Consider the following 40,668-nt stretch of genomic DNA (forward strand, 5'->3'; position numbering starts at 1 on the left):
AAGGTGGGAGTCAGCAACAGGTCATACGACTCGAAGTAGGTGCTGAGTCGACGCGTGTGCTGGTGCCGGCGCTGTACGGCATCCACGTAGTCGACGCTGCCGGTGGCCCGGCCGAGCGCGGCCATGATCAGCGTGTCCCGTTCGAACAACTCGTCGCCGGCGCCGGTGAGCCGCTTGGCCTCGGCGAGGTCCCATGCCGTGTACACGAACCAGCTGAGCAGGAAGTCGCGGGCCAGCGCGGCGTCGTCGAATGGAGCTTGTGAAAGTTCGTCGACGTGATGGCCGAGCTCGGTGAGCGCACGTACGGTGGCCGCCACGGCCGCGGCGGCTTCGGGATGCGGGGCGGGGTTGATCGCCGTCGGAACCCGCACCCCGATCCGCAGCTTTCCGGGATCCGCACCCACACACGACGCGTACGACGCATCGGGCAGGGCCGGTAGGTACGGTCCCCACGGTTCACCGCCGCCGATGACGTCGAGCATCGCCGCGGAGTCGCGCACCGTCCGCGATACGACGCCTTGTACGGCCGCGCCGTGCATGGACTCGGCGTACCCGGGGCCCGACGGCGTCAGCCCGCGGCCGGGTTTCAGGCCGACGAGTCCACAGGCCCCCGCCGGGATCCGGATCGATCCGCCGCCGTCATTGGCCCCGGCGCACGGCACGATGCCTGCCGCCACAGCTGCCGCCGAACCGCCCGACGACCCGCCCGGCGTCCGGGTCAGGTCCCACGGGTTGCGGGTTGGCCCCCATGCGAGCGGCTCGGTGATGCCCTTTGCCCCGAATTCTGGTGTGTTGGTCTTCCCGAAGATGACCAGCCCTGCGTCGATCCAGCGCTGCACGATCGTGGCGTGCTCGGCGGCGGGCAGCGACTGCAACGCCCGCGACCCTGCCGAGGTGGGTATGCCCGCGTAATCCTGCGCGAGGTCCTTGATCAAGAACGGGACCCCGGCGAACGGTCCGCTCAGGTCGTCCGGCGGGGACGCCGGAATGTCGCGCACGATGGCGTTGATCCGCGGATTGACCTCGGCTGCGCGCTCCTGTGCGACGGCGAGCAGCTCGGATGGTGAAATCTGCTTGTCTGCAACCAGTTTCGCCAGACCCGTGGCGTCGTGTGCACGATAGGTCTCGAAGTCCATCGCACGAACGTATACGCCGTGGGCGCTGGGTGGTGAGGTACCGCTGCCGGTCAGGACGCGACGAGGTCGTCGATCTGTCCGATCGCTGCGGAGGCGCCTTCGACGACGCCCATCTCCAACAGCTGCTGAAGTGCCTCGGCAGAGGCGCAGGTGCTCACATAGACCGCGCGGGTTCCGCCGTCGTGCTCGCTGAAGGTGTAGACGTTCGTGCACACCGGCATGTCGGGATTCGGGGTGAAGTCCAGGTCGGCGAAACCGTCGATGAAGGAGAAACTCACCGGTTCGTCGACGGCCGTGATTTCCCAGTACCCGGCATGCTTGTCGCCCTCGGGGCCGGTCATGAAGTACGTCACGCGGCCACCGGGCGTGAAGTCATGGTCGACCACCGTCGCGGGATACGTCGGCGGTCCCCACACCTTCTCCAGTTGCCGCGGATCGGCGTAGATCTGCCAGATGCGCTGTACCGGTGCGGCGAACTCGGCCGTGATGGTCAGGGTCAGGTTGTCGAGATCGTGCTGGACGTCGGTCACGGGCATGGTTCAGTCCTCCTGGGGTGTATCGGATGCGATCAATTCGTCGATGCGCGCGATGCGACCACGCCACACTTGCTCCAGCTCGGTGAGCATGGACGCCACCGACCGCACCGCGGCCACGTCGCCGTTGGCCAGCTGTTCTCGACCGCTGCGTCGCTTGGTGAGTAGGCCGGCCCGCTCCAGCACGGCGACGTGCTTCTGTACCGCAGCGAAGCTCATGTCGTACTTCGCCGCAAGCGTGGAAACCGAGTGCTCCCTTGCCATTACCCGGCGCATGATGTCGCGTCGGGTGCGATCGGACAGCGCATGGAACAGAGCGTCTGCCCGGTCCTCGTTGTGCTCGGCCACTCCTACAACATACAACCATACGGTTGTATGTTGTCAAGTCTCTGGTAGGAAAGAGTCGGCCAGCGCTGGTTGGCGTGCCGAGCGGTACACCACCAAGTCGGGTTTCGCGAAATCGCCGAGATCGACATGAGGGCTGTGCTCGGTGCCAGTTCACGACCATGGCGTCGGTTTCGAGGAGGCGATCGGGCAAACCGTGTGCCGCTCGCCCGGGACGGGGAACGTAGCCGGGATCGCTGGGCACATGTATACGGCCCACATAGCCGCACGTAGTGTCGTATTCGACCTGATACTGATAGCCGCCGTGACTTCGTGACGCCAGGAGACGCAGAGAATGAGTTCGCAGAAGCCGACCATCATTTACACGCTCACCGACGAGGCGCCGCTGCTCGCGACGTACGCCTTCCTGCCGATCATCCGCGCGTTCACCGACCCGGCCGGCATCAACGTCGAGACCAGTGACATCTCGGTCGCGGCCCGCATCCTCGCCGAGTTCGGTGACCACCTGACCGCGGAGCAGCGTGTCCCGGACAACCTGGCCGAGCTGGGCCGCCTGACGCAGCTCCCGGACACCAACATCATCAAGTTGCCCAACATCAGCGCCTCGGTGCCGCAGCTGGCGGCCGCCGTCAAGGAGCTGCAGGGGAAGGGTTTCGCGGTACCGGATTATCCGGGAGACCCGAAGACCGACGAGGAAAAGGCCATCCGCGCGCGGTACTCGAAGGTGCTCGGCAGCGCGGTGAATCCGGTGCTGCGTGAAGGCAACTCGGACCGTCGCGCACCCAAGGCCGTCAAGGAGTACGCCCGCAAACACCCGCACAGCATGGGGGAGTGGTCGCAGGCCTCCCGGACCCACGTGGCCACCATGAAGCACGGCGACTTCTACCACGGTGAGAAGTCGCTGACGCTCGACAAGGCGCACAAGGTTCGCATGGAGCTGGTCACCACCGAGGGCCAGACCATCGTATTGAAGCCCGAGGTGACGCTCGACGCGGGCGACATCATCGACAGCATGTTCATGAGCCGCAAAGCCCTCTGCGACTTCTACGAAGAGCAGATGCAGGACGCTTACAAGACCGGCGTCATGTTCTCGCTGCACGTCAAGGCCACGATGATGAAGGTCAGCCACCCGATCGTGTTCGGCCACGCCGTCAAGATCTTCTACAAGGACGCCTTCGCCAAACACCAGAAGCTCTTCGACGAGCTGGGCGTCAACGTCAACAACGGGCTCTCCGATCTCTACGCCAAGATCGAGTCGCTGCCGGCCTCGCAGCACGAGGAGATCATCCGCGACCTGCACGCCTGCCACGAGCATCGGCCCGAGTTGGCCATGGTGGATTCGGCCAAGGGCATCTCGAACTTCCACTCGCCCAGCGATGTCATCGTCGACGCTTCGATGCCGGCGATGATCCGGCTCGGCGGCAAGATGTACGGCGCCGACGGCCGCACCAAGGACACCAAGGCAGTCAACCCGGAGTCCACTTTCTCCCGGATTTACCAGGAGATGATCAACTTCTGTAAGACGCACGGCCAGTTCGATCCGACGACGATGGGCACCGTGCCCAATGTCGGTCTGATGGCGCAGAAGGCCGAGGAGTACGGCAGCCACGACAAGACGTTCGAGATCCCCGCGGACGGTGTCGCCAACATCGTCGACAACGACACCGGCGAGGTGCTGTTGACCCAGAACGTCGAGGTCGGTGACATCTGGCGCATGCCGATCGTGAAGGACCTGCCGATCCAGGACTGGGTCAAGCTGGCCGTCAACCGGGCGCGGCTGTCCGGCATGCCGGTGGTGTTCTGGCTGGACCAGGAGCGTCCGCACGAGGCCGAATTGCGCAAGAAGGTCAACCGGTACCTCGAGGACCATGACACCGAGGGCCTCGACATCCAGATCATGTCGCAGGAACGCGCGATGCGGCACACCATCGAGCGGGCGATGCGGGGTCAGGACACCATCGCGGCGACCGGCAACATCCTGCGCGACTACCTCACCGACCTGTTCCCGATCCTGGAGCTCGGCACCAGCGCCAAGATGCTCTCGATCGTGCCGCTGATGGCCGGCGGCGGGTTGTACGAGACCGGTGCGGGCGGCTCGGCGCCCAAGCATGTGCACCAACTGGTCGAGGAGAACCATCTGCGCTGGGATTCGCTCGGCGAGTTCCTGGCCCTGGGCGCGAGCCTGGAGGATCTCGGCAACAAGTCCGGCAACAAGAGGGCCGTGATCCTGGCAAAGACCTTGGACGCCGCGACCGGCAAGCTGCTGGACAACGACAAGAGCCCGTCGCGCAGGACCGGCGAACTCGACAACCGCGGCAGCCAGTTCTATCTGGCCATGTACTGGGCGGAGGAACTTGCGGCCCAGACCGACGATCCGGAGCTGGCCAAGCATTTCGAGTCGCTGGCCAAGGCGTTGGCCCAGAACGAGGAGGCCATCGTCGCCGAGCTCGCCGGGGTACAGGGCAAGCCGGTCGACATCGGTGGCTACTACGCCGCCGACCGCGAGAAGACGGCTGCGGTGATGCGGCCGAGCAAGACGTTCAACTCGGCCCTGGCTGCGGACGCGAGGAGCAATTAGGGCGTCTGCGGACGCACAGGCCTGACCAGCGCGACTCGGCCTGATTTCGCCCGATGTCGGTGCGGTGGCCTATCTTGGACCGTCTGGCGAAACACATGGGGGAGAGATCACGTTGGAGGACAACGCGGCGCTGTCGGCCGCCGAGTTGCTCGAACTCAACCGTGATGTTCAGGGCTCGCGCGCGGTCCGGCTGTTGGCCACCCTCAATCTCGGCGTGTACGCGACGTTGATGGAGCGCCACCTCTCCGGTGGCACGATGGCCGAGACCGACCTGGTGGTACGCCTCGAGCGTGACCTGGCCGAACTCGGCGAATCTGAGCAGTCCGGGCTGGCCCTCATCAAGAGCTGGGCCAGTCAGGGCTGGCTGCACCGGGTGACCGAGACCCGAACCGGCCACGAGCGCAATGTCTGCTATCTGACTCAAGACGCGCGCCGGGCGCTTGACTTCGTCCGGGGTGTGCGCCGCAACGACACCATTGCAACCGGCGGGTCGATCAACGGGATCGCGTCGCGGCTCAAGCAGGTCGCAGTGCGCGTCGGCAACGATCCCGACCGGATCAGGGCCGGCATCGAGGCGGAGATCGCGGCCCTGCACGCCGAGCTCGACGAGCTCGACACCGGGCTGCGGCCGGATCCCGATGTCACTGCCATGTACGACGAGGCGCGTGCCATCGCGATGCAGATGGAACGGCTGATCACCGACATCGGCTTGTACGGCAGCATGATCGAGCAGGCCACCGCCGAGCTCGACGATCCGATCGGCAGCAACGCCGACTATCGGGACCGGCAACGCCAGATGTACGCCGACTACCAGGCAGCCTGGGATTCGGCGGGGCGGGACTCGCATCGGGCCTTCCTGCGGATGATCAACGATCCGCAGCAGCGCGCGGAGTTGGAGGCCGATATCTCCACCGTCGCGGCCACCTTGCCCGAGCTCGACCCGGCGTTGCGCAAGGTGATGGCCGGGTTCTTCGAGTTGGTGGGGCATCAGATCGACGAGGTGGAACGCATCCAGCAGCGCTGCGCCCAGCGGGTCAAGCGATTCACCGCGTTCGGCACGCTGGAGCAGAGCCGCGGAGTGGCCCGCCAGCTCAACGAGGCGATCGGTGCCGCCCGCGCGTTGCTGAAGGTGTCGCTGACCGATTCGCGCCTGGACCTTGACGTGCCACTGGCCCGTCACACCATCAGTTCGATTGGCGCCCTGAGCTTTCGGATCAACGATCTGTCCGCGCCCAAACCCGCACAGATCGCCGGAGGGGAGCTGGATCTGTCAACTTTCGTCGCGCTGAGCACTCAGGTCGACGCACCGGCCATGTCGGAGATGATCAACACCGCGCTGCGGCAGGCCCCGGTGTCGCTACCGGATGCGGTGAGCATGCTGGACTCGGCCTATCTGGGCCACGTCATCGTGCTGTGGTCGTGGGCACTCAAGCAACCGCGGTCGGCCGGCGCCACGGGAACGTCAACCGCGTCGAGCACCGTGAGATTCCAATCCCTGGACGGGCGCGACCGCGAGATGGAGGTTCCGCACCTGATGTTCACCGAACCGATTCTGGAGCTGACATGACCGACGCACCCATCGATTTCGCGTCACTGCCAGAGGTCGACCGCAACGGCCGATCCCCGCAGCAGCGTCGGCCCCGCTTCGACGGCGATGTCAGCACCATGCCCGACCGCGCCTGCTGGGCCCTGCAGAACTTGTTGACGCGGCGCTACATCAGCAACGAATCCGACACCGACGTGTACAGCTGGGTCAAGGAGTACCGTGCAGACCTCGCGGTCCGGCTCTCGGAACTCGACCTGCAGCTGCGCATCGTCGACGACATCGGGATCGCCTTCATCGAGCAGGCCCGGTACGAATCCACCAAGGGCGTCAAGCTGTTACGACGTGAACCGCTGGGCACCTATGATTCGATTCTGGCGCTGCACCTGGCACAGATGATGCGTGCCGGCGGCGACCAGAGCTTCCTGATCACCCGCGACGAGGTCCACGGCCTGTTCTCGGGGGTGCTCAACGACACCGACCGGGATACCGTCACGTTCACCGCGCGTATCGACGCGGCCATCGCCCGGCTGGGAGGCCTGGACATTCTGCGCAAGACGCGCGACGACGAGGACAGCTACACCGTCAGCCCGGTCATCAGCGCCATCATGACGGCCTCGGTGATCACCGAACTGCAGCAGCAGTTCGAAGCTCTGTTGAACGGGGGTACCGACGATGCCATCCGCGACTGAGCAGTTCCACCTGTCCCGGCTGCAGATCATCAACTGGGGCGTGTTCGACGGGTATCACTCGATCCCGTTCAGCCCTGGTGGTTCGTTGATCGCAGGCGCCTCCGGAAGTGGCAAATCCTCACTGCTGGACGCGATTTCACTAGGCTTCCTGCCGTTCAACCGGCGCAATTTCAACGCCTCGGGGGACAACACCGCGGCGGGGTCCAGCGCCGGTCGGCGCACCGTCGACAAGTACGTGCGCGGCGCGTGGGGCCAGCGCAGCGACGGCGGGGCCAGTCAGGTGATGTACCTGCGCGGCGACGGAACCACCTGGTCGGCCGTCGCGGTCAGTTACACCAGCAACACCGGGCGCACGATCACCGGCCTGGTGCTCAAGTGGCTGACCGGGGAGTCCCGGTCGGACTCATCGAGCCGCTACGTCCTCGGCGACGGTGACCTCGACATCGAGGAGGTCTGCAACCGCTGGGCCGCAGGACGTTTCGACACCGGCGTGTTCAAGGACATCCGGGGCGAGCGAAGCGACGGGAAATATAACGGCTGGCGATTCACCACCAAGGTGGAATCGCAGTACCTGGCCCAGCTCTACGCCGCCATCGGAATTCGGGCGTCAGACGCTGCGCAGCAGCTGCTCGGCAAGGCCAAGTCGCTGAAAAGCGTTGGCGGACTGGAACAGTTCGTGCGTGAATTCATGCTCGACGAGCCGGACAGCCTGGCCCGGTTGCCTGAGGCGCTCAAGCAGATCGACCCGCTGGTGGAGGCCCGCGAGCTGCTGGCCGTCGCGCAGCGCAAGCGTAAGATCCTCGGCGATATCGAGGCCATCCAGGTGCGCTACGCATCGGAATCCTCGGATCTGGGCATCATCGATCTGGTGGACCAGCCGATGGTGCGGGCCTACACCGACCATGTCCGGCTCAAGCAATGCCCCGCCCAGATCGAAACCCTCGACGCGAACGTCGCGCAGCTCGACAACGAGCATGCCGATCTGACTCGCCAGCTCAATCTGGCCAAAGCTGAAGGGGATTCGCTCAACGCGCAGATCAGCGGAGCCAGCACCAATGTCGGCCCGCTGCAGGCGCAGGTGACTGCGGCCGAGGCGCAGGCCGAGGAGGTTTCGCGACGCCGCGCGGCGTACGAGGACCTGGTGACTGCCCAGGGAATCGAGCCTCCCGAGTCGGCCGACGAGTTCTGGAATCTGCGTGAGGAGCTGACCCGGCAGGCCACCGAGATGCTCGGCAAGCTGGAATGGGGACGCGACGCGTCGACCGACGCCGAGTACGCCCAGAAGTCGGCCCGCATCGTGCGCGACAACGCCGCCAAGGAACTCAAGCGCGTCGAGCACGTCGGTTCGGCGGTGCCCGAGTCCGCCGTTGCCATGCGTGAAAACATCTGCACCGCAGTCGGTATCGACCCGGGGGAGCTGCCCTACGTCGCCGAGCTGCTGGACCTGCGCCCCGAGGAGGCGCGCTGGCGGTTGGCAGTGGAGAAGGTGTTGCGACCGGTGGGCCTGCGCCTGCTGGTGCCGGATCAGCACTACGCCAAGGTGCTGCGGTTCGTCAACGAGACCAACATGCGCGGGCGGCTCGCACTGCATCACGTCCGCGTCACCGCCACGGGGCGGCAAGCCGAGCTGAACACCGGATCTGCTCGATCCGCCTCCGGCTTCTCGCAAACGCTGGCGGGCAAGCTGTTTGTCGTCGACCCGGCCCATCCGTGCGCGCCTGAGGCAGCCGATGTGATCGCCGCTGCCGGTGACCACATCTGTGTCGACACCCCCGATGTGTTCGCGCGGTTCCGGCGCGCCGTCACCGACACGGGCCTGTACAAGGACTCCGACCGGTTGGCCATCAAGGACGACCGCCGCCCGATCAAACCGTCGGAGTACATCTACCAGGGCGACATCGCGGCCAAGCTCGACGCACTGACGGCCGAGCTGACCGAGGCCGAGGAAGCCTTCCGCCAGGCCCGCCATGCCGCGGATACCATTGCGGCACAACGGCAGCAGTGGCGCGATCAGGCGGTGGCCTGCAAGGCCATCTACGAGCAGTTCCCGCAATGGAGCCAGATCGACACCGAGACCGCCGACGGGCACGCCGACCGGCTGCGCGAACAGTACGAGCTACTGCTGGCCGACCACCCGGACATCGAGGCGCTCAGCGCGCGGGCCGACGCGATCTGGAGCGACATCCAGACCCTGATGACCCGCCGCGGGGCGATCCAGACGCGTCGCGACGAATTGGACGGGCGTCGCACCCGCCTGCTGGAACTGCTGGACCGGCTCACGCCCGCCGCCGTGTCCGAGCCCATCAGCGAACTGCTGCACCGGTATGCCGCCGAGATCCCCGTGGAACTGGAACTGCTCAATCCCGAGCCACACCGTGAGGCACTGTTCAGCGCGATCCGCCGCGAACGCGACCAGCTGACCGAAAGCCGCAGGCGTTCATACGACGAACTGGCCCGTATCATCGCCACTTTCGATGCATCGTTCCCCGACGCGATTCCGAACGACTCGGATGACTTCGACGAGCGCGTGCATGATTACGTCGCGGTGTGCCGCCACATCGATGAACGCGAGCTGCCCGACGCCTACGAACGCATGATGCGGCTCATCACCGAGCAGGCCCCCGATGCGATCCTGACGCTGCACCGCGTGGCTGAGCAGGAGACCCGGCGGATCAGCGACCAGATCGCCCGGGTGAACACGGGGCTGGGCGCGGTCGAATTCAACCGCGGCACCCGGTTGACGCTGCGGGCCACTCCGCGCAGCTTGGCGGCGGTGTCGGAGCTGACCGACATCGTCAGGGCCATCTCGCGGCGCATCGCCGAGGTCGGCCTCGGCGACAAAAAGGCCATCCTCGATCAGTACGCAGACATCCTGCGGTTACGAAATCGATTGGCCAGCAACACTCCTGAGGATCGCGCCTGGACCCGCGACGCGCTCGACGTGCGCAACCGGTTCATGTTCGACTGCGCGGAGTGGGACGTTCGCACCGACGAGCTCATCCGTACGCACAGCAACGCTGGTGACAACTCCGGTGGTGAGCAGGAGAAGCTGATGGCGTTCTGCCTGGCCGGCGCGCTGAGCTTCAACCTGGCCAGCCCCGAAAGCGGGGACAACACACCGGTTTTCGCGCAGCTGATGCTGGACGAGGCGTTCTCGAAGTCCGACCCGCAGTTCGCCGCGCAGGCGCTCGAAGCGTTCCGCAAGTTCGGCTTCCAGCTGGTGATCGTGGCGACCGTGCAGAACGCCACCACCATCGAGCCCTACATCGACGGTGTGGTGATGGTGTCCAAGACTGAGGCGACCGGACGCAACGCACGTCCCGTCGCGACCGTGGCCACCAAGACCATCAGCGATTTCAGCGCCCTGCGGCGGGAACTGAAGGTGCCGGAACCCGTGTGATATTCCGCCAGCTTCAACGCGGTGCTGGCCTACCGCGACGTCACGCAAAAGATCGTCCACGACAACTGCCGGGGAAGACACCGGATCGCGAGAAGACGTTCGGCTGGCACTGGATCACCAACGGCGAAGGCAGCGAGTACTTCTACAAAGATGTCGTCGTGATGGAGCTGTTCCGCACCATTTCTCCCACGGGGGAAGCATTTCCGCGCTCACCGAAACCACCGAGCCGCTGTTCGAGCGGCACCCTTTCATGGTCAACCCGCACAACTCCACCAGCCGCGATCCGGTGCAGTGGGCCAACCCGGACGCATTCGATCCGTCGCGCTACCAGACCGCGCCCTGCTACGGCCGGACGCCGCCCAAGTGGCTTGTACCAACTTGGGATTCGGTTCGGTGAGCCCTGTGGTCTTCGCACTGTCCGTCGCCCGGAACTTGTCGGACCTGACTGCAATAATGGGGGCATGCCATCGGGCGCAACACCTTTCGACGCTGACGCGCTGAGCCCTGCGCAGCGGACCGAAGAGTTGTTCGATGAGGTGGCCGAACTGTGTGGGCAACGCAACGCCATCGACGGGCGGCTGGTGGAGATCGTCGCCGAGTTGGAGCGCGACGAATTGTGCGGCGCCACCGGCGCCCGATCGATCACAGCCTTGGTGGCCTGGAAGACCGGTGTCACACCACATAACGCCGAAACAATGGTGGCAGTCGCACGCCGCCTCGAGGAGTTCCCACTCTGCGCCGAAGGGATGCGCGAAGGCCGCTTGTCACTGGATCAGGTGGGGGTGATCGCCGAACGCGCCGCCGACGGTTCCGATGCGCATTATGCGGAGTTGGCGGCGGTGGCCACTGTCGCCCAGTTGCGTACGGCGGTCAAACTCGAACCCCGCCCCGCCCCTGATCCAGATCCCGAACCGGATCCCAAACGCGCGTTCCGCAAAGAGGTTCACGACGACTGCACGACCTACCGGATCACCCTGCCGCGCGACGAGGCAGCGACAGTCGATGCTGCGATGCAGTCGCATCACGACGCGTTGATCGCGCAGTGGAAGCGTGACCACGAGGATGATGACCAGGCATCGGAGCAGGCGCCGCCGTTCCCCGGCACCGTAGACGCATTGATGAGCCTGATCGAGGCCGGCTGGGACACTGACGTGGCGCGCCGCCCACATGGGCAGCACACCACGGTGGTGGTGCACGTCGACCTCGACCGAGACGGTGCGAAACCGGTCGCCTCACTGCACCTCGGGCCGGTGTTGTCCGATGAGGAACGCCGCTTCCTGTCCTGTGATGCCAGCTGTGAGGTGTGGTTCCAACGCCACGGGCGGGTGATCGGCGCGGGCCGCACCACCCGCACGGTCAACCGCCGGTTGCGCCGAGCCTTGGAGCATCGCGACCGCTGCTGCGCAGTACCCGGCTGCGACGCCACCCGCGGGCTGCATGCCCATCACTTGCGGCACTGGGAGGACGGCGGCCCCACCGAACTGGACAATCTGGTGTTGCTCTGCCCGTACCACCACCGACTGCACCACAAGGGTGGCATCACGGTCACCGGCCCCGCTGACCGGCTCGTCGTCACCGATAGCGCGGGAAAACGACTCAGTGGAGGATCACTGGCCCGGCCACCAACCACACCCCTCCAAAGGTACCGCCTTACCGCGGGCCCACCGGCGAGCGCGCCGACTGGTGGTGGTACACACCCTTCCAACCCCAACCACCCCCACCGTCGACGAAGTAGCTAGAGCCGCCGAGCTGGGTTGGCTGACGATGGCCACCAAACGAATTCGCGCCTGACTCAGGTCTGTCGATTCGGTGGTACGAACCAAGTGAGGCTGACCGTGCACGCCAAAAGCACGCGGCGAAGGCCCGACCTGACGGCGCGCGGCGCTCCCCGGCAAAGCCGAACCGTTCCCGATGTGCACGGTCGGGTTCGGGTACGACCTGGACCCGGCGTCGAGGATCTGCTGGTGGCCGACCGCGAGCGGCCGACTCCGCGATCTACGTGCTATGTGCCGAAATCCAGTCTCGCGTAGGAACTTCCATCAGGCGACAGGCGTTAGGCCGGTTTGACGCCGACGGTGATCAGGTCTGACACGGGCGTCCAGCTCGGCCTGCGCACCCGGTGCTGGTCGGCGACGGTGAACCCGGCACCCGCGAACAAGGCCAGCAATTCCGATTCAGACGGGTTGTGCGCGGGGCTCCACACCGCCGCGGATAGCGCCTGCAACAGCGGAATCGGTTGGCGCGGACTGACAGTCGTCACCGCGACGATGCCGCCCGGGGCGAGGACGCGGTGGAACTCGGCCAGCGCGGCGGGCTGGTCGAAGAAGTGGAACGCCGTCGTGGTCACCACGGCGTCGAGGAATCCGTCCTCGAACGGTAGTTCCTCGGCGGGAGCCGACATCCACCGCACCTGGTCGGAGCGGTTGCGGGCTTGGGCCAGCATGCCTTCGGACATGTCGATGCCATAGACCTCGTCGGGCCGCAGCTCACGCTGGATGCGGTCGGCCAGGATCCCGGTGCCGCATGCGACATCGGCGATCCGCGTAGGCGAGGAGTACGAATGACCGTCAGCGGACGCGTGCTACTGCAGTTGGGCGATCACCTCGTCCTGGGCGGGTCGGTAGATCCAACGTTGCACGCACTGTTGGTCGTAGGCGGGAGCAGCGAAGCTCCAGAACCGGGTGACCATGTCGTTGAATCCGCGGCGCTGGGTGGTTGTCACCGGTCCGAGTGTAGGCGCGCAATCACGGCGGGCTCATCGCCGAACGGATGACCTCGAAATCATGCTGATCGATCTCGAACACGCCGAACCGGAACCGATACCCCCAGCGCTTCTTGTCTTCCACGAAGTCGAGATCCTCGATCAGCGGCCGGATCGGGGCTTCCTCACAGGCCTGGAAATCCATCGATCGCCGCCATGGGCGAAAGTCCGGGGCCACCTCGGCTTGGTACGGTACGTCGTCGCTGACCTGGCCGAGTGCGGTGAACGCCTGCAGCGGTGGCCCGTCCGGGAATGTGGTCCTCGGTGAATAGAAGATGATCCAGTCCCCGCGCGCCATCTTGCGCAGCATGTGCGGCTTGCCGTGGTTGGCCTGGGTGAAACCGCCGGCCACCCCGCGTGCGACATGGTCACGGCTGACCGTGTTGATCCAGTACGTCATGACGGCACACTACGGCGGCCCACCGACATTTAGATCGGGCTCAGCGCAGCGTGTACGCGGTCATGGACAGCGATCCGAAGGTATAGCCGCTGATCAGTACCTCGGCGGAAGTGTTTGTGGCAGAGACCATCCCGGAGAAGTACAGGAATGGGATGAAGTGATCGGGGGTCGGGACGGCCAGCGGATAGTCCCGGTGGGCATCGAGGGTGAGGATCTCGGCGGGGGCGTCGAGCACCTGCTCGCGGGCGGCGTCGTCGAACCGCTGCGCCCAGTCGTATCCGTCGTCGGGACGCGTACCGTCTATGCCTGTCAGGTTGTGCACGATGTTGCCGCTGGCCAGCACCAGCACGCCGCGTTCGCGTAGCGGCGCCAACCTGGCTCCGAGTTCCAGGTGGTAGTCGGCCGGTTCGTTGGCGTTGATGGCCAACTGCACCACCGGGATCGAGGCGTCGGGGAACGCGTGCACGAGTACCGACCAGGTCCCGTGGTCGATGCCCCAGCTGTCCACGTCGGCGCCCACCCAGGTCGGGTGCACCGTATCGCTGATCTCCTCAGCGAGCTCGGGCAGGCCGGGCGCCGGGTACCGCACGTCGAACAGCTCGCGCGGAAACCCGTAGAAATCGTGGATGGTGCGCGGCCGCGGCATCGCTGTGACCACGGTGGCGTTGATGTACCAGTGGGCACTGACCACCAGAATCGCCCGTGGCCGTGGCACCGACCGGCCGAAGTCACGCCATGCGGTGGTGTACTGGTTGGACTCGATGGCGTTCATCGGGCTGCCGTGCCCGATGAACGCCGCTGGCATCGCCGAAGTTGGCTCCATCGGACCAGGCTAGCGCCGGGGAGGTGCTCGGGCGGCGGCGGGAAATTCTGCACGGCAGGCGTGATCGAGTCACCCAGTAGCGGTTCCGATTACGATCGAGTTTTCGCACAGCTTTGGCGGGTGATCCACGTGCCATGGCGGCGGAATTTGACGCAGAATCACGCGTAGTCGACGGCGGGGATTGGTAAATGACATACGGCGGGTACGGGAGTGGACCGGTAGGCCCGTACGGCAACGATCCCTTCGCCGGACCAGGCGCAGGCTTTCCTCCACCGGGTTTTCCGGGTCCGCCCGGAGGCCCGCCGGGCTTTCCTCCAGGCCCTCCGCCCGGTTATCCGCCTTATCCCCCGGGCCCGCCCGGGTACGGACCTCCGCCGGGTCAGACCAACGCGCTGGCGACCCTGTCGATCGTTTTCGGGATCGTCTTCGCGCCCATCGGCGCGGTACTGGGCCATCTGGCCTTGTCCCAGATCAAGAAGACCGGCGAGAAGGGCCGCGAGCGTGCCCTGATCGGTCTGACAGTGTCCTACCTGGTGATCTTCGTGGCGATCATCGCGCTCGTGGTGTTGCTGGTGTCGCACAAGAACGACTCGTCGTCGACCACGACGACCACGGCGACCACCACAACCACGAAGACCACGATGTCGAAGACCCCCACCAAGCGGTCGACGCCGCGCACCACGGTGCCGGCGCCTCCGCCGGTACCGCAGACCGTCGCAGTGGAGGACCTGCGGGTCGGTGACTGTGTCCGCATCCAGGAATTCGGCACCGATCCCGACGCTCCGAACACGACGGCCATCACGATCACGCTCACCCCATGCGCGCCGGGACCCGACATCTATCACGTCGACCAGGTGAGCAAAGTGCAGGGAACATGCCCCGGGGACACCCTGTACAACACCGAGAAGACGACGTTCGTCTGTGTTTCCCAGTACCGCGGCTGACATGCGCTGCATTCAAGAGCGAGAGGTGCTGATGCATGGGTAAGAACGAACGCGCGAAGATCGGCATGGCTGATGACGAGATCACCGAATTCATCGAGCACAGCCGGACCGCGACCATGGCGACACTGCAAGCTGACGGCAGGCCGCACCTCGTCGCGATGTGGTACGCGGTGCTCGATGGCGAGATCTGGTTCGAGACCAAGGCCAAGTCGCAGAAGGCGGTGAACCTGCGCCGCGATCCGACCATCACGGTGATGATCGAGGACGGGCAGACCTACGACACCCTTCGTGGGGTATCCATCGACGGCCGTGCCGAGATCGTCGACGACCCGAAAACCCTACTGCGCGTGGGAATCAGCGTGTGGGAGCGGTACACCGGTCCCTACACCGAGGAGATGCGGCCGTTTGTCGACCAGATGATGAACAATCGCATCGCTGTGCGTGTGGTGCCGGTCCGGCTGCGCAGCTGGGATCACCGCAAGCTCGGCCTTCCGGCGATGCCGGTCGGCGGCAGCACCGCGCAGTACCTGGGTGAAGAGTCCGGTGTCTGACCCGTCGGGTGGGGTCGCGGCTTGAGCCGCGCGTTGGGCAGCGGCGGGGCTGGCAGCCGCGCGATGCGGCCGCGGTACCCAGCCACGTCGCCGAATCGGACATCATTGGCCTGCCATAGTTCACGATAGGCGGCGACGTCCTCGTGGCTGCGTCCGACGAAGTTCCACCACATCACCAATTCCTCGGGAAACGGGGTGCCGCCGAGCAGAATCAGCCGGGCCGGCCCTGCTCCGCGGTTGACCAGGTGAAGCTCCTGGTGGCCGGGGCGCTGGTAAGCGAGATCGGCTGCTGCCAGCGGTATTCCGGCCACCTCGACATCGCCTTCGTCGAGCAGCACCCCGTGTTCGAAGCTCGGGTCGACCTCCAGGCTCACGGTGGCGCCGGGGTCGACGTCGAGTTGGGCGCCGAGCAGTGGCGTGAAGGTGTGCACCTGCGACCGTGAGTCGGCCAGCTCACCGAGAAATACGCGCAGGGTCGCCCCGGCGATGTCGCGAGCTGCTGGTATGTAGTGGGCGAAATCGCGGGCGGTGTCGCGGTCGGAAGCAGGCAGGGCCACCCAGAGTTGCACGCCGTGCAGGATGGTTGTCGCCGAGGTGGACACCTCGGAGTGGCAGATGCCTGCTCCCGCCGTCATGAGGTTGAGTTCACCCGGGTGGATCATGGCGTGCACGCCGGCGCTGTCGCGGTGTTCGATCTCGCCTTGGAAAAGCCAACTGACGGTTTGCAATCCGGTGTGCGGATGCGGCGGAACATCCATGCCTGTGCCGTCACGGACATCGTGCGGTCCGTAGTGGTCGGCGAAGCACCAGGCGCCGATGAGCGACCGGTCTCGTTGCGGCAGCGTGCGCCGCACCAGCAGCGCCCGCGGCCCGCCGAGCGGTACCTCACGAGAGTGCAGAATTCCGGTGAATGCCGAAGCCGCGCAGGTGACTTCAGTGGGTGCGACGTCGGTGTTGCTCATAGCTGCCACCGTAGTGCGGAGACGAAGTTGATCGCCTGCTCGATGCGGTAGTCGCCACGCTCGAGCGCTCAAGCAAGTCGGGGACGGTGCCGACACTGCGCCTCGCGGCGAGTGGTCGCTCGAAGCGACGGTTTTGGTGTGGGGCCCGGGGCAATGCCCGGCACCGTCGCATGCATCAACAGCACGCCCCGGGCCCCTATTCCTCCCCCGTGTGGAACTGCTGCCCTCCCGCCGCCGTCCCCTCGAATTCGGCGGCGAGAGGGCAGGAGATCAGGCGGCTTCGGGGAAGACCAGCCGGGTCTTGCGGACGGGGTAGCCGTTCCGCTCGGCCAGCGAGCGCAGCTGCTTGAGCGCGAACGCACGGCCGCGGCCGCCTTCAGGAACCACGATCCCGGCCCAGAGCCCTTCGGCACGGGGCAGCTCGCAGGCCTCCCTGGCGCACATCCAGCGGCGTGGGCACTCGCGGCAGATCACCTTGGCCTCTTCGTCGGGCGTGGAGGTCCAGCGTTCCGGGTTGGCGGTGCAGACGCCGAGCGGGATTCCGTTGGCCATCAAAGCGGTCATTTCTATTGCTCCCCTCGTAAGAACTGTGCGGTGTCCCGCGGTGAGAGGAACGCTATAGCAATAACCGTAGCAATGCAACGCTTCTGGATAGATGAAACCGTTGCGGCGCTACGAGACTGTGACGGGCCGGAAGTTAAGAGTAAAACTACCTAGTTGTGATTACCTGCGCGGATAGTCTGGGCGGCAACCGAAGCAGTTTGAGCGCGCGCGATAGTGCCTGCGCCGCCATGTGCGACTAAGTCGTAGCGTTAGTTCAGTTTCACGAAAAACCCAAGCCAAGTCGTAGCGGTGCTGCAGTATGCGGTTAGAATCGACAGGTCCACGCAGCCATGACAGCCCGCCCTAGCGCTTCAGCTCATTCAGCTAAGGAACCCTCCGGAGATGACCGATGCGGAGTTCGATCTCGCTACCGGTGAGTTCGACGTCGGCTTGATTCGCGCCGGAGCGGCTGCCGCCGCGCGACGACGCGAACTCGACATCAGTCAGCGCAGCCTGGCTGCCGACGGTGTCATCAATGCCGGTGCGCTGATCGCCTTCGAGAAGGGTCGCAGCTGGCCCCGTGAGCGCACTCGGCTCAAGCTGGAAGAGGTGTTGCACTGGCCACCGGGCACCATCGCACGGCTGCGCCAGGGCGCACCGGTCCCGGTGCTCGAACCTGCGACACCGCCTCCATCCGCCGCGAGTGCGCCGGCCGAACCCCCCGCGGCTGCCCCGGCGAATGCCGAGGTGCCGCTGATCGCCCAAGCGGTGCTCACCGCCGCCAACACGCTTGGCTCGACCATGGACGCCATGCCGCCCGCCGGCGATCCCGCTTTCATTCCCCGGGTCACGGCGATCCTCGCCGACTTGCGTCAGCTTGAGGCGGTCGCGTCCCGGGCGGCCCGGATCAGCCAGGTCACCCCGGCGTTGATCAAGGCGCTCAGCGCTGTGCGGCACCAGATCGACGAGTTGACCACGCGGGCCGCAGCAGCACCGGGGGCCACGCTCGGCCAGCGGCTCTACGTCGCGCGCCGGCGTGCGAACCTCACGATCGAGGAGACCGCTCAGGCGGCAGGTGTCCCGGAGGACGTCATCACCCGCACCGAGGCCGAGCACCTGGTCGACGCGGCCGCGGTGCACGCGATCGAGGCACTGATCAGCGCCATGGCCTGATATCGCGAGCGCTCAGAAGCGCTCTCGATGCCGATCGTCCGAGGACGGGAAGTGGTCGGCGAGCGCCGCGGCGATTTCGAGGAACTTCTGGCGTACCGCCGGTGTCATCACCCGGGTGCCGTCGATCACGCCACCGGGACGCAGGTTGCCGTCGAACGGCACCTCGACGACGGTCTGGCCCTGTCCGGCGAACTGCGCGGCCAAGATGGATCGGGTCCGTTTGTCGGCGTGCCCGTCGGAGTCGTTGAGCACGACGACAGTGCGTTGCAACAGGCCGGTCATCCCTCGATTGGCCAGCCAGTCCAGCGTCTGCCCGGCTGCAGCGGCACCATCGACCCACGGGGAGGACACCACGATCAGGGCGTCCAGGTCTCGCAGCACCTCCTGGGTCACCGGGGAGTCCATCGTCGAGCTGCAGTCCACCACCGAGATGGAGAAGTGCCGGTCGAGCCGGGTTGTCGCCTCGCGGTAGATCGCGGCGTCGAGGACGCGACGCCGGGCGGGGGTGGCCTCACCGGCGAGGACGAACAGCCCCGCGGCGTTGTTGCCGACCCGGCTGCGCACGTCGGCGAAGGTGTCGAGGTGCTTGTCGGAGGCCAGTTCCCAGTACGAGCCCTGGGCTCGAGGGTCGACGCGGCTGCCCAGCTTGCCGAACGCGGTGTCGGCGTCGATGGCCACCACACGGTCGTCCTGGCGCAACTCGGCGAACACCGAGCCGATGCTTGCCGAGACGGTGGTCTTGCCGACGCCGCCCTTGCCCATGACACCGACCTTGTAGTGGCCGCGCAGGACACCCTTGATCTTGGTCTCCAGCTCGGCCTGGCGCGTGTCCACTGGGGACGGTCCGGGGTTGATCAGCCCGAAAGTCGCCTTGTAGACCAGCAGTCGCCAACCCCCGGCCGGCGGCTCGCGACGCGGCGGCACCAGGTCATTGACCCGGATCCGCTCGGCGTAGGACCCCGGAACCGTCTGCGGCGCCGGCTGGCCGCTGCCATCCGACGCGAACCCGCCCTCGGCAGGCCACGGCGACCCGGGCGCTGGCCCGAACGACTGAGGCGGTTGCGGCCCCGGCCCGATTGGTGTCGGCGGGGCCGAAGGGATGGGATGAGTGTGCATCGGCGGCGCCTGAGGTCGCTGCTGGTGCACCGGCCGGCCGGGCTGCTGTCCCCACTGGTTGCCGTCGAACCTGCTCGGTGCCGAGGGTCCCTGACGACCGTCGTGCGGCGGGGGTGTGGGAGGTTGGGGGTGCTGAGCCGGCTCGCGGAAGCTGATGCGCGGCTGCTCCGCTGGCTGGGGCGTCGGCCCGGTGTCCGGTTCGAAATCGGTGTCTTCCGACCCCGTCCGGCCAAGCTCTCCACGCAGGGTGTCGTCGGGGTCGGTCACGACGGAATCTCCTCAGGTAGTCACGCGACGGCTATCTCGACCGACCTAAAGTATCGACTACGGCACCACCTCACTGCACCCGTTGGTGATGGTCCCTGCGCTTCGCGGCCGCGGGACCGGGGCGACGGCCCGTCGTCGTCAATCCCGTACCCGCTGCCCAAGGCGTCGCAGGGCGACATGTTTGGGCCGAATTTGGTGCTCAGGCGGGCTCTTTGGCGCTGGTAACGTCTCGCGTCGAGGGGGATCTGCGCATGGGGTTGATGGGCGATATTGCCAAAACCGGTAAGGAACTGATCGAGCAGCGCGAGGGGATCCTCGGCGCCGGCCGGAACGTCATCGAAGACATGAAGGTCACCACGGGCACCGGTGCACCCGACAACGGCGACGCTTTCGGCGCGGGCGCCGAGCAGTTAGGCAAGGCCGGCGACACGCTGAAGTCGGCGTTTCCCGACGACTCGTGGACAAGTAGCGGATCCGTCGCCTACAGCGCACGCAACACTGAGCAGCTGAGCCGCGCCGCGGCGGTGATGGAGGCCGATCGCGCGGTCGCGGCCGTGCTCGTGCGCGAATCGGACCAGATCTCTACGACGCGACAGAACCTCGACGGCCAATCGGACTGGCTGGCCGACATGAGCCTGGTCACGGCCGCCATCGCCGGCATCCCGTATGTCGGCAAGGCTTCGCAGACCGCGACCGAGATCGCGATGGTGGCGAAGGCGCTCGGGGTGTCCACCGATCAGGTCCTGGCCATGTGGCAGAACGTCGACGCCAACGCCGCCGAGCTGCGGGACGCTGTCGCGAAGTATGCGGACATCGCGCGTGACGCCGAGCCCAGTACCGACCCCCGCGAGACAGACTGCGGCGCACCGGCCCCAGCGGAACAACCTGCGGCCACGCAACAGGCTGCGATGGATGCCACGTCAGCGACGGCGGGCACCGCGATCGGGTCAATCCTCGGTCCGCTCGGCGGCATCCTGGGCGGTATCACCCAGGCCGCATCTCAGGCGCTGCAGGCGGCGGTCGCGGCCGCCACGCAAACCGCCCAAGGCGCCACCCAGGCCGTCGGGCAGGCCCAGCCATCTTCAGCGGGTCTGGATGCACTGGCCGAGAAAGCCGATACGGCAGGCGACGACGAGAGGGAGAAGTCGGAGCAGGACGACAAGTCCGCGAAAGATGAGAAGCACCACGAGACCGCCGCGACGACAACTGCCGACAAGGCTGAAAAGGGTGCCAAGAACGGCATGTTCGACACCGGTGACGTCGTCACAGACGGTGCAGGCCCGACCGACAAAGGCGCAGCCAAGACGCTCCCGCCGGATCTGGCGTCGGGCGAATTCAGCGGTGGTGACGGCCGTGCGCGGGCCCGCGCCGAAAGTGGAGCCGGATGAGGCTCAGCTAAGTGTTCCGGCGGCAGTTAGATTGGGTGCAGCTATTCCCGGGTCTGCGACCGTGACCAGGACGTAGGAATCCGGGAAAAGAATCGAGGGGGAATTCATGTCGGGAGATTTGCGTGTCACCACCGCACACTTACGCGAGAAGGTGCGCACCGACTGCTTGGGTCACGTCGCGGAGCAAACCGGATGACGTCGGTGTACGGGGCCGATCCTGACGCGCCGCATTACGACGATGTCGTCGGGGTCGAGGTGACCATCGACGGCATGCTGGTGATCGCCGACAAATTGGGACTGGCAGATTTCCCGCCGTCACTCGGTATCCGGCTGAACATCCCGCAGGTGGATCTGCGTCAGATCGTCTGGGAGCAGGTTGAGCGGGACCTGACCGCGCAGGGAGTACTGGACGTATTCGGTAACCCGCACCCTGAAGTGGCTGCCATGCTCGACACCCTCAGCAGGGCGGATCGCACCTTGGAAGCGCGTTGGTGGCGCCGCAATCTCGGTGGCAAGATGATCCGATTCGCGGTGTGTCGTAAGGGGACTCGACACGTCGTGTGTGCGCGGGACAACGAGATGCTGGTGCTGCAGCGGGTAGCTCCCCAGGTCGGAATGGCCGGAATGGTGATGACGGTGCTCGGCACCGGTAACCCCGCCAACGTCGAACCGCTCACCGGCGTGGCCGACCAGCTGGCCAAATGCCGCACAGCAGACGATCTGATCGGCTACGGCATTCCACCCACCTCGGCGCGTGCCTATGCGGGCATCATCTCCGAACCCGAGAGCTGGGTCGAGATCGTCGCCTCCGAACGCCTTCCCGGTGGGACCAGCGCCCAATCCGATGTCGCGGCAGGCGTATTGGACTCGACCCCGGGCCGGATCGTCTCGATCCCCCGCAAGGTCAACGGTGAGCTGTACGGCAGCTTCCTGTCCGGTACGCAGGACAACCTGCAGCGTGCCCTGGACGGCCTGCTGGAGTTCCTGCCGTCAGGTGGCTGGTTCGACACGACCGCTTCGGATAGTTCCTATCTTCACTGAGAAAGGCCACCACGGTGGGTGAGTCTCCGCCATACGACCGGGACTACGAATACGACGATCACGATGAGGACGACGGTCAGGATATCCTTTCGCCGCTCGATTTCGCATACCCGGATCAGCAACCCGACGACGAGTCGGACCTTGATATGCCGATCTTCGGCGTCACCAACCCGCCGGGAACCGTAACGGTCACCGCTTACATGGACGGTCGCGTGCAGCAGATAGACCTGTCGCCCAAGGCCGTCAACATGACCGAATCCGAGCTCGTCGAGGAAATTCTCGTGATCGCCGACCTGGCCACGCAGGACGCACGCTCGGCCCAGTACTCGTTGATGCTCGAGGGAATGCGTGAACAGGGGCATGACGATTTCGCGACGCGTGACTTCCTGACCCGTGACCTGAACCTGCCGACGCCCGAACAATCTGACGCGGCCCGGGCCCAGATCTTCGCAACTCGTTACGGAGGAGAAAATGGCTGACCATCTCGCAGGCATGTTCGGTAGCGCTGTCGGGATGCTGGCCAGTTCTCCGGCCCGCGCCCTCGAGCTGTTCACCGAGATCACCAACTACGACGAATCGGCGTGTGACGCCTGGGTCGGGCGGATTCGCTGTGGTGACACCGACCGGGTGACGTTGTTCCGAGCGTGGTACTCCCGGTCGAACTTCGGCCAGCTCGCCGGTGCCGCCGAAATCTCGATGAACAGCCTGGGCGCGCGGATCCCGATCGGAGGTGCGTTCAGCAAGGACATCAGCTACCCGGTGAACTCGCCGTTGGCGATCACGATGGGCTTCGCCGTGCAGGAGGCGGCCGAGGGCAACTACGCCGATGCGATGGAGGCCATCGAAGCGGCGCCCGCTGCCGGCGCGGAGTACCTCGTGGCGTGGGTCAAGGCGGTCATTTACGCCGCTGCGCAGCGCTGGACGGACGTCATCGACGAGGTGCGCGGTGCCAGCGCCTGGCAGGACAAGTTCCTCGCCGCGGCGGCGGGTGTTGCGCACGGTGTCGCGGCGGCCAACCTCGGCTTGTTCACCGAGGCCGACCGCAGGCTCACCGAGGCCAACGACACCCCGGCCGGCCAGGCGTGCGCGCCTGCCATCGCCTGGTATCTGGCCATGGCGCGACGCAACGAGGGCAACGAGGAATCGACGCGGGTTCTGCTGGAATGGCTGCAAGCCAACTATCCGGAGCCGAAAGTAACTGCTGCCCTTAGAGATCCAACCTACCGACTGACGACGACGACGGCCGAGACGATCTCCTCGCGCAAGGATCCGTGGGATCCGAACAGCGTTGTGGCCGACACCTCCGGCCGGGAGAAGCTGCTTGCCGAAGCGCAGGACGAACTCGACCGCCAGATCGGGCTGAGTCGGGTCAAGGAACAGATCGAGGCCTACCGGGCCGCGACGCAGATGGCCAGGATCCGCGCCGCGCGGGGTATGAAGGTCGCCCAGACGTCCAAGCACATGATCTTCGCCGGGCCTCCTGGTACCGGTAAGACGACCATCGCGCGTGTGGTGGCCAACATCCTGGCCGGGCTCGGGGTGATCGCCGAACCGAAACTGATCGAGACGTCGCGTAAGGATTTCGTCGCGGAGTACGAGGGGCAATCGGCGGTCAAGACGGCCAAGACCATCGACCGGGCACTCGGCGGTGTGCTGTTCATCGACGAGGCTTACACGCTGGTGCAGGAGCGCGACGGCCGGGCCGATCCGTTCGGCACCGAGGCGTTGGACACGCTGCTGGCCCGGATGGAGAACGACCGGGACCGGCTTGTGGTCGTCATCGCCGGCTACAGCAACGACATCGACCGGCTCCTGGAGGCCAACGACGGTCTGCGATCGCGCTTCGCGACTCGTATCGAATTCGACTCCTACGCTCCTGAGGACATCGTCGAGATCGCGAAAGTCATTGCCGATACCAATGATTCGAGACTCGATGACATCGCGGCCAAGCGGGTGCACGATGCGGCCGCGTTGTTGAGCCAGCGCAGGCTCAACGGAAAGCCGGCCTTGGACATCGCGGGCAACGGGCGCTACGCGCGGCAGCTGGTCGAGGCCGGCGAGCAGAACCGGGACATGCGGCTGGCCCGCACCCTGGACTTCGACAGCCTGGGCGTGGAGCAGCTCAGCGAGATCAACGGCGAAGACATGGCATCGGCGATCTCATCTGTGCACAGCCGGCTGAGCATCGACGAATAGGCGAGAGCAGGCGATGGCAGGGTTTCGACTCACCACAAAGATCCAGGTCAGCGGCTGGAGGTTCCTGCTGCGCCGGGTCGAGCATGCGATCGTGCGCCGCGATACCCGGATGTTCGACGATCCGCTGCAGTTCTACAGCCGCGCGGTGTCCACCGGCATCGTCATCGCAGTCATGGTCTGCCTCGGCGCGGTGGCGTTGGCCTACTTCAAGCCGCTCGGCAAGCGGGGGAGTGACACCCTGGTGGTGGACCGCACCACCAACCAGCTCTATGTGCTGCTGCCCGGCTCCGATCTGCTGCGGCCCGTCTACAACCTGACCTCGGCGCGGTTGGCGCTGGGGCACGGCGACGCGCCCGCGGTGGTCAAGTCCGAGGAACTGGATCGCATGCCGAAGGGGCAGCCGATCGGCATTCCGGGCGCGCCGTACGCCACCCCTACCGGCACACCGGCTGCCACCTGGTCGCTGTGCGATACCGTGACCAAGCCGGAAAGTGCTGCGCCAGAGCTGGAAACGTCCATCCTCATCCGGTCGCTGGTCACCGACATGTCGGTCGGGCCGCTCGGGCCGAGCCAGGGCATGCTGGTGTCGTTCAAGGGTGGTAATTGGCTGGTCAACGAGGTCGGCAGGCACGCCATCGAGCTGGCCGACCGCGCCGTGACCTCGGCCGTCGGGATCCCGGTCACTGCCAAGGCCACGCCGATCTCGGAGGGGCTGTTCAATGCGCTGCCCAATATGGGACCGTGGCAGTTGCCGCAGATCGTGGCCTCGGGCACACCGAATACCGTTGGGCTACCGGACAATCTGGTCATCGGCTCGGTGTTCCAGACCGCGACGGAGTCTGGCAAGCAGCATTATGTCGTGCTGCCGGACGGGGTCGCGCGCGTCAACGACACCACAGCAGCGGCATTGCGCGCGACCAACTCTTACGGCCTGATCACGCCGCCCACCGTCGAGTCCAGTATGGTCGCGAAGATCCCTGAGCAGGTGTATGTTTCGCCGCTACCCGCCAAGCCGATGACCATTCTCCTGCGCCAGGACGACCCGGTGCTGTGCTGGGCCTGGCAGCGCGAACCGGGTGATCAGTCCGCCAAGACCACGGTGATCGCGGGGCGGCATCTACCCGTCTCGTCGGCTGTGCGGGGTACCGGCGTCAAACAGATCGAAGGCGACGCCACGGTGTACGTCGACGGCGGGCAGTTCGTGCGCCTGCAGTCCCCCGATCCGAAAGTCGGCGAGGGCCTGTTCTACATCGATCCCCAGGGTGTGCGGTACGGGGTGGCCAACGCCGATGCCGCCAAGAACCTCGGCCTGGGAGCGCCCGTCAACGCCCCCTGGCCCGTGGTGAGCCTGCTCGTGGAGGGGCCGATGCTGTCGAAGGACGCGGCGCTGTTGGAGCACGACACACTGCCCTCGGATCCCAAGCCGCGCAAGGTGAAGGACAGGTCAGGCTCATGACGACACGAAAGTTCACCCCGACCATCAAGCGCGGTCCGCGCCTGACACCCGGTGAGATCAACGTCGCACCCCCCGACGACCTCGGCATCGAGATACCGCCTTCTGGTTTCCAGAAAGCAATGCCGTGGGTGATGGGCGCCTGCATGATCGGCATGATCGCGATCATGGCCTTCACCGGCTTCCGGCAGCTGTCGCCGTACATGCTGATGATGCCGTTGATGATGATCATGGGCGCATTCGCGATGATGTCCGGCGGTGGTTCGGGCGGCAAGAAGGTTCCCGAGGTCAACGCCGACCGCAAGGAGTACCTGCGTTACCTGGCGGGCCTGCGCACGCGTGTGACATCGTCGGCGTCGGCGCAGGTCGCGTTCTTCAGCTACCACGCCCCACACCCGGAAGACCTGCTCTCGATCATCGGCACCAGTCGGCAGTGGTCACGGCAGACCAACGGCAACCCCGACTTCTTCACCGCCGCCCGGGTGGGCATCGGTGCCGAGATCGCCGTCGACAGGCTGCTCAAACCGAATACCAGCGGGGAGATGTCCGGCGGGCAGGCGGCGCCTGCGCCGCACCTGGAACCCGTCAGCCATATGTGGGTGACCAAGTTCCTGCGCACCCACGGCCTCGTACACGATTGCCCGAAACTCGTTCAGCTGCGCACCTTTCCGACGATCGCCGTGGGTGGTGACGAGGCCGGCGCCGCCGCGCTGCTGACTGCGATGATCTGCCACCTGGCGGTGTTCCACCCCCCGGACCTGCTGCAGATCCGCGTGCTCACCGATGATCCCGAGGATCCCAAGTGGTCGTGGCTCAAGTGGTTGCCGCACGTGCAGCACCAGACCGACACCGATGCCGCGGGCTCCACCCGGATGGTGTTCACCCGTCCCGACGGGCTTACCGACCTGACCGCGCGCGGACCGCACACCGCCGACTCGGTACCGGGCGGCCCGTACGTCATCGTCGTCGACCTCACCGGTGGCAAGGCCGGGTTCCCGGTCGACGGCCGGGCCGGCGTCACCGTTCTCACCTTGGGTAATCACCGCGGCTCGTCGTACCGGCTGCGGGTCTCTCCGGACGGCGAGACGGAGGACAAGCTGTCCAATCAGCCCTACCGCGAGGTGGTTCGGGTCACCGACCGGATGACCCCCACGCAGGCCAACCGGATCGCGCGCAAGCTGGCCGGCTGGTCGATCACCGGAACGATCATCGACAAGAACGTGCGCGTGCAGAAGAAGGTCTCCAACGAGTGGCACCACCTGGTGGGTGCGCAGTCGGTCGAGGAGGTCACCCCGGCGCGCTGGCGGATGTTCACCGATACCGACCGCGACCGGCTCAAGATCCCGTTCGGCCACCAGTTGAAGACCGGCGAGATCATGAGCCTCGACATCAAAGAAGGCGCCGAGTTCGGTGCAGGCCCGCACGGCATGCTGATCGGAACCACCGGCTCGGGTAAGTCGGAATTCCTTCGTACGCTGATCTTGTCGCTCGTGGCGACCCACCACCCCGACCAAGTGAACCTCCTCCTGACAGATTTCAAAGGCGGTTCGACGTTCCTCGGTATGGAGAAGCTGCCGCACACCGCAGCGGTTGTGACCAACATGGAAGAGGAAGCCGAACTGGTCAGCCGTATGGGTGAGGTGCTCACCGGCGAGCTCGACCGCCGCCAGTCGATCCTGCGTCAGGCCGGTATGCAGGTCGGTGCGGCCGGTGCGTTGTCCGGGGTCGCCGAATACGAGAAGCACCGCGAGCGTGGCGCCGACCTGGCGCCGTTGCCGACGCTGTTCGTGGTGGTCGACGAGTTCGCGGAGTTGCTGCAGAATCACCCCGACTTCATTGCGCTGTTCGACAGGATCTGTCGCGTCGGTCGGTCGCTGCGCGTGCACCTGCTGTTGGCGACCCAGTCGCTGAACACCGGCGGAGTCCGGATCGACAAGCTCGAACCGAACCTGACGTACCGAATCGCCTTGCGTACCACCAGCTCTGCAGAATCGAAGGCGGTAATCGGTACTCCTGAGGCACAGTTCATCACCAACAAGGAAAGCGGCGTGGGCTTTCTGCGGGTCGGTATGGAGGATCCGGTGAAATTCCGCAGCCTCTACACCGGCGCCAACTATGTGCCGGCAGGCAAAGACAACGGCGACGGCGACGCCAAGCCGCGCGCCCAGCGGCAGGCGGCGATTCGGATCCGTCAGTTCACGACGGCGCCGATCCTCGACGCGGCGGGAGCCACACGATGAGTACCGACGCCGAACCCAAGGTCCTCCGCGAGGTCGTTCTTCGGCAGTTGGCCACCGGCGAGTCGCGTGCCTACAAGATGTGGCTGCCTCCGCTGGCCGATCCGAACCCGGTCGATGAGCTGATCGAACGTGATTACCAGCGCCAACCGCTGCGCTTCGCGCTGGGCATCATGGACGAGCCGCGCCGGCACCGGCAGGAAGTGTGGGGTGTCGACGTCTCGGCGGCCGGCGGAAACATCGCGATCGGCGGTGCGCCGCAGACCGGCAAGTCGACCTTCCTGCAGACGTTGATGCTCTCGGCCAGTGCTACTCATTCGCCGCGGCAGGTGCAGTTCTACTGCATCGATCTCGGTGGTGGTGGCCTGATGTATCTGGAAGATCTGCCGCATGTGGGCGGTGTGGCCACCCGTGCCGAACCAGACCGGGTCAACCGGGTCGTGGCCGAGGTCAAGGCGGTGTTACGGGCACGCGAGCAGATGTTCAAACAGCACCGGGTGGGCTCGATCGCGGCTTACCGCGAGATGCGCCAGGACCCCGAGCACGCGGCATATCAGGACCCGTTCGGTGACGTGTTCCTGGTCATCGACGGGTGGCCGGCGTTCGTCGCCGAATTCCCTGACCTGGAACCGGTGGTCCAAGACCTCGCCGGGCAGGGTCTGGCCTTCGGCGTGCACGTCATCATCTCGACGCCACGGTGGACTGAGCTCAAGTCCCGTGTGCGCGATTACCTCGGTACCAAGATCGAGTTCCGCCTCGGTGATGTGAACGAAACCCAGATCGACCGGATCACCCGGGAGATACCGGCCAACCGGCCGGGCCGGGCGGTCTCGGTGGAGAAACATCACCTGATGATGGGCGTGCCCCGGCTCGACGGTGTGCACAGCGCCGAAGGTCTCGTGGCCGCGATCTCGGCGGCTGTGCAGCATGTGTCCGAGCTCCACAGTGAGCAGGCGCCGCAGGTGCGGGTGCTGCCCGAGCGGATCTATCTGCATCAACTCGATCCCAACCCACCCGGGCCGGATTCGGATTACCGGACCCGTTGGACGGTGCCTGTCGGTGTGCGGGAATCGGACCTCGCGGTGGCCTACAACCACATGAACGTGACGCCGCACCTGCTGATCTTCGGGGCGCCCAAGTCGGGCAAGACGACTATCGCACAAGCGGTTTCACGGGCGATCTGCAGCCGTAACAGCCCGCAGCAGGTGCGGTTCATGCTGGCCGACTACCGCTCGGGTCTGCTCGACGCGGTGCCGCAGAGCCACCTGCTCGCCGCCGGTGCGATCAACCGGAACAACGCATCTTTGGAGGAGTCCATCAAGGCGCTGGCGCAGAACCTGCAGAAGCGTCTGCCTCCGCCGGATCTCACCACGGCGCAGCTGCGGGCCCGATCGTGGTGGACTGGGCCGGACATCGTGCTGCTGGTCGACGACTGGCACATGATCGTCGCGGCCTCGGGCATGATGTCGCCGATGATGCCCCTGTCGCCGCTGTTGCCGGCGGCCGCCGACATCGGCCTGCACCTCGTGGTGACGTGCCAGATGAGCCAGGCGCACAAGGCCACCATGGACAAGTTCGTGGGTGCTGCGTACGGCGCAGGTTCGCCGACGCTGTTCCTCTCGGGCGAGAAGAACGATTTCCCGTCGCGGGAGATCACGGTCAAGAGAAGGCCACCTGGCCAGGCATTCATGGTTTCTCCGGACGTCAAAGAAGTCATTCAGGCGGCATACATTGATCCGCCGGACGAAGATCCGCCGGAAGAAGAAGTGTTCGCACCACCCTTAGAGGGCGGTTAGTATTTATTCAACGCATTTAGCAACGCTGGCGGTAGGCTGCCGGCAAAGGAATCGGGGGACAGATTCCTTAACGCGCTGGCAAATTAGAGCCAGGCTGTTTTTGGGGTTATGTCCTCGCGATTCAAATCGAACAAGGGGGAACAGCAAATGCAACCAATGACGCACAATCCGGGCGCCGAAGCCGTCGCCGCGCAGGTCATCGCAAATGCGGCTCGCGGTCTCGCGGGTGGCACCACCGCCACTGCCGCTGTGACCGCGCTGGTGCCCGCGGGCGCAGACGAGGTGTCGGCCCTGGCTGCGATGTCTTTCGCAAGCGAGGGTGTCGAGGCTCTGACGGCGAACACGTTCGCGCAGGAAGAGCTGACCCGGGCTGGTGCGGCGTACACGGAGGCCTCGGGCATCTACAACGCTGTCGACTCGGCTCAGGCGAGCACGCTCTAACTCTCGGTCGGCATTCGTCTCCAACAGATAGGTTCAGCCAGCAATGGTCCCGGTACTGCCTGCGCCACCTACGTGGCACGGCATGCCACCAGAGGTGAACACCGGCCGGTTGATGGTCGGTGCGGGCCCGGTGCCGATGCTTCAGGCTGCGGCCGGTTGGGAAGCCATGGCGGTGCTGTTGGAGACTCAGGCCGACGAGTTGGCGGCGGCGCTGGCTAATCTCACCTCGGTATGGAGCGGGGTGGCCAGCGAACGGGCGGTCGCGGCGACAATGCCGATGGTGATGTGGTTGCGCACCACCGCATTGCAAGCGCAGAAGCGGGCATTGCAGGCTTCGGCGCAGGCCAGTGCATATTCGGCCGCATTGACCACGACTCCGCCTATTCCGGAGATCGAGGAAAACCACATCACCGATGCCGTACTCAATGCGACCAATTTTTTCGGGGTCAACACCGGAGCCATCGCCGCCAACGAGACGGACTACTTCGTGCGGATGTGGAACCAGGCGGCGGGCGCGATGGACGCCTACCAGGCCGAGACGGCGATGAACGTGCTTTTCGAGCCGATCACGCCGATGGCGCCGATCGTCATGCCTGGAGTGGGCGAGACGACCGCGGCCGCGGCGCTGGCGTCGACAGCGCCCCGCGCCGCCGAGGGTGCGCTGCGGAATTTGGTGATCGAGCAGGCCGGCGCGACTGCGATGATCGAGTCGGTCGGTTTGATCACCGGCCGCACGGCAGCACAAATAAATCAAGGTGAGCAGCGCGCGGTGGGTGCCGTGCAGAATGCGCAGAATTCGGGTCAGCAGACTCAGCAGAGTGAGCAACCCGCGCAACAGGGTCTGCAGCAAGGCATGCAGATGGCCATGCAGATGGGATCGCTGGGCGCCCAGATCCCGCAGCAGTTCGCACAGATGATCCAGAGTCCGATGCAGAGCCTGACCCAGCCGCTGCAGCAGGTGACTCAGATGGTCAGCCAGTTCAGCAGTACGGGCGGAGGCCATGACAAGGGCATCCAGATGGGGCTGCTGAACGCGATGCCGTTCTCGAACCATCCGATGGCAGGAGGCTCAGGCCCGAGTTCGGGTGCGGGTCTGGTCCGGGCCGCTTCGCTGCCGGGCCTCGGGGGTACCACGCCGCGGACCTCGCTGCTGTCAGATCTGCTCAGGCCCACCGAGGAGACCAAGATCTCGCCCGCAACAGGCGCGTCGTCCAACGCGACAGGAGGTTTGGCCCCGGTCGGTGGCGGTGCCGGTCCGATGATCGGCGCAGCCAAGGACAAGAAGGAAGGCGAGTCGACGAAGCAGGGTCTCACCGCCGCGACGCCGCTGACGTACGACCAGTCGGAAGACGAAGACGACGACTGGTGAACGGTTGCACCACAAGACTTCCCGGCCACCGGGTCGGAAGACTCGCCATACCCATGGTGAGGACGCAAGGAAAATAAGGGGTATCCAACATGGCAATGAATACAGACGTTGCCGTCCTCGCCAAGGAGGCCGGCAATTTCGAGCGCATCTCCGGTGAGCTGCAGAGCGTCATCGCGCAGGTCGAGTCGACCGGCAGCGCGCTGGCCAGCCAGATGGTCGGCCAGGCCGGCACCGCAGCCCAGGCTGCGCTCGCCCGGTTTCACGAGGCCGCTGCACGGCAGGTCCAGGAGCTGAACGACATTTCGCAGAACATCCACCAGTCGGGCGTCCAGTACAGCTCGACCGATGACGACCAGGCTTCCTCGCTGTCCTCGGCGATGAACATCTGACCGACGAGACCACAGAGAAAACGGAGAATCAGACATGACGGAACAGGTTTGGAATTTCGCCGGTATCGAAGGCGGAGTCGGTGAGATCCAGGGTGCCGTCAGCACCACTCATGGACTGCTCGACGAGGGCAAGGGCTCGCTTGCCGCGCTCGCCTCGGTGTGGGGCGGCTCGGGCTCGGAGGCCTACCAGGCAGTTCAGGCCCGTTGGGACAACACCTCAAACGAGTTGAACACCGCGCTGCAGAACCTCGCGCACACCATCAGCGAGGCCAGCTCGACCATGGCGCAGACTGAGGCTGGCGTCACGGGCATGTTTGCCTAGCACAACCATGTACGCGTTTGTGGGCGGGTAGGCTCGCCGACTAGGCCAGGCCTACCCGCCCACTGCGTGCGCCTGGGTTCGGACATCTGAATATTTTTTATTTTCACTATTCTGAGGGGACCCCATGTCGGCCGACTATGACCGGCTCTTTCACTCGTCGGATCCGGGTGAACCGGTCGACGATGTCACGATCACCGTGGACCGAGATGTCATTCTGAAGGCCACGGCGACACCGCCGCCGATGCCGACCGGAAATTCCGGATCCAGCGATTCACCGCCGATGCCGATGCCGGTGACACCGCCGCAGACGCAGATGCAGGCCTCGGCTTCGCCTCAGTGGCACGGTGAAGCGCCGCCGCCCATGCCGCCGCCGCCGGCAGCACCGCAATGGCCACAGAACGCGATGCTGCGTGCCCCGCAGCAGCAGATGCCGTCGGGTGCTCGCTACGAGCAGCCGCGCACGCTGCCTGGGCCGCCCGCCCATATGGCGCCGGGACCGCCGCCGTCGCAGTTCCCCGACTTCGACCCCGAGATCAGTGGGGCATGGCGTGCGGGACAAGCTATTCCGGTACCGGCCCAGCCGGCCCAAACCTCCGCCGCAACCATGGGCAATCACCGCGCTATCGACGCGTTGTCGCACGTCGGGGTGAAGACTGGCGTGAAGATGCCGTCGCAACGGGGCTGGCGGCATTGGCTTTACCTCATGACTCGCATCAACCTCGGGCTGTCGCCTGACGAGGTCTATGAGCTGGACCTGCATAACCGGATCCGCCGCAACGCGCGAGATTCCTACCAGATCGGCATTTTTGGTCTCAAGGGCGGTGTCGGCAAGACTGCGGTCACGGTTGCGCTCGGGTCCGCGATGGCGAAGATCCGCGGTGACCGGATCCTGGCCATCGACGCCGATCCCGACGGCGGCAACCTCGCCGACCGCGCCGGTCGACAGTCGGCGGCGACCATCTCCGATCTGCTATCTGATCAGGATTTGTCGCGTTACAACGACATTCGTGCGTACACCAGCATGAACTCGTCCAACCTGGAGGTGCTGTCCTCCGAAGAGTACAGCGGCGCTCCCCGCGAGTTCAACGACGACGATTGGCAGGGTGCGACCTCGATCGTGTCGCGGTACTACAACCTGGTTCTGGCGGACTGTGGTGCGGGCCTGTTCCAGAGGGCATCGCGTGGCGTGCTCTCGACGGTGTCGGGCATGGTGATCGTCGCGAGCGCGTCCATCGACGGTGCCCGGCAGGCGGCCATCACGTTGGACTGGCTGCGCCAAAACGGATATCAAGACCTGCTCGGGCGCTCGTGTGTGGTCATCAACCACGTCACCCCCGGCAGACCGAACGTCGATGTCGACGACCTTGTGCAACAGTTCGAGCGGCACGTGCCGCCGGGTCGGGTCATCGTGCTGCCGTGGGACAAACACATCGCCCAGGGCACCGAGATTCAGCTGGGCCTGCTCGGCGATACATTCCAGCGTCGGATCACCGAGCTGGCCGCGGCCCTGTCCGATGACTTCGACAGGCTCGAACGCCGTTGACCACCACCGCCCCTGCCTCAGACACCTCCAGTGTGACGCCCGGTCGCCCGGCGACAACGCGGGTCACCGTCCTCACGGGTAAGCGAATGACCGACCTGGTGCTGCCGGCGGCGGCGCCGATCGAGACGTACATCGACGAAACCGTAAGTGTCCTGGCCGATCTGCTGGAGGACACCCCGAAGGACGTGCTGGCCGGGTTCGATTTCAAAGCACAGGGTTCCTGGGCGTTTGCGCGGCCGGGGGCGCCGCCGCTGAAAGCCGATGAGTCCTTGGACGATTCTGGTGTGGTCGACGGGTCGCTGCTGACTCTGGTGTCGGTGAGCCGCACCGAGCGGTACCGGCCGCTGGTCGAGGACGTGATCGACGCGATCGCCGTACTCGACGAGTCACCGGTGTTCGACCGGAAGTCGCTGTACCGTTTCATCGGGATTGCGATCCCGGTGGTCGCGCTGGCGATCACAGTGATGTCGGTGGTGACGTGGAGCCTGACCAGCCACGGCTGGTGGTGGCCGTTGGCGCTCGCGATCTTCGGTCTGGGGCTGCTGGGCGGAAGTGTGTTCGCGCAGAACAACTACGACAATGTCAACCTGGCCGAGAGTCTGCTGCTCGGCGCGGTACCGGCACTGGCCGGTGCTGCCGCGTTGGCGGTCCCGCTCCCCGACGGCGTCACCGGTTTGGGAGCTCCGCAGGTCGCCGGGGCTGGTGCTGTCGTGCTGTTGTTGACTTTGGCCACCCGTGGCGGCCCGCGAGGCCGAGCCGAAGTGGCCTCGTTCCTTGCGGTATTGGCCCTCGCCATCACGGGGGCCGCTGTTGCTTACGGTTACGGTTCGAGCAACTGGGTGCCGTTGGGCGCGATCGTATTCGGGCTCATCGTGGTGACCAACGCCGCGAAACTGACCGTGGCCGTGGCCCGTATTGCGTTGCCACCGATTCCGGCTCCCGGTGAGATCGTCTCCAACGACGAGCTGCTCGACCCGGTTGTGGGACCTGACGCGGCCGACGAAGAAACCTCCACCTGGCAGGCAATCATCGCTTCGGTACCGGAATCGGCTGCACGCCTTCAGGAACGCAGCCTGCTGACCCGTCAGTTGCTGATCGGGTTCCTGTCCGCGGGCGCTCTGGTGTTGTCGGTCGGCGCTATTGCGGTTGTGGTGCGGGGGCATTTCTTCATCCACAGCCTGATCGTGGCCGGCCTGGTGACGCTCGTCTGCGGCTTCCGGTCCCGGTTGTACGCCGAAAGGTGGTGCTCCTGGGCACTTCTGGCGGCTGCCGTGATCGTACCGACGGGCGTGATGGTGCGGCTGTGCCTGTGGTACCCCGAGAGTGCCTGGCTGGTGCTGGCGATCTACACCATTGTGGGTGTCGTCGCCTTGATCGCTGTCGGTGCCGCCAACGGTGTGCGCCGAGTTTCCCCGGTCACCAAGCGCATCCTCGAACTCGTCGACGGCGCCGCGATCGCGGCAGTGATTCCGCTGCTGCTGTGGATCGCCGGCGTGTATGACCTGCTGCGGAATCTGCGGCTGCACTGAGGTTTATCATCACAATTCGTGCGTCACCGGAGGTCTGTGGGGCTTACCAGGAGATCTGGTCGCAGCCTCGGCAGACGTTTGGCGAAGGACGCTCCCGATGATGGGACGGATGCCACGTCGAAATCGACGATAGTGTTGAAATCCTGGTGCAGTGACGGCGTTTTCGTTGATATCGATGACTGTCGTGAGTAACAGGTCGCGGAACAGCCATCCAGATGTCGGTGGGTGGCTAGTTGGTGGCGGCGACCTGATGTCAGGATCTTTCTATTGGGCACAGGGTCTCGAATTTGGCGTCATCGAGGGTGGCGTTGCTCCGGTAGCATCCACCGCAGGGATTTGAGGACGGGTGGGCTTTTGCATGGGAATGTCATGTGCAGGCGCGGCCGATGAGGTGGGTGGCGCGTGACTGAGACGTTGCGAATCGATACGGATTTGGTCAGAGATGCCGGCAATCGGTTGTCGGCTATTGCGGGACAAATTCCGTCGCCGCCTGCGGTGACCCCGGTGACAGGCGCAGACGAATTGTCGACCACCATTTCGAGTCAGATCACCAAGGTGGTTGACCCGGTGTTGACGCAGCTCCCCGAGGTCAAGGACGCGTTTGCGGCGTATTCGGGCAACGTGACGAGTGCAGCGTCGACGTATCAGACCACGGATGAGCAGATTTCTCAGGACATCAAGCGGAAGCTGGGAATCCTGGGAGATGAGTCCAGCAGCTCCTACCCGTCAGGAGGCTCTGCTGGTGCGCCAGCTTCGGCTTACAGCGCGGCCGATCCGACAATGCCCGCGCAGGACGCTTCGCCTGCTGGCGGAGACCAGGGGATGGGCCAAATAGGCCAGATGATGCAGACGGCTCAGCAGGCCGCACAGGTTCCCGGGCAAATGGTGGGCAGCGTGAGTCAGTTGCCGCAGCAGGTCACGCAGGGTGCGCAGCAGATCGTGGAGGCGGCCAAGAGCCAGGGCGACGGTCAGGATGCCGATAGGGCTGACGACGTTCAGGGCTCCAGGCAGGACAAGCAGGGGCTCGATGCCGAGAGTAAGGACAACGACTCTGGTCACGCGACGTCGCCACCGGCCGGCGCACATGGCGGGACTGGCGAGGCGAAAGCTCCCGTGCAGCATCCGCAGGCTGTGCCCGCACCAGGAAATGGTACGGGTGAGCGAGCACCGGTAAATCCGTCTCCGGCTGTGCCACCGCGGCATGCTGCAGATCCAACGCGTGATGTGTGAAGTCGTTGTTGATGTGTCGAGTGCTTCGAGGGGATGCTGAATGACGTTGCCGCCGCCACCATCGGGTAATCCCGGGTCGCCTCAGTATGGGAGTGGTGATCCGTTCGGGCCACCGCAAGGTGGTCCCGCGGGTTATCCGGGTTCGCAAGGTGGATCGCCGCAGTGGCAACAGCCTCCGGTGTGGGCGCCCAATCCTGCTGCGCAACAGCCGGGACCGCCGCCGAAGAAGCCGGGTAACGGCTGGAAGTGGGGCTTGGGCGGGGTGGCTCTTCTGGCGGTGATTGGTGTGACCGCTGCGATATCCATCTCGGTCGTCAAGGGCAATGGGGATGGCGGCAAAACCACTCAACCTCTGACATCTGGTGCGTCGCAATCACCCACCGCGTCGAACTCCGACATCGCGAGCGCGAACGACACCGGTCCGGCGACCATTATCACCGAAGACCCGACTTGTGCGGCTTGGGGACCGATAAACAACACCGAGTCGGCAGTGGAAACAAAAGCGGACTGGGGGAATCATGACTACACAATTCCCGCAACTGAGTGGACACCCGAACTGCGTGAAAAGTACGAGATGGTCAGTAAGGCAATGAGCGCTACCGCCGACCAGGCTGTCGCTTTGGCGAAAAAAACGCCTCATCGAGTGATGCGTGAATTGTATGAGCAATCGATTGCCTATACGCGAGCATTTGCAAATTCACTGAGCAGCTACACTGCTGCCGATAACCACCTTGCTAACGTTGCTGTGGTAACAGGCGTGACTATCTTATATGTATGCAATGCAATTATCTATAAGTCGGCTGAAGCGCGCGCACCTTTTGTTCCTGATGTTGCACCGCCGTCAAATATGGCTCACCTTGGGGACTTGGACGATCCCCGGCGGTTCATGACCTCGCCTGATGATGAATGTTCGAAATGGCAGTCACTGTACAACAAATTCGGGTCGGATACAAAGGCGTGGGGAGATCTTGATCCGGCTAAGTCGGCCTCCGACTGGAGTGCTGACGAGCGTGCTGTTGCAGATGCGGTCATTCCTGTCATGAAGAAATATGCCGATGACCTCGAGAATTTGAGTCGGAGCAGTAATAACCCAACAATTACAGATTTCGGAGTGTTCTCAGCGCAATACTGGCGCGCGTATGTTGCAGCTCTGCCGTCGTATACAAGGACGGATTCTTATCTTGCTCAAGTCGCTGCGCGGCCGCCGGGCTTCATCGTGGAAGCTTGTTTAGCGCTCGGAGGATGAAATTGATTTTTGAGTGGCGGGTATATCGGCGATGAGTGTCCCGAAGCCGAACGATCCCTACGGCATGGCTGCCCCGCCTGCGTGGCCGGAGGCGGATGAAGACGCGCTGGAGTCCTTATCGCAGACCTTTAGAGTAGTGGCCAACAAGGTTAGCAAGCAGTTGGAAGCTGCCCGGCATGAGCAAACAATGATGTTCAACGGTGCAGCGATGTGGTCCGGCAGAGCTGCAGGAGCGGCGCACGTCATCCTTGGCCAGCGTATTACTGAACTTCAGAATCTGGCGACAAGGCTTCGAGCTGCCGCCGATCTGCTTCACAAATGTAGCGAGGCGGTCAGGGACGCAAAGAATCAAATATCCACTAACGTGGAAAATGCTACCAGAGACATCGATAGTGTGAAGAATGATGGGGATATAGATGAAGATGAGAAGAATGGTTATATCAAACAGAAAATTCAAGACACTAAGAATGCCAATATCTCCTTGATTCAGGCTGAGGCCGGATTTGTTTCGGGTAATCAACAGAAGCCGGACCCAGCGCACTACGAAGTCAAGCTCGGCCAGAACAAACCAGGTAACAATACTCCAGTCAACACTTTGGTGAACGGTGGAAATCCGGGCGTGCAGTCTCCGCTTGCCCCGAACTCTGGTAATCCTGTTCAGCGTGCTGCGTTTAAACCTATGGAGTCGCCGGCTCCGGTTGGTGCAACGACGCCGGAGCTAGCTCCTGACGCTCCGGCGCCGAATTCGATTGCGCCTAATAGTGGCACACCTGTTAAGCCGGCGGAGGCTAAACCGTTCGATCCGCCGGCCCGGGTTCAACCGGCGCCGGCTCCGGTTGTTCCGAATAGCGGCACTCCAGTTCAGCCAGTTGAGGCAAAGCCACCGACTCCGTCTGTGCCAGCTCCAGTCGGAAGCAGACCGCCTCACACCCCAACCCCGGGTGCCCCTCCTCCTCCGCCGATTTCTACGGCTGGTTTGCCGGCGCCCGGCATCCCAGGAGGGCCTGGAGGGTCCCGCCTGGACAGCCCTGGCTCGCCCGGTGTTCCGCCACAGATGAACCCCCAGATGACGGGCAGCACAGGTCAGACTCCAGGGCAGCCGTTGACTCCACGGCAGCAGCTCAATGACTTCACAAGGGCAATGAGCAACGTAGCGCAGCAGGCGGCCCAGAACCAGCCATTCGCTGGGCCGCAGACCGTCGCGCAGGGTACGTCGTCGGCACCGGTGAATCCGGGCGGTTCGCTGCAGCCGCCTCCTTCTGCCCCGGCCGCGCCGCCAGTGAATTCGAATTTAAACGTGGCCAGTGGCCCGACCCCAGGCATGCCGTTGGGCCCGGCGCCATCGCTGCCGCCAGCAGGACCGCCAGCACAGGGTGGCGCACCGGCGCCGATGGGTCCCACCGTGACGCCGGCATCGACGTCGTCGGGCGCATCGTCGAATGTGGCAGCTGCACCTGTACCCGTGACGGCAGCTCGGGCGGAACGAGATGCTATTGCGGCCGCTCAAACCGCGAATGCTTTGCGGCGCAAGCGAGCTGGCAACGACACGTTGCAGCTTGCGCGGCGTATTGCGGCAGCCCTGAACGCACCGCCGTCAATTCCCCAGTACGCGTGGGGCTTTGTATGGGCTACCGGAATGACCGCCGATGGCGGCATCCTCGTCGCCAATAGCTATGGAATCGCCTACATTCCTGACGAGGTGAACCTGCCCGAACAGGTCCGCATGGTCAGCGCCGATGAGTCGATTCCGGCATCGGACCGGGCAAAGTGGGCGACCTACCCGTTCCTGGCGTTACAGGACTGGGCACAACATCAGGGTGTTCGATTGCAGGCGGTCATCGGCACGCAGGAACAGCTGACGGGTATCGATCCGGGTACGACCAAGGTGGTCCTGGACGAAAGCGATATTCCGGAGGATGGCCGCATGCAGGGCCGCAGCCGGTTGGAGATCATCGCACCGGATGCAGCGGCGATGTTGGCCGCAACGAGTGACAGCGGGCTGACCGAGTTGTTACCGCCGCGGCCGGCCGATGACACAGCACCGGCCGACGAATCCCAGTCGTTGTGGCGCGAAGTCCAGAAGCCGTTGATGCGCACCACCGAAGGCCGCGAGGTCGCGCATCTGCAGGCCTTCATCAACTACGCCAATCACCAGGGGGAACTGGCATTGCACCGTGCCCACATGGCGAGCAGTGCCGACGAGCAGCGTGCAGCGATCGCTGATTGGGTCTATTGGCAGCACATCAGTGTGCTGATCAGCGATAGCTTGGTGCCAGCGGGATAACACTGCTCGGAACTTGAGCGTTTCGAGACTCTTGAATTAGTTGTGTCCGAGGCTATCTCGGATCACGTAGAGCTATTCGTGTTGGGTGCTGGCGGCGACGGTTTGGTCGAGTCGTTCGCGGTCGGCGGTGATGGCGGCTGAGGCTTGGGTGGTGGCTTTGTGGAGTGCTTCGTTGAGGCGTTGTTCGACGGTGGCGGCGCCCAGGCGGAGGAGGCCTTCTTCGATGAAGACCGATTTGAGGTGGTGGTGTCCGTTCAATGTCACCTCGACGGTGTTGGTTTCGTCTGCGGCGGTGAAGGTTTCGGTGTTCATTTTGTGTAGTTGGTCGTCCATGAGGGCTTGCAGTTGTTGTGCTTTTTGTAGGACTGCGGCGACTTCGGGGTGCATGCCGTCGGTCACGAGGACTCCTTTCCGTCTTCTTTGCGACGTCGTTGCGG

The 40,668-nt window shown here is 64.9% G+C and carries 32 protein-coding genes and 2 pseudogenes (1 of these 34 cut by a window edge); 24 read left to right on the forward strand and 10 right to left on the reverse strand.

Annotated features, from left to right (window positions below):
• The 3 genes in view from H276_RS0118100 to H276_RS0118110 are tightly spaced (at most 50 nt apart) and all read right to left on the reverse strand, a layout consistent with a single transcriptional unit that may run on beyond the window.
• Positions 1 to 1,136 carry the 5' portion of an amidase gene (locus tag H276_RS0118100; protein WP_019972699.1) on the reverse strand. 364 nt of this gene lie to the left of the window's left edge, so the window shows 1,136 of its 1,500 coding nt (coding positions 1-1,136); it begins with the start codon at positions 1,134 to 1,136; its stop codon lies beyond the left edge, outside the window.
• A gap of 50 nt (positions 1,137 to 1,186) precedes the next feature.
• Complete coding sequence (locus tag H276_RS0118105) at positions 1,187 to 1,672, reverse strand: SRPBCC domain-containing protein (RefSeq protein ID WP_019972700.1); 486 nt, start codon at positions 1,670 to 1,672, stop codon at positions 1,187 to 1,189.
• 3 nt (positions 1,673 to 1,675) lie between these two features.
• Complete coding sequence (locus tag H276_RS0118110) at positions 1,676 to 2,017, reverse strand: helix-turn-helix transcriptional regulator (RefSeq protein ID WP_019972701.1); 342 nt, start codon at positions 2,015 to 2,017, stop codon at positions 1,676 to 1,678.
• A 331-nt stretch (positions 2,018 to 2,348) separates the two neighbouring features.
• Between H276_RS0118110 and H276_RS0118120 the strand changes: the two genes are divergently transcribed.
• The 5 genes and pseudogenes from H276_RS0118120 to H276_RS23260 all read left to right on the forward strand — a co-directional run bounded on the left by H276_RS0118120 (position 2,349) and on the right by H276_RS23260 (position 11,962).
• Positions 2,349 to 4,592 carry an NADP-dependent isocitrate dehydrogenase gene (locus tag H276_RS0118120; protein WP_019972703.1) on the forward strand — a complete coding sequence of 748 codons (2,244 nt, stop codon included), beginning with the start codon at positions 2,349 to 2,351 and terminating at the stop codon, positions 4,590 to 4,592.
• Between the two features lie 112 nt (positions 4,593 to 4,704).
• Complete coding sequence (locus H276_RS0118125; RefSeq protein WP_019972704.1) at positions 4,705 to 6,159, forward strand: DUF3375 family protein; 1,455 nt, start codon at positions 4,705 to 4,707, stop codon at positions 6,157 to 6,159.
• A complete protein-coding gene (locus tag H276_RS0118130; protein WP_019972705.1) occupies positions 6,156 to 6,827 on the forward strand; it encodes a DUF4194 domain-containing protein in 672 nt (223 codons plus the stop codon). The genes H276_RS0118125 and H276_RS0118130 overlap by 4 nt, the downstream gene beginning before the upstream one ends.
• A complete protein-coding gene (locus H276_RS0118135; RefSeq protein ID WP_019972706.1) occupies positions 6,811 to 10,227 on the forward strand; it encodes an ATP-binding protein in 3,417 nt (1,138 codons plus the stop codon). The genes H276_RS0118130 and H276_RS0118135 overlap by 17 nt, the downstream gene beginning before the upstream one ends.
• Before the next feature lie 461 nt (positions 10,228 to 10,688).
• Positions 10,689 to 11,962, forward strand: a pseudogene (locus tag H276_RS23260) (HNH endonuclease signature motif containing protein).
• A 318-nt stretch (positions 11,963 to 12,280) separates the two neighbouring features.
• On the opposite strand, the pseudogene H276_RS23265 reads toward H276_RS23260, so the two are convergent.
• From H276_RS23265 to ygiD, 3 genes and pseudogenes are all read right to left on the reverse strand, one after another.
• Positions 12,281 to 12,949, reverse strand: a pseudogene (locus H276_RS23265) (class I SAM-dependent methyltransferase).
• A 22-nt stretch (positions 12,950 to 12,971) separates the two neighbouring features.
• Complete coding sequence (locus H276_RS0118155; protein WP_019972710.1) at positions 12,972 to 13,388, reverse strand: EVE domain-containing protein; 417 nt, start codon at positions 13,386 to 13,388, stop codon at positions 12,972 to 12,974.
• Positions 13,389 to 13,428: 40 nt separating this feature from the next.
• On the reverse strand, positions 13,429 to 14,193 hold the full coding sequence (gene ygiD, locus H276_RS0118160) for a 4,5-DOPA dioxygenase extradiol (protein ID WP_019972711.1): 765 nt from the start codon (positions 14,191 to 14,193) through the stop codon (positions 13,429 to 13,431).
• 206 nt (positions 14,194 to 14,399) lie between these two features.
• Between ygiD and H276_RS0118165 the strand changes: the two genes are divergently transcribed.
• Positions 14,400 to 15,155: a DUF4190 domain-containing protein gene (locus H276_RS0118165; protein WP_231376713.1), complete on the forward strand. Its 756-nt coding sequence runs from the start codon at positions 14,400 to 14,402 to the stop codon at positions 15,153 to 15,155.
• Positions 15,156 to 15,190: 35 nt separating this feature from the next.
• Positions 15,191 to 15,706, forward strand: coding sequence for a pyridoxamine 5'-phosphate oxidase family protein (locus tag H276_RS0118170; protein WP_019972713.1), 516 nt, complete (start codon positions 15,191 to 15,193; stop codon positions 15,704 to 15,706).
• Here the strand turns inward: H276_RS0118170 and H276_RS0118175 are convergent.
• Together H276_RS0118175 and H276_RS0118180 are read right to left on the reverse strand one after the other, a co-directional pair.
• Positions 15,628 to 16,668 (reverse strand): pirin family protein, encoded by a 1,041-nt coding sequence (locus H276_RS0118175; protein ID WP_019972714.1) that lies wholly within the window; start codon positions 16,666 to 16,668, stop codon positions 15,628 to 15,630. The two genes, H276_RS0118170 and H276_RS0118175, sit on opposite strands and share 79 nt — an antisense overlap.
• A 270-nt stretch (positions 16,669 to 16,938) precedes the next feature.
• The gene (locus H276_RS0118180; protein ID WP_019972715.1) at positions 16,939 to 17,232 is read right to left on the reverse strand and encodes a WhiB family transcriptional regulator; all 294 of its coding nucleotides are present in this window, start codon (positions 17,230 to 17,232) and stop codon (positions 16,939 to 16,941) included.
• 381 nt (positions 17,233 to 17,613) lie between these two features.
• Here H276_RS0118180 and H276_RS0118185 point away from each other — a divergent pair, with 381 nt between their 5' ends.
• Entirely contained in the window at positions 17,614 to 18,384 is a 771-nt protein-coding gene (locus tag H276_RS0118185) for a hypothetical protein (protein ID WP_019972716.1), read from the forward strand.
• 12 nt (positions 18,385 to 18,396) lie between these two features.
• On the opposite strand, the gene H276_RS0118190 is transcribed toward H276_RS0118185, so the two are convergent.
• Positions 18,397 to 19,767 (reverse strand): MinD/ParA family protein, encoded by a 1,371-nt coding sequence (locus H276_RS0118190; RefSeq protein ID WP_019972717.1) that lies wholly within the window; start codon positions 19,765 to 19,767, stop codon positions 18,397 to 18,399.
• A gap of 212 nt (positions 19,768 to 19,979) precedes the next feature.
• Between H276_RS0118190 and H276_RS0118195 the strand changes: the two genes are divergently transcribed.
• From H276_RS0118195 to H276_RS25385, 16 genes are all read left to right on the forward strand, one after another.
• Positions 19,980 to 21,155 (forward strand): EspA/EspE family type VII secretion system effector, encoded by a 1,176-nt coding sequence (locus H276_RS0118195; protein WP_155943160.1) that lies wholly within the window; start codon positions 19,980 to 19,982, stop codon positions 21,153 to 21,155.
• Between the two features lie 192 nt (positions 21,156 to 21,347).
• Positions 21,348 to 22,196, forward strand: coding sequence for an ESX secretion-associated protein EspG (locus H276_RS0118200; protein ID WP_019972719.1), 849 nt, complete (start codon positions 21,348 to 21,350; stop codon positions 22,194 to 22,196).
• A gap of 14 nt (positions 22,197 to 22,210) precedes the next feature.
• Positions 22,211 to 22,675, forward strand: a complete 465-nt coding sequence (locus H276_RS0118205) for a hypothetical protein (RefSeq protein WP_019972720.1) — start codon at positions 22,211 to 22,213, stop codon at positions 22,673 to 22,675.
• Positions 22,668 to 24,392, forward strand: a complete 1,725-nt coding sequence (eccA, locus tag H276_RS0118210; protein WP_019972721.1) for a type VII secretion AAA-ATPase EccA — start codon at positions 22,668 to 22,670, stop codon at positions 24,390 to 24,392. Before H276_RS0118205 ends, eccA begins: the two co-directional genes overlap by 8 nt.
• 13 nt (positions 24,393 to 24,405) lie before the next feature.
• Positions 24,406 to 25,848, forward strand: a complete 1,443-nt coding sequence (gene eccB, locus H276_RS0118215; RefSeq protein ID WP_019972722.1) for a type VII secretion protein EccB — start codon at positions 24,406 to 24,408, stop codon at positions 25,846 to 25,848.
• On the forward strand, positions 25,845 to 28,085 hold the full coding sequence (gene eccCa, locus H276_RS0118220) for a type VII secretion protein EccCa (protein ID WP_019972723.1): 2,241 nt from the start codon (positions 25,845 to 25,847) through the stop codon (positions 28,083 to 28,085). Before eccB ends, eccCa begins: the two co-directional genes overlap by 4 nt.
• Positions 28,082 to 29,878, forward strand: coding sequence for a type VII secretion protein EccCb (gene eccCb / locus H276_RS0118225; protein WP_019972724.1), 1,797 nt, complete (start codon positions 28,082 to 28,084; stop codon positions 29,876 to 29,878). Before eccCa ends, eccCb begins: the two co-directional genes overlap by 4 nt.
• Before the next feature lie 147 nt (positions 29,879 to 30,025).
• Positions 30,026 to 30,319: a PE family protein gene (locus tag H276_RS0118230; RefSeq protein ID WP_026357158.1), complete on the forward strand. Its 294-nt coding sequence runs from the start codon at positions 30,026 to 30,028 to the stop codon at positions 30,317 to 30,319.
• Between the two features lie 82 nt (positions 30,320 to 30,401).
• Positions 30,402 to 31,688, forward strand: coding sequence for a PPE family protein (locus H276_RS0118235; protein WP_019972726.1), 1,287 nt, complete (start codon positions 30,402 to 30,404; stop codon positions 31,686 to 31,688).
• 89 nt (positions 31,689 to 31,777) lie between these two features.
• Complete coding sequence (locus tag H276_RS0118240) at positions 31,778 to 32,077, forward strand: WXG100 family type VII secretion target (protein ID WP_026357159.1); 300 nt, start codon at positions 31,778 to 31,780, stop codon at positions 32,075 to 32,077.
• A gap of 34 nt (positions 32,078 to 32,111) precedes the next feature.
• Positions 32,112 to 32,399 (forward strand): WXG100 family type VII secretion target, encoded by a 288-nt coding sequence (locus H276_RS0118245; RefSeq protein ID WP_019972728.1) that lies wholly within the window; start codon positions 32,112 to 32,114, stop codon positions 32,397 to 32,399.
• A 124-nt stretch (positions 32,400 to 32,523) separates the two neighbouring features.
• On the forward strand, positions 32,524 to 33,942 hold the full coding sequence (locus tag H276_RS0118250; RefSeq protein ID WP_019972729.1) for a MinD/ParA family protein: 1,419 nt from the start codon (positions 32,524 to 32,526) through the stop codon (positions 33,940 to 33,942).
• Positions 33,939 to 35,471 (forward strand): type VII secretion integral membrane protein EccD, encoded by a 1,533-nt coding sequence (eccD, locus tag H276_RS0118255; RefSeq protein ID WP_081625505.1) that lies wholly within the window; start codon positions 33,939 to 33,941, stop codon positions 35,469 to 35,471. The genes H276_RS0118250 and eccD overlap by 4 nt, the downstream gene beginning before the upstream one ends.
• Before the next feature lie 402 nt (positions 35,472 to 35,873).
• Positions 35,874 to 36,701: a type VII secretion target gene (locus H276_RS0118260; protein ID WP_231376714.1), complete on the forward strand. Its 828-nt coding sequence runs from the start codon at positions 35,874 to 35,876 to the stop codon at positions 36,699 to 36,701.
• Between the two features lie 262 nt (positions 36,702 to 36,963).
• Positions 36,964 to 37,947, forward strand: a complete 984-nt coding sequence (locus H276_RS24240) for a hypothetical protein (RefSeq protein WP_231376715.1) — start codon at positions 36,964 to 36,966, stop codon at positions 37,945 to 37,947.
• Between the two features lie 31 nt (positions 37,948 to 37,978).
• On the forward strand, positions 37,979 to 40,231 hold the full coding sequence (locus H276_RS25385) for a hypothetical protein (protein ID WP_231376716.1): 2,253 nt from the start codon (positions 37,979 to 37,981) through the stop codon (positions 40,229 to 40,231).
• 72 nt (positions 40,232 to 40,303) lie between these two features.
• Here the strand turns inward: H276_RS25385 and H276_RS0118280 are convergent, their stop codons facing one another.
• Positions 40,304 to 40,630: a YbaB/EbfC family nucleoid-associated protein gene (locus H276_RS0118280; RefSeq protein ID WP_019972734.1), complete on the reverse strand. Its 327-nt coding sequence runs from the start codon at positions 40,628 to 40,630 to the stop codon at positions 40,304 to 40,306.
• Positions 40,631 to 40,668: the final 38 nt, after the last annotated feature.

Source organism: Mycobacterium sp. 141, from assembly GCF_000382405.1.
Classification (GTDB): domain Bacteria; phylum Actinomycetota; class Actinomycetes; order Mycobacteriales; family Mycobacteriaceae; genus Mycobacterium.

Excerpts from the sequence above, each read along its gene's own strand:
- H276_RS0118180 (WP_019972715.1), bottom strand. The coding sequence starts at position 17,232 with ATGACCGCTTTGATGGCCAACGGAATCCCGCTCGGCGTCTGCACCGCC.
- H276_RS0118185 (WP_019972716.1), top strand. The coding sequence starts at position 17,614 with ATGACCGATGCGGAGTTCGATCTCGCTACCGGTGAGTTCGACGTCGGC.
- eccA (WP_019972721.1), top strand. The coding sequence starts at position 22,668 with ATGGCTGACCATCTCGCAGGCATGTTCGGTAGCGCTGTCGGGATGCTG.
- H276_RS0118230 (WP_026357158.1), top strand. The coding sequence starts at position 30,026 with ATGCAACCAATGACGCACAATCCGGGCGCCGAAGCCGTCGCCGCGCAG.
- eccB (WP_019972722.1), top strand. The coding sequence starts at position 24,406 with ATGGCAGGGTTTCGACTCACCACAAAGATCCAGGTCAGCGGCTGGAGG.
- H276_RS0118250 (WP_019972729.1), top strand. The coding sequence starts at position 32,524 with ATGTCGGCCGACTATGACCGGCTCTTTCACTCGTCGGATCCGGGTGAA.
- H276_RS0118135 (WP_019972706.1), top strand. The coding sequence starts at position 6,811 with ATGCCATCCGCGACTGAGCAGTTCCACCTGTCCCGGCTGCAGATCATC.
- H276_RS0118170 (WP_019972713.1), top strand. The coding sequence starts at position 15,191 with ATGGGTAAGAACGAACGCGCGAAGATCGGCATGGCTGATGACGAGATC.
- eccCb (WP_019972724.1), top strand. The coding sequence starts at position 28,082 with ATGAGTACCGACGCCGAACCCAAGGTCCTCCGCGAGGTCGTTCTTCGG.
- H276_RS0118120 (WP_019972703.1), top strand. The coding sequence starts at position 2,349 with ATGAGTTCGCAGAAGCCGACCATCATTTACACGCTCACCGACGAGGCG.
- H276_RS0118245 (WP_019972728.1), top strand. The coding sequence starts at position 32,112 with ATGACGGAACAGGTTTGGAATTTCGCCGGTATCGAAGGCGGAGTCGGT.
- H276_RS0118130 (WP_019972705.1), top strand. The coding sequence starts at position 6,156 with ATGACCGACGCACCCATCGATTTCGCGTCACTGCCAGAGGTCGACCGC.
- H276_RS0118155 (WP_019972710.1), bottom strand. The coding sequence starts at position 13,388 with ATGACGTACTGGATCAACACGGTCAGCCGTGACCATGTCGCACGCGGG.
- H276_RS0118235 (WP_019972726.1), top strand. The coding sequence starts at position 30,402 with ATGCCACCAGAGGTGAACACCGGCCGGTTGATGGTCGGTGCGGGCCCG.
- H276_RS25385 (WP_231376716.1), top strand. The coding sequence starts at position 37,979 with ATGAGTGTCCCGAAGCCGAACGATCCCTACGGCATGGCTGCCCCGCCT.
- H276_RS0118240 (WP_026357159.1), top strand. The coding sequence starts at position 31,778 with ATGGCAATGAATACAGACGTTGCCGTCCTCGCCAAGGAGGCCGGCAAT.
- H276_RS0118175 (WP_019972714.1), bottom strand. The coding sequence starts at position 16,668 with ATGAGCAACACCGACGTCGCACCCACTGAAGTCACCTGCGCGGCTTCG.
- H276_RS0118105 (WP_019972700.1), bottom strand. The coding sequence starts at position 1,672 with ATGCCCGTGACCGACGTCCAGCACGATCTCGACAACCTGACCCTGACC.
- ygiD (WP_019972711.1), bottom strand. The coding sequence starts at position 14,193 with ATGCCAGCGGCGTTCATCGGGCACGGCAGCCCGATGAACGCCATCGAG.
- H276_RS0118165 (WP_231376713.1), top strand. The coding sequence starts at position 14,400 with ATGACATACGGCGGGTACGGGAGTGGACCGGTAGGCCCGTACGGCAAC.
- H276_RS0118200 (WP_019972719.1), top strand. The coding sequence starts at position 21,348 with ATGACGTCGGTGTACGGGGCCGATCCTGACGCGCCGCATTACGACGAT.
- eccCa (WP_019972723.1), top strand. The coding sequence starts at position 25,845 with ATGACGACACGAAAGTTCACCCCGACCATCAAGCGCGGTCCGCGCCTG.